The following is a 56,479-nucleotide window of genomic DNA, read 5'->3' on the forward strand; positions in this document are numbered from 1 at the left end:
GTTGGTCAGGCGGATGCAGCCCGACGACACATGGGTGCCGATCGTCTCCGGCGCGTTGGTGCCGTGGATGCGGTAGACGGTGCCGCCGAGATACATCGCGCGGGCGCCGAGCGGATTGCCGGGACCGCCGGCCATGTGACGCGGCAGATAGGGCTGGCGTGCGATCATCTCCGGCGGCGGCGTCCAGTCCGGCCATTCCGCCTTCCTGGTCACCGACTGCACGCCCGACCAGGTGAAGCCGTCGCGGCCGACGCCGATGCCGTAGCGCATTGCCTGGCCGCTGCCGAGCACGTAGTAGAGGTACTTGTTAGGCGTATCGATCACGACCGTGCCCGGCGCCTCGCGAGTCGAATAGCTCACGACCTGGCGGCGCAGCCGCGCCGGCAACTCATAGGCGGTCGCCTCGTCCTCGCGCGGTGTGATCAGTTGCGGCGCCGTCGCCGGCGGCTCATAGGCCGCAATCGGCGGCGGCAGCAGGAACGGGAAGGGGAGCGGCGCGGGAGGTGCCGCCTGCGTCGGCGTCGCCGCCACGATTGCGGATGCGACGAGTACACCAAAGAGAATGCGGGATGACGAATGCACTATGCCCGGCGTGACCATGGACGTCCCCTCGTTTGATCGCTTGTTGCGCGCCGTGCTTGTCTCGGCCGGCGTCGTCAAAATCAGTTGCCTGTCATCATTCTTTGCGGCGCATTGATCCACGCCCGATGCTGCAACTCATAGGGGAGAAAAGTTTCGTTGCGTTTGCGCGCTGCACGCAAAACGGTTTCGTCGGCTTAACCGTTTGTTTCATGACGGTTTCACGACAGCGCCCGCGCGGGACGGCCACGGATCGCGGGGAAAACAGCAGTTGCGGGCAAAAAGACCCTTCGACAGTTCGATGACGTCACACGCCTGAAATAACAATGTCGGAATTTGCGGCTGTTCAGAATCGCTGCAACTTTCCGGATCGCCTTATGCGGATCTTAATCGCAACCGACGCCTGGCACCCGCAGGTCAACGGCGTGGTGCGCACGCTCACCTCGCTGGCGCGCGCGGCCACAGGCCTCGGCGCCGACATCACCTTCCTCACACCGGAAGGCTTTCCGTCGTTCGGCGTGCCGACCTATCCGGGCCTGCGGCTCGCCGTGACCAACGGCCGCGAGATCGCCCGCCGCATCGAGGCCGCAGCACCGGATGCGATCCATATCGCCACCGAAGGCACGATCGGCTGGGCGGTGCGCCGCTACTGCCTGCGCCACGGCCTGCCGTTCACGACGTCCTACACGACGCGCTTCCCTGAGTATGTCTCGGTGCGCACCGGCATTCCCGATGCCGTCGGCTACTGGGTGATGCGCCGCTTCCACGATGCGGCCGCGATGACCATGGTGGCGACCAATTCGCTGAAGCAGGACCTCGCGTCGCGCGGCTTCAAGAAGCTGGGTTTCTGGACCCGCGGCGTCGATACGAAACTGTTCAATCCGGATGAGCCGGTCACGCTCGATTTGCCGCGCCCGGTGTTCATGACCGTCGGCCGTGTCGCGGTCGAGAAGAACCTCGAGGCGTTCCTGTCGCTGGACCTGCCGGGCTCGAAGGTCGTGATCGGCAACGGTCCGCAGAAGGCGGAGCTCGAGCGTCGCTTCCCCACCGCGCATTTCCTCGGCGAGAAGACCGGCAAGGACCTGACCGCGCACATGGCGGCCGCCGATGTCTTCGTGTTTCCCAGCCTGACCGATACGTTCGGCGTGGTGCAGCTGGAGTCGCTGGCGTGCGGCACGCCGGTCGCGGCCTTCCCCGTGACCGGTCCGCTCGACGTCATCGCCGACCATCCGATCGGGGCGATCGACTGGGATCTGCGCGCGGCGTGCCTGAAGGCGCTGACGATGTCGCGTGAGACCTGCCGGGCGTTCGCGCTCGACCGCTCCTGGGAGAACAGCGCGCGCCAGTTCATCGGCAATCTCGCCGTGCTGCAGCCGTCCCGCGTCGTGCGACCGACCCCGGTGCTGGCCGGCCAGAGCGCGGTGCGCAGCTGACGGCGGATCTTGCGTCACTCCATCAATTCCAAACCAAGTGAGATGTAACGATGGCAGAAACCATGAAGCTCGACGGCGCGCGGGAGCTCGACTTCGATCGCGAGCAGGTCGAGCAGGCCTATGACCGCTGGGCGCCGATCTACGACCTCGTGTTCGGCGGCGTGTTCGAGAAGGGCCGCCAGGCCGCGATATCGGCCACCAACAAGCTCGGCGGCCGCGTGCTCGAGGTCGGTGTCGGCACCGGCATCTCGCTGCCGCTCTATGCGCCGCATGTGCGCGTGTTCGGCACCGACATCTCCGAGGCGATGCTCGGCAAGGCGATGCGCCGCGTCGCCGACCAGCGGCTGAAGAACGTCGAAGGGCTTGCGGTGATGGACGCGGAGCAGCTCGATTTCCCCGACGATTCGTTCGACGTCGTGATGGCGCAATATGTCGTCACCGCGGTGCCGAACCCGGAGGTCGCGCTCGATGAGTTCGCCCGCGTCCTGCGCCCGGGCGGCGAATTGATCATCCTGACCCGTGTCAGCGCCGATGCCGGCATGCGCCGCGTGATCGAGCAGGCGTTGCAGCCGGTCGTGCGCCGCCTCGGCTTCCGCACCGCCGAATTCGGCTGGTCGCGCTACATGCGCTGGCTCGCCGGAGCGCAGCGCATGGAGCTGGTCGAGCGCCGGCTGATCCCGCCGCTCGGCCATTTCTCGCTGGTCCGTTTCCGCAAGCTGGAGCGTGCTGCCGCGGCTTGAAGCCGCGGCCACCGTCTACCGCCGCTGCGGCGTTCTCCGTAGTCCAAAACGTTTCACTGCGTCCGATCGTGTGACATCTTGATGATGTCACACCATCTACACCGAATCCCTGTACACGACCTGCAACTCATACTTCGGAGCAACCATGATCAAGCATTTCCTGGAGCAGCTGCGGATCCAGCGCTGGGACGACCATCGCTACTATCATCACAGCCGTATCAATCAGAGCCTGCACTTTGTCAGCGCGCTCAGCTTCATGATCGCCTACGTGATGATGGTGTTCGATCCGCTGGTCTCGGCGCTGATCGGCTGGCTGGTGTCGATGACCTCGCGCCAGGCGGGCCACTTCTTCTTCGAGCCGAAGGGCTACGACCACGTCAACCAGGCGACCCACGAGCACAAGGAAGAGATCAAGGTCGGCTACAATCTGCAGCGCAAGGTCGTGCTGATGTCGATCTGGGCCGCGGCCCCCGTGGTGCTGTATCTGCAGCCGACCCTGTTCGGCCTGCTGCCGCCCTGGACCTCGGCGATGGAGTTCGTCCGCGAGACCGCCAAGCTCTGGCTGGTGATCGGCATCGGCGGACTGCTGTTCCGCACCATCCATTTGTTCTTCATCCGCGACGTCGAGACCGGCCTCGTCTGGATGACCAAGATCATCACCGACCCGTTCAACGACTTCATGCAGTACCGCTCGGCGCCGCTGGCGCTGCTGCGCGGCGAGTTGATCGATCCGGGCCTGCATCTGATGGGCGAGACCCTCGAGGAGCAGCACGCCTGATCGGACCGATGCGTCGGAGTTGCGCGATGCCCGGGCCGGTCCCGGGCATCGGTGTTTGTGGGGGCTGTCGATGTTGAACGCAGGCTGTCGCGGCAAGGGCAGTGCGCCCCCTCTCCCGCTTGCGGGGGAGGGGCGGGGAGGGGGCAGGCTTGCTCCGCTGATCGTGAGAGCGCGTCGTGCCGCGGCCCCCACCCGTCGGGCTCTGCGAGCCCGCCGACCTCCCTCGCAAGCGGGGGAGGCGCTGGCCTCAGCGCCCGAACGCGGCGCCAAGCATTTCCTTCAGGATCTGGCGCTTGATCGCCTTGTTGGTGAGTGTGCCGTCGTTCCACCACCAGCCGTCCTGCTTCATCTTCTCGGCCGCCGAGACGAAGCGCCTGGTCACCTCGGCGAAATCGGCGTCGGTGTAGTTCAGGCTGAAGATGAAGCGGCCGGTGCCGACCCAGCTCAGCGCCAGGCCCTCGGCGCGCAGATAGTATTGCAGCATCCAATTGTAGCGCGACGGCACGGTGTACTCGACCAGCCAGATCGACTGCAGATTGGAGACGCGCACCGGCAGCTCCTTGGCGGTGAGCTCCGCGTTGAGCTGCGCGGCACGGCCGTTCCAGGTCTCGTCCAGCCCGTCATAGATGGCGCGGAAGTTCGGGCTGTCGAGCCGGCTCAGGAACTCGTCCATTGCCGCCATCACGTAAGGATGCGAGTTGAAGGTGCCGCGCGCGAAGCAGATGTCGGCCGGGCGGTCGTCGCGGAAGCGGCGCATCAATTCGCGCTTGCCGCAGACGACGCCGATCGGCAGTCCGCCGCCGAGGCTCTTGCCGTAGGTGACCATGTCGGCTGTGATGCCGAAATACTCCTGTGCGCCGCCCGGCGCGAGCCGGAAGCCGAGGAAGACCTCGTCGAACAGCAGCACGATGCCCCGTTCCGTGCAGACATCGCGCAGCTGCTTCAGCCAGGCGGTGTAGGCCTCGCGGTCGTACTTCCCCTTGCGCGAGGAATCGACCAGCGCGGAATCGCCAGGCGCGTTGCCGTTCGGATGCAGCGCCTGCAGCGGATTGACCAGCACGCAGGCGATGTCGCGGCGGGTACGCAGGACATGCAGGGTTCGCTCGGACATTTCGGCGAGCGTGTAGGTCTCGTGCGGCGCAATCGGATTGCCGACGCCGGGCTGCACGTCGCCCCACCAGCCATGATAGGCGCCGGCGAAACGCACCAGATGGCTGCGACCGGTGTGGTAGCGCGCGAGCCGCACCGCCTGCATCACCGCCTCGGTGCCGGACATGTGGAACGAGACCTCGTCCATGCCGGACAGCTCGGTCAGGCGCTTCACATTGTCGGCCACGACCGGGTGATAGAGCCCGAGCACCGGACCGAGCGCGCTCGCGCGTCGCTCGGCGGCTGCGATGCACTCCTTGTAGAAATCGTAGCCGAAGATGTTGACGCCGTAGGAGCCGGTGAGGTCGTAGAACTGGTTGCCGTCGAGATCGGTCAGGGTGACGCCCGAGGAGGCCTGCATGAACGAGCCGGCGCCGAGCTGCTCCTTGACCAGACGGCTGTACTGGAAGGGGACCCGGTAGCTCTGGGTGAACTGCAGGTCGGAGATGCGGCTTGCGGCCTCCGCCGTCAGCGCGCGGCTCTTGGCGAACCTCTCCTGGAACAACGCGCCGAGTCGGAAGAAGCCGTCCTGGCGCTTCGTGGCGATCGCCTGCGGCGCGCCGTCGGAGCGGAAGAAGTCGTCGATCTCGAACTCATAGCGCGGGATCAGCCTGGAGATCCGGCGCGACATCTTGGAATGGCCGGCCAGCGAGCGGTGCTTGGCGCGCGACAGCTCGATGCGGGCCTTGACCTTCGGGGCCATGGCGGCCGTCACGGCAGCGCCAACGGCGAGCGATACATAAGGAATCGAGTTTTCCATCATGTCCAAAAGCGCTAACCACTCCTGCTGACAGATTCATGACAGTCAAAAGCCTGATCGCCTCCGTCACCCAACAGGAAGACCTCAACTTCCTGCTCACCAACCGCGTGCCGCGCGCCGCGCTGACCCGTTTCATGGGCTGGTTCTCCAAGATCGAGAATCCGCTGGTCCGCGACGCCTCGATCGCGCTGTGGAAGCTGTTCTCCGACCTCGATCTCTCCGAGGCCAAGGAGAACCGCTTCAAGAGCCTGCACGGCTGCTTCACGCGCGAGCTGAAGCCCGGCCTGCGGCCGTTCGATCCCGATCCTGCCATCGTCACGAGCCCGTCGGACGGTATCATCGGCGCCCACGGCCTGATCCGCGACGGCGAGCTCTATCAGATCAAGGGCGCACCCTATTCATTGCGCGAGCTCGTCGTCGATCCCGCCGTGGTCGAGACCCACCGCAACGGCTGCTTCGTCACCTTGCGTCTCACGTCGAGCATGTATCACCGCTTCCATGCGCCTTACGACATGACGCTCGAGCATGTCAGCCTGATCCATGGCGACGTCTGGAACGTCAATCCGATCGCGCTGAAGCGGGTCGAGCGGCTGTTCTGCAAGAACGAGCGCGCCGTGATCCGCACGCATCTCGCCTCGGGCGAGCCGTTCACGATCGTGCCGGTGGCGGCGATCCTGGTCGCGAGCATCCGCCTGCATGCGCTCGACCGCGTATTGAACGCGCAGACCGAGCGGCCGCTCGCCTACCCCTGTCACAACAATGTGCGCAAGGGCGACGAGCTCGGCTGGTTCGAGCACGGCTCGACCATCATCCTGCTCGCGCCGGGCGACTTCACGTTCTGTCCCAATGTCACGGAGGGCGCCCGCATTCGCGCCGGCCAGCCACTGTGGCGCAGGCGCGTCGCCGCCGGATGAATGTCGGGTCCCTGCCTGCGCAATCTCGATTTCGTCGTTGCGCAGTCCTATATCGGAGCGTTCAACTGACGAATCAGACCGCGGGAGTTGCGGTCGTTGCGGCTCGGGAGAGGCGATGGCGAGAGCGCCGATCATGGCGGCAGGTGGCATCGTGCTGCGGCGGGAACAGCCGCCGCGCATCGCGGTCGTGCGCCTGCGCAAGCGTGACGAATGGGTGCTGCCGAAAGGCAAGCTCGACGACGGCGAGACGCCGCGCGACGCCGCCAAGCGCGAGGTGCTGGAGGAGACCGGCCACAAGGTCACCGTGCATGAATTCCTCGGCACCCTGGTCTACGACACGGGCACGCGTTCCAAGGTCGTGCACTACTGGCGCATGGAAGCGGCCGGCGAGCCGTCGCAGCCGTTGATGGACGATGTCCGCGCCGTCGACTGGCTGCCGCTCGATGCGGCAGTGGGGCGGCTGTCGCGCGACCATGAGAAGACCTTCCTGGAGACCGTCGGGCCCTACGCGCTGGCAGGCCTGATCCGCAAGACCAAAGCGAAGTCCGCGCCCGAGGTGGCGGCGAAGACCGCCGCTGACAAGAAGCCGGTCGAGAAGCCCGCGGTGGAGACGGCGGCGCTCGCGGCAAAGCCTGCAACGGCCAGGAAGCGCCGCAGCCGGATCGTAGAGCAGCCCGCCCCGGCGCCGGAGATCGCCGACCTCGCGATCGACGTGCAGGGCGAGCAGCCAGCCGAAGCCGTGCTTGCGGCTGCGGCGCCCGGCCTCGATCAATCCGAACCGATCGTCTTGGAGACGACGGCTATGTCGGTGGAGGCGGACCTAGCCCCGCTGCCGGCCGAACCCGTAGCGATGGAACGCGAGCCCGCCGACCTCGAGCGCATCGAAGCGGTCGCCGCCGCGATCAAGTCGCTGCTGCCCACCCCGGTCGCGCCGGATGCCGATGTGAGCCGCCAAAGTGAGGACGGGCTTGATCCCGGCGCTGAGGCCATGCCGCCTGAGGATGCGGCCGCCGTCGATGACGAGGCGCAGGACGGACCGCGCCGCCGCAGCCTGGCGGAGAAAATGCGGGCGTGGCTCGGCCGCGCCGCTTGAGCCGGACGGCGACGCGACCGACCAGGCGGTTGCACCGTCCGCCCTTTGCACGTGCTGGCCTGGGCAAGTCCCGCTGGCCGCTGCTGAAAAATTGTTGCGAACCATTGGCGCCATCGCGGGTTGATGCGGGTCCGTCAATGGAGATCCCGCATGAGCGCGTCGCGCGAGAATGCCTTACCCCTTTCCAGGCCTGCGCCTCTGTCCGTCACGCTTCAGATCAACGGCGAATTGCGTACCCTGCCGGTGGCGCCCTGGACCACGCTGCTCGATCTCCTGCGCAACCATCTCGATCTCACCGGCACCAAGAAGGGCTGCGATCACGGCCAGTGCGGCGCCTGCACCGTGCTGATCGACGGCCGCCGCGTGCTCTCCTGCCTGACGCTCGCGGTCATGAAGGACGGCGCCGAAATCACGACCATCGAGGGACTCGCCAAGGGTGATGAGCTGCACCCGCTGCAGCAGGCCTTCATCGATCACGACGCCTTCCAATGCGGCTATTGCACGCCGGGCCAGATCTGCTCGGCGGCCGGCCTGATCGCCGAGGGCAGGGCGAAGACGAAGGACGAGATCCGCGAGCTGATGAGCGGCAACATCTGCCGTTGCGGCGCCTATCCGAACATCGTCGGCGCCATCGAACAGGCGATGGGAGGAGGACGATGAACAATTTCGACTATGCCCGCGCGAGCGATGTCGCCGAGGCCGTCAAGCTCAAGGCGGCGGTGCCGGAAGCCAGGTTCATCGCCGGCGGCACCAACCTGATCGACCTGATGAAGTATCACGTCGAGCAGCCGCGTCAGCTGATCGACATCAGCCGCCTGCCGCTGACGAAGGTGGACGAGACGAGCGCCGGCGGCGTCAGGATCGGCGCGCTGGTGCCGAACAGCACGCTGGCCTATCACCCGGTCATCGAGAGCCGCTATCCGCTGCTGGCGAGCGCGATCCTCGCCGGCGCCTCGGCACAGCTCCGCAACATGGCCTCGACCGGCGGCAACCTGCTGCAGCGGACACGTTGCGCCTATTTCTACGACGTCGCCACGCCCTGCAACAAGCGCACACCCGGCGCCGGCTGCTCGGCCATCGATGGCTTCCACCGAGGCCATGCCATCCTCGGCACCAGCGCCGACTGCATCGCGACCCATCCCTCCGACATGTGCGTCGCGCTGGCCGCGCTCGGCGCCACGGTGCATGTTACAGGCGCCTCCAGCGAGCGCCTCATCGCCTTCGCCGATTTCCACCGGCTGCCTGGCGACCGTCCGGATCTCGACAACACGCTGCGTGCCGACGAGATCATCACCGCGATCGAGCTGCCGGCGCAAGGCTTCGCGTCGCACCACAGCTATCTGAAGATCCGCGACCGCCTGTCCTATGCCTTCGCACTGGTCTCGGTCGCCGCTGCGCTCGAGCTCGACGGCAGCCAGATCCGCGAAGCACGATTGGCGCTCGGTGGCGTCGCCCACAAGCCGTGGCGCAACCAGGCTGCCGAGGACGCGCTGCGCGGGCAGGCGCCGGATCCCCAGGCGTTCGGCCGTGCCGCGGACATCCTGCTCAAGGAAGCCAAAAGCTCCGGGCACAATGCGTTCAAGATCCCGCTCGCGCGTCGCGCGATCGTCCGCACGCTGACCCAGGCCGCGAACGCAACCCCGCAGATCCAAGCCATCAAGACCATCCGGTGACGTCATGACAGCTCACATCGGCACTGCCACCTCCCGCGTCGACGGCCGCGCCAAGGTCACCGGTGCCGCCAAATATGCCGCCGAGTTCACCGCGCCGGGCCTCGCCTTCGGCGTTGTGGTCAATTCCACCATTCCGAAGGGGCGGATCATCAGCATCGATCCCAGCCGCGCGCTCGCCGTCGACGGCGTGATCGACGTGCTGACCCACACCAACCGCGTCAGGATGGCGGACAAGGACGACGATTATCGCGACGAGGTCGCGCCGGAGGATGGCTCGCCCTATCGCCCGCTCTACGACGACCATGTGCATTTCAACTTTCAGCCGGTCGCGCTGGTCGTGGCCGAGGACGAGGACACCGCGCGCTTCGCCGCGACGCTGGTCGTGGTGGAGTATGAGGCCGAGAGCTTCGCGACCGATCTGCAGGCACGGTGCGAGCAGGCCTTCAAGGTCGACAAGCCGATGAAGCCGCGCGGCGACGCGACAAGGGCGCTCGCCGGCGCAGCCGTGCGTCACGACGCGGACTATGGCGTGCCGATCGAATATCACAACCCGATGGAGCTCTATGCGTCGACGGTGCTCTGGCGCGAGGGCGGCAAGCTCGTGGTCTACGACAAGACCCAGGGCGTGCAGAACGTGCTGCGCTATGTCTGCAGCGTTTTCCGATTGAAGGAGGACGACGTCCAGGTGATGTCGCCATTCGTCGGCGGCGCGTTCGGCTCCGGCCTGCGCCCGCAATACCAGGTGGTGCTCGCCGCCATGGCGGCGCTGAAGCTGAAGCGGGCGGTGCGCGTCGTGCTCAGCCGTGCCCAGATGTATGGCTTGTGCTATCGCCCGGCGACGATCGAGCGGCTGGGGCTCGGCGCCCGTGAGGACGGCACGCTGGCGGCGCTGACTCATGAAGCCATCGCAATGACCTCGCAGCACGAGGCGTTCTCGCGCAACGACATCGGCTGGGGCGAGGTGCTGTACACCTCCGCCACTTCGCGCGCGACGCATCGGCTCGCCAGGCTCGACGTGCCGACGCCGGGCGACATGCGCGCGCCCGGCGCCGCCAGCGGCGTCTACGGTCTCGAATGCGCGATGGACGAACTCGCCGTCGCGCTCAAGATGGATCCGCTCGAATTGCGCCTGCGCTGCTATTCCGATCGGGATCAGGACAAGGATCTGCCGTTCTCCAGCAAGCGGCTGAAGGAGTGCTATCAGCAGGGCGCCGGGGCCTTCGGCTGGTCGAAGCGCAATCCGGAGCCGAGGTCGATGCGTGACGGCCGAGAACTCGTCGGCTGGGGGATGGCGAGCGGGGCCTGGGAGGCCTTGCAGATGCCGTTCGCGGCGCGGATTGTGATGACGGCCAACGGACATGTCGAGGTGTCGAGCGCGACCTCCGATATCGGAACCGGCACCTACACGATCATGGCACAGGTCACCGCCGACATGCTCGGCGTGCCGCTCGACAGCATCAATGTGAAGCTCGGCGACTCCACGCTGCCGAAGTCGCCGGTGGAGGGCGGCTCATGGACCGCAGCCTCGATCTCGCATGCGATCGTCAACGCCGCTGATGATATCCGGGCGGAGCTTTTGAAGATCGCGCACACCATCCCGGGCTCGCCTTTGCAGGGGCTTGGGGCCGACGAGGTGACGCTCGCGGGTGGCGCGATCGTTGCCATCGCGGATCGCAATCGTTCGGTGCCCATGGCCGACGTCATGCGCCATCGCGGCATGGACCGGATCGAAAAGGAGCGCGGCTCGGAGTTCGAGGACGACGACAAGCACGCGCACAACACGCATTCGGCCGTTTTCGCCGAGGTGAAGATCGACGAGGAGCTCGGCGTCGTCAGGGTGACGCGCATCGTCAATGCCGTCGCCGCCGGGCGCATCCTCAATACCAAGACGGCTTCGAGCCAGATCATGGGCGGGGTCGTCATGGGCATCGGCATGGCGTTGCACGAGGAAGCCCAGATCGACCAGCGGTTTGGGCGCATCATGAACGCCAACATCGCCGAGTATCACATGCCGGTGAATGCCGACGTTCACGATATCAAGGTGATCTTCGTCGACGAGGAGGATCGCACCATCAACAAGATGGGCATCAAGGGCGTCGGCGAGATCGGCATCGTCGGCGTCGCCGCGGCGATCGCCAACGCGGTCTATCACGCCACCGGCAAGCGTATTCGGGATTTGCCGATCACATTGGACAAGGTCGTGGGGTGAGCCGGTCTCGCCCCCGACAGCCGACGGCTGTGAGGGGTCTCGGGGAAGATCCCAGAACGGCTCCAACTGTGAGACCCATGTTATGTGAATGTGCGTCACGACCATTGTCGTGTCCCGCGCTGGCGGGCATCCGGCTCGGCGGCACTGTCGTGACCAATGCCGTGGGGTACTGGCTTCCCGCGGGACGATGGCGTGTGCCGTCGGCGATGTGATTGCTTGACCGCGGCCGTTGCCAGGGCCAGATTGCTGGACGATCAGAACAGATCGCTCTGCAGTGTGGCCGTTCATCATGCTCTCCGATCTGGCTGCACTGGCGGCTGCTTTCAGCATCGCTGTCAGCAACCTCATTGCGCCGTCGGCCGTTCGCCAACTCGGTCCCGTCAGGTTCAACGCGATCCGTCTCGCAGCGGCGCTCCTCACCATGCTGGCCCTGGTGACGCTGCAAGGCCGCTGGGCCGCGCCGCCGGGGGATCAGCTGCTGATGCTGGCTGCATCGAGCCTGCTCGGGGTCGTCGTCGCCGACTCCTGCTTCTATGCTGCACTGGCGCGACTGGGGCCACGCCTGACGGCCGTCGTCTATGCCAGCTGGGCTGCATTTGCGGCCGTGCTCGGCTATTTGTGGCTTGGTGAAGCACTGTCGGCGATCAAGATCATGGGAGTAGGGTGTATCGTCGGCGGCGTGTCCGTCGCAATCATCTTCAGGCAGCCTGGCACCATCGCCCAGGAGACACACGGCTCGCTGCGCGTGGGGCTCGTGTTCGGTCTCGCGGCGGCGCTGTTCGCAGCGGCGGCTGTCCTGATCGCGCGTCCCGTGATGGCTGCCGGCCTCGACCCGGCGTTGGCCACGTCCATTCGTGCCGCGATCGGATTGGCAGCCTTGCTCACTTTGTCCGCCGTTCCGGGTTTCCGCAACTCGGTCGCGGTGGATAGATCAATCGTCATCCGATCGGCGCTCAGCGGTGTGCTCGGGATGGGCATCGGCATGACGCTCGTCTTGTTTGCTCTGACGAGCCGGCCCGTTGGAATCGTTTCTAGCCTGTCGTCGACGACGCCCGTCATGATCCTGCCGCTGCTGTGGTGGCGCACCGGGCGAAGGCCCGCGCCGGCGGCCTGGCTGGGCGCCGTGCTGGCCGTAGCAGGCGTCATCGCCATCACCTGCGGATTGTGAGCCCGCGGTAGCGGCGCCGCGCACACGCTCGCCGTACTCTCTCCTTGGTTGGTGCCGTTTCGAAACATCTCTCCATGCTTCCGCCCCACGCTGTCCGAAATCTCGGTGGAGAAGAATGCGCCGCCCGCGAGAGGGCGATCATCGTCGGCGTGAGGCGGGAGAAGCATGGTCGAGATCGACGTCGCGGCTTTCTTGAGATCATGCACACCGGCCACCATCCGCCTGACGATGCTGAGCGCGGCGCTCGGCCTGTCGGGCTGCGCCACGGCGCAGATGACGCAGAGCGGTGCGCTTGCATCCTATCAGGCGCTGGCGGAATCGAACGGCGTGCTCGCCAAGTCGCAGCTCAACGTCGACAAGGACAATGTGCTCGCGGCGCAGACCGTGCGCATCACGCCGACATCCTTTTCGGGGCAGGCCGGCGCGGTGCTGACGGACCAGCAGCGACAGCTCGTCGCCAATGCCGTCGACCGCGCGCTGTGTCTCAATTTGAGCGAACGCTTCACGGTCGTGCCGGCCAATCAGAAGGCCGATCTGACGACGCGGACCTTCATCACCCAGGCGACGCCGACCGATCCGGTCGCGGCAGGCGCGTCCAAGGTCGTGTCTGCCGTGCCGGGTGCGCTCGGGGTGCCCGTGCCGGTGCCGCGGCTGCCGATCGGGCTCGGCAGTCTCACGATGGAGGCTGAAGCGCTCGACCGCAAGGGCCGGCAGCAGGCTGCGATGGTGTGGGCGCGCGGCGCCAACTCGTTCACCAACTCGCCGGTGCTGTCGCAGGCCGGCGATGCCTACGATCTGGCAAGTTCGTTCAGCGCCGATTTCGGCCAGATGCTCGTGACCGGAGAGACCCCGTTCGGCAAGCCACCGAAGCTGCCGTCGATCGAACGCATCGGCGCGGCGCTCGGCGGCAAGCCGAAGAACGCGGCGTGCGAGGCGTTCGGCAGGGACCCCGGGCTCATCGGCATGGTCGCCAACCGTCTGGGCGCCCCGCCGGAATGGGTCGACAAGGGGGCTGTGCCGAGCGACGCCCAGGCGAGCACGCAGATGGCGAAGCAGTAGCGGTCATCTGCATCCGCATGCCACCGCAAAGCGAGACGCGGCGCGATGCGGCTGCATCGGAAAAAGCGTTGATGCGGCGTGATGCTGGCACGCCTCGGGGCGCGGCCGGCGCGCGCTATTCCGCCGCCTCGCTCTTGCCCTCGATCAGCAGCACGTCGAGGCTCTCGATCTCCTGCATCGCGCGGCCGGCGATGCCTTGGAGATCGCCATAGAGGCCCGCCGTCGAATCCAGCACGCCGCGCAGTTGCTCCTCGCGCTTGGCCCACAGACGCATCATGGTTTTGCGCTCGCGGTCGAGATCCGACTGCATCTCGGTGAAGCGCTCGACGATGGCATCGATGCGGTGGCGGAAGCGGGGGCCCGTGAGATAGGCGTAGACCATCTCCATCTTGGTCTGCTGGCCCTCCTGCGCGAGCTTGCTGCAGGCGACGTCGATCAGCGACTGCCGCAGTGCCAGCGACAGCGGCAGCGCGAAGCGGGGCTCGGCGACCCAGACGCCGTCGATCAGGTCGAAGCCGTCGACCCCCTTGGGTAGCGCGCTCGAGACGATCAGCGCGATGTCGGCCTTGGCGGCGCGCAGGTCGTCGCGCAGCTTCACCAGCCAACCATCGCTCCAGTTCTTGGTGCGCTTGGATTCCCACAGGATCGCGCCGCAGGCCTGCCCGCCCGGGCCGACCACGCGATGGATCACGTCGCCGCCGAACTCGCCCTTTGGCACCGGCTCGACCAGGTCGCGGGGAAAGCGCGCGCGCAATTGCGATTCCAGCTCGATCTCCAGCGCCTCGCCCTGAAGCTGCTGCGAGCCTTGCTCGGCCTTGCGGCGAAGCTCCTCGATCTGCCGCTGCATGCCGGCGATCTGGGTCTCCTTCTCGGCGACCTTGGCCTTCAGCGAATCCTCAGCCTCGAGCCGGGCCTTGTCGCGGACGGCGGCGAGATTCTCCTGCACCTTGGTCTCGATGGTGAGATCGAGCTCGCGGCGGGCCTCGTCGAGCTCGCGCTGCTTGCGCAGCATCTCGGCCTGGGCCTTCTGTGCGTCGGCGAGCTTGGCGTCCTTGCTGACGATGGCCTCGTGCAGCTCGGCGAGCTGGCGATCGCGGTTGCCCATCTCATCGGCCACCGCCTGCCGCGCCTTCTCGGCTTCGGTCTGCGCGATCGCGGCGCGTTCGGCCTTCAGCTTGGCGGCGACCTGCTGGTCGATCGCGGCCTTGGCCTGCGCGATCTGCGCCTGCGCGGCCGTGAGCTGCGCCTCGCGGCGGCCGAAATCGGCTTCTTTCGCCTGGAGCTGCTTCTCGAACTGCCGGCGCGTCTCCGCGATCAGGGGCGCTGCGAGCTGCTCGGTCAGCTTGATCTCGGTGCGGCAGGAGGGGCAGACGATCTGAGGATCGGTCATGATTCGCATCCTTCCATGAAGGCCGAATCTACCCGGCCGCCGCGCGGGCTTTAACCCACGCGGGCGGCTTATCCCACGCAATTATCCGCGATTCACGCAGGCCCCGCGTCAGGCGCCGTGCGCTGCCGGCTCGACTGAATCGCTCGCCTCCGGCGTCTTGATCCGGAACCAGGCGACATAGAGCGCCGGCAGGAACAGCAGGGTCAGCACGGTGCCGACGATGATGCCGCCCATCATCGCATAGGCCATCGGACCCCAGAACACTTCGCGCGCGATCGGGATCAGCGCCAGCGAGGCCGCGGCTGCTGTCAGCATGATCGGCCGCATGCGGTGCTCGGTCGCCTCCATCACGGCCTCCCATGGCGGGCGGCCTTCGTCGCGCAGATGCTCGATCTGCACGATCAGGATCACCGAGTTGCGGATCAGGATGCCGATCAGCGCGAGCACGCCGAGGATGGCGACGAAGCCGAGCGGCGCACCGCTCGGCAGCAGCGCCGCGACGACGCCGATCAAGGCCAGCGGCGCGACCGCGAACACCAGGAACAGGCGCTGGAAGCTCTGCAACTGCAGCATCAGGATCGTGGCCATGGTGAACAGCATGATCGGAACGACCGCGATGATCGGCGCCTGGCTCTTGGCGCTCTCCTCGACGCTGCCGCCGGTGACGACCTGATAGCCGGCCGGAAGCCTGGCGTTGAACGCCGCAAGGGCGGGCTTGAGCTGATCGACCACCGTGTTCGGCTGTACCTGATCGATGACGCTGGCCTTCAGGGTCAGCGTGGGCTGCCGCGAGCGGCGCCAGATCTCGGGCTGCTCGATCTGGTAGCGCAAGGTCGCCAGCGCCGCGAGCGGGATCGACTGGCCGTTCGAGCCCGACAGCTGCAGGTCGCGTAGGGTCTCCAGCGATTGCCGCTCCTTGGCCTGGGCGCGGCCGCGCACGTCGATCAGATAGATGTCGTCGCGCACCTGGGTGATCGAGGTGCCGTCGAGCACGCCGTTCAACGCGTTGGCGATGTCGGAGGACGTGACGCCGAGCTGGCGGGCCTTGTCCTGCAGGACGTCGACCTTCACGACACGCGCCGGCTCCATCCAGTCGAAGATGACGGCGCCGAGATGGCTGTTGCCGCGCATGACGCCGGCGAATTCCTGCGCTGTCTCGCGCACCTTTGCGACATCAGGCCCGCTGACACGGTACTGCACGGGGCGGCCGACCGGCGGGCCGATGTCGAGCAGGTGCACATAGGCGTCGGTGCCGGGGAACGTCTTGGTGAGATAGGCCTGCAGCTTGGCGCGGGCGCGGTCACGCGCCTCGAGGCTCTTGGTGACGATGATGATCTGGCCGAACGAGACGTCGGCGGGCTGCACGTCGAACGACAGCACGAAGCGCTGCGCGCCGGAGCCGACATAGGTCGACCAGTGGTCGATGTCGGGATCGCCCTTCAGCGCCTCCTGTTCGAACTTCGCCATCTGCGCGTTGGTCTCGGCGATCGAGGAATTCTGCGGCAGGTTGAAGTCGATCACCAGCTCGGTGCGGTCGGAGGAGGGGAAGAACTGCTGCTGCACGAAGCGCATGCCGAACACCGACAGGCCGAAGATCAGGACCGTGGCGACGATCGTGGTCCAGCGGTTGCGCATGCAGGCATTGAGCATGGCGCGAAATATCCGCGTCAGCCGGCCGCCTTCGGCATGGTGACTCGGCAAGGTCGCGGGCAGGATGGTGACGCCGAGCAGCGGCGCAAACAGCACGGCCACGATCCAGGACACGACGAGCGACACGGCGATCACCACGAACAGCGTGAAGGTGAACTCGCCGGCGGCGCTGCTGTTGAGGCCGATCGGAATGAAGCCGGCGACCGTCACCAGCGTGCCCGTCAGCATCGGGAACGCCGTCGAGGTGTAGACGTAGGTCGCGGCCTTGCGCAAGGAGTCGCCCACCTCGAGCCGCGCCACCATCATCTCGACCGCGATCATGGCGTCGTCGACCAGCAGGCCGAGCGCGATGATCAGCGCGCCCAGCGAGATGCGCTGCAGCGAGATGCCGGTGTAGGCCATGAACAGGAAGGTGATCGCGAGCACCAGCGGAATCGAGATCGCGACCACGAGGCCGGCGCGGACGCCGAGGCTGACGAAGCTGATCGCGAGCACGATGATGACGGCTTCGTACAGCGCCTTGGTGAAGCCGCCGACCGCTTCCTCGACGATCTTGGGCTGGTCCGAGACCAGATGCACGCCGACGCCGACCGGCAGATCGGCCACGACCTTGGTCATCTCCTCTTTCAGCGCCTCGCCGAAATCGAGCAGGTTGGCGCCGGCCTTCATGCCGATGGCAAGCCCGATCGCGGGCTGGCCGTTGAAGCGGAACAGCGAGGTCGGCGGATCCTCGTAGCCGCGGGTGATGGTGGCGACGTCGGTGAGCGGGAAGAAACGGTCGTTGATGCGCAGGTTGATCGCCTTGAGGCTCTCCTCGGAGGTGAACTGGCCGGAGACGCGTACCGCGACCCGCTCGGGGCCGGCCTGCAGCACGCCGGACGGCGACACCGCATTCTGCGCCTGCAGCGCGTTGAGGATGGTGCGCTGGTCGATGCCCAGCGCGGCGACCTTGCGTGGCGAGAATTCGAGATAGATCACCTCGTTCTGCGCGCCGACGATGTCGACGCGGCCGACATTGGGCACGGTCAGCACCTTGGCGCGGACCTCCTCGACGCGGTCGCGCAACTGGCGCTGGCTGAGGCCATCGCTGGTGAAGGCGTAGATGTTGCCGAACACATCACCGAAGCGGTCATTGAATCCTGGCCCGACGACGCCGGACGGAAAGTCGCCCTTGATGTCGTTGATCAGGTTGCGCACCTGCAGCCAGGTCGGGACGACGTCGCGCGCCTTGGTCGTGTCGCGCAGGTTGACGAACACCGTGGTCTGGCCGGGCACGGTCAGGCTCTTGGTGTAGTCGAGCGCCGGCAGCTCCTCGAGCTTCTTCTCGATGCGGTCGGTGACCTGCCGCGTCATCTCCTCGGCGGAGGCGCCGGGCCATTTGGCCTGGATCAGCATCGTCTTGATGGTGAAGGACGGATCCTCCTCGCGGCCGAGATGCACGTAGGAGAAGAGGCCCGCAGCCATGAAGGCGATCATGAAATACCAGACGAGCGAGCGGTGCTCGAGCGCCCAGTCGGAGAGGTTGAAGGACTTCACGGCTGAGATTCCTGATCGATGCGGACGGACTGGCCATCCTTGAGACTGTGCACGCCGGCGGTGACGACACGCTGCCCGGGTTCGAGGCCGCCGGTGACGCGGATGCTGCCGTCCTCGTTGCGGGCGACCATGATCTCCTGGCGCTTGACGGAGTTGTTGGCGTCATCCACCAGCCAGACGAAGCTCTTGCCGTCCTGCTCCAGGATCGCCGTCGACGGCAATCGGATGACGGTCCGTTGTTCGGTGTTCACGGTCGCGGTGACGGTGGTGCCGAGCCGCATGGTTTCGGGCGGGTTGTCGAGCGTGATGCGGACGCGACGCGTGCGCGTCGTGGCGTCGGCGCGCGGCGCGATCTCGCGGACCTTCGCGGTCGTGCTGATGGTCGGATCGACCTGCAGCCGCACCGTGAACGGCGTACCGACCTGCAGCGCGCCCGCAATGTCGTCGCCGACGTCGATGACCGCCTCGCGAATGTCGGGCCGCGCCACCGTGACCACGCTTTGGCCGGGCGAGACGACCTGTCCGACTTCCGCGCCGACGGCCGTGACGATGCCGGCGAAATCGGCCTTGAGCTGGGCGTAGCCGAGTTGCTCGCGCGCCTTGGCGAGGTTGGATTGCGCCTTGATCACGGAGGCCTGGGCGGCCGCACGCGACTGCTCGGCGCTCTCCAGCGTCGCCTTGGTGGTGGCGTCGGTTTCCAGCAGGGTGCGCTGCCGGCCCTCGGTGCCGGTCGCGTTGGTGAGCTGCGCCTGGCTGCGCGAGACCTCGGCGGCCGAGGCGCGCACGGCGAGTTCGAGCGCGGCGGGATCGATCGCCGCCACGACCTGGTCCTGTTTGACCATGTCGCCGACATAGACGGGCCGCGCGATCAGGCGTCCGAGCACGCGGAAGCTGAGATCGGCCTTGTAGCGCGGCTCGATCGTGCCGGTGACCGTCGAGACGTTGGCCGTCTGCCGTTCGACCTTCATCGACAGCACCGGCCGGACCGGATCGGGAGCGGCGGCCTTCTCGTTGCAGCCGGCGAGCAGAGCGAGCGCGCCGAGCGGAAGAACACAGCGCATCGGCGTCATCACGACCGCTTCTCCTCGTTGAATGTGATCTGTTGGCCGACGCTGAGCAGCTTGCCGCCGTCGGTCACGACGCGGTCTCCCGGTCGCAGTCCGGCCGACACCACGATCGCGCCGGTCTCATAGTCCTCGATCGTGATCGGCTTCAGCGACACCGTCTTGTCGCCGTCATCGACCAGCCAGACTGCCGGCGTCTTGCCGGCGGCGGTCAGCGCGCTCCACGGCAGCACGATGCGCTGCTCCGGCTTGATGAAGCCGGTGGCGCTGACGGCGCGGCCGAGGATCATCTCCGGCGGCGGATTCTCGATCGCAATCTTGACGCGGACGGTGCCCGATTTCGGATCGATGGTCGGCGACACCTCGCGCACCGTGCCCTTGGCCGTGACCGAGGGATCCGACAGCAGCGCCAGCGCGACCTTGCTGTCGTCGAATTTGAGCGACAGCGCGGCTTCGTAGACGTCGATGACCGCGTCGCGGTCGCCGTCATGCGCGAGCGTGAACACGGACTGCGCGGCCTGGGCGACCTGCCCGACCTCGATGTTGCGCGCGGTGATGGTGCCGTCCGCGTCGGCGCGGAGCTCGGTGTAGGTCAGGGCGTCCTTGGCGGTGTCGCGCTGGGCCTTGGCGGCCTCCAGCGATCCCTCCGCCGTGCGCAGCGTCTCCTGGGCCTGGTCGAAGGTCGCGCGCGTCGTGAAGCCGCTCGTGATCAGCGTCTGCTGGCGGTTGAAATTGGAGGTTGCGACCTTTACCTGCGACTCCGCGGCCGCCACGGCGGCCTCCGCGGAATCGAGATCGGCCTGCTGCTCGGCCGGATCGATCCTGGCGAGCAACTGGCCGGCCTTGACGTGCGCGCCGACCTCCACGAGCCGCTCGGTGACGCGGCCGCTGACCCTGAACGACAGGTCTGCGAGCACCCGCGCCTGCACGTCACCGGTCAGCGTGATCGATTGCCGGCGCTCCGACAGCCTGACCACCTCGGTTCGCACCAGCCGTGACGGCGGCGCGGTTGCGGCCGTTTTCTGCTCGCACCCGGCCAGCAGCAGGCCGACGGCAGCGCAGCCGGCCGCGGCCAGCAGGCGTGAGCCCGGTGCCCGAAGGAAAGAGGATCCTGTGAATGGAGACATGGTCGTATCTTCGGCCCGGTTGGGTGGTGGCGATCATTCCCGTCCTGCCGCGCAAGCACGCAGGGACCGGAAAGCACCTGTTGGTCGTCAGCAGCCCGCAAAACCCGCTCGCCGTTGCAGGCAAGCAGGTTCACGCGAAAGTTGAACACCATCCTCTTGACAGTGCGTGAATTAGACAATCAAATCTAGAATAATTCGTCTAGTAACATTCTCGTGGCGGTTTCGAATTTCCCCCTGTGCGGGCTGCCGGGCGCTCCCGTTGGGACGTCGGCCAGCGCTGCCGCCGCGGCGAGCCAAGGCATGACGCGAACGTGCGACGCAAAGCTGCGACCGACCTGAATGCCCCCGTGCGCACGACATCACGTGCGCCGCGGCAGGCGCGTGGCCGTGAGCGCCGCGAGCAGTTGCTCGACGCGACAGCCGCCATCATCGCCGAGTCCGGGATCGGTGCCGTCAGCATGCATGCCGCGGCCCAGCGCGCCGGCGCGTCGATCGGCTCGGTCTATCACTTCTTCCGCGACAAGGATCAGATGCTCGATGCGCTCGCCGAGCGTCACGATGCCGAGCTGCAGCCGGCGTTCGACCGCGTGGTGCAGCGAAGCGATGCGGAATGGGCGGCGATGTCGCCGCCGCAGGTCATCGAGCAGTTGATTGGCTGGGCGATCCGCTACTTCGTTCGCCACCCCGATGCGCTGGCGACGCTCGATCTGCACGACCAGACCATGCACGCCGAGTTCAGGGTCGTCATCGACCGCGTCATGCGCGCCAGGCTCGGCGACGAACTCGGCAGGCAGGCGGCCACGACGCTCGATGCCGTCGTGCTCGGGACACTGCTGTTCACGCGCGAGCAGGATCCGCGCAGCCGCGATGTCGTCGTCGCAGCGCTGCCCGAGATGATGGCTACCTATCTGAGCGCTCTCGAGGCGAAGCGGAAGCGGACGAAGGGATGAGGTACAGCCGGCGTATCGAGGCGATCAGCGCGGCGATTTGAACGGCCACGTGCTGCTCTTCCGATGTGTCGCCACCGAGCACGGCGTCGTCGCGTCCGCAATCGGCTGGTTCGGAAGGATGATCTGGTCGTCGCCGTTCCAGCGGTCGAACTCGTAGCACCATTGCCATTCTCCGATGTGCGGTATCCCTGTTCGTCAGCGCGCGATCGCCAGACGGAGAATCCCCTCATCGCGCGGGTTCGGCCGGCGATGGCGTGTCGACATGATCCATCGTCGTCATCGACAGCGGCTGCGTTTCGTCGACGCGAGCGGAGCGATCGCTGCGATGTGCCAGCCGTCGCTCGCCGGTCCGGTCGCGCCTGATGACGATCCCTTCGACCAGCCGGGCCACGACGCCGACCACGGCAAAGCTCAAGAGCAGCGAGATGCACAGCAGCCCCAGATAGAGCTTCAGTACCGAGCTTGCGAAGCAGGCAAGCGCGATGAGCACGACAATGGCCAGCCGGCCTTTGACGGAGATCGACATGATGGGGCGTTTCGCTGAGAGCTGATTGTGGGCGCCACTCTAGCGCCATGTTTTCTGCAGCCAAGCCGCGTCCCAACGGGTGGTAAATTTTGCCGCAAGCTCATGACGACAATCGGATGTGCTCCAGCTCAATCGTCGTCGCATGCATCGCAGTTCAACTCCGCGTTGCGAAAATCCGGTTGTCCTTGTGCCGGCTTCACGCAATCGTCGTGGGGAACCGAGCGAGCATCCATTGCCGCGCGCGCGATGAGCGGAGCTGTCAGCCGCACAGCGAAGCGCTTGCGGGCCGCAGCGCAACTAACTGCGCTACCATCGAGACATGGCGGCGCATTGCGCGGACGCGCTGGCGCGCCTTTGCCCGCCCCATAGACTGCCTCGGGGAGGCAAAGCAGCGGTCGTCATGCCGGCGGCAACTGCGACCGCTATTGCGCACCGGCCCACGCCGCGAGCACGGCGCGCTCCTCGCCGGTGATCTCGGTGATGTTGCCGGGCGGCATGGCGCTCGACCACGCGGCGTTGCGTGCGATCAGCCGCGCGTTGCGCTGGATGTCGTCGGCAGTGTCGAGCCGCACGCCCCTGGGCGCCGTGACGATGCCGTCCCATACGGGCTCGGCGGCGTGGCACATGCTGCAGCGGGAGGTTACGATCTCCTCGACCTGCGCGAAGCGTGGCGGCGCGCTCGTGGCCGCCTTGGCGTCGCGAGGGCCCGCTGCGGACAGCAGCAGGATGCCGATCATGCCCGCGGCTGCGACGCCCCACACCCACCATGGCGACGGATGACCCTTGTGACGCTCGTTGAAGAAATGGCGGATCACCGGGCCGAGCGCGAGCACGATGGCGACGATCGCCCAGTTGTAGCGGGTGCCGAACAGGAGCGGATAGTGGTTGCTGATCATCAGCACCACCACCGGCAGGGTCAGATAGTTGTTGTGGACCGAACGCTCCTTGCCGGCCTTGCCGAGCCTGGGGTCCGGCGCTTGGCCTGCGAGCAGCGCGGCGACGATCTTCTTCTGGTTGGGGATGATCACGGCAAACACGTTGGCGACCATGATGGTACCGATGATCGCGCCGATCTGGTTGAAGGCGCCGCGGCCGCTCAGCACATGGGTGAAGGCGTAGGTGAGCGCGACGAGAAAGACGTAGCCGCCGATCGCGAACGGCAGCTCCTGCCGGGCGAGGCCGCTGCGGCAGGCGGCCTCGTAGAGCAGCCACGCCAGCGCCAGCGAGCCGAAGCTGAACAGGCCGGCCTGGAGGGGCGTGAGATCGAGGATCGATTTGTCGACCAGGAACAGGTCGGCGTTGAGATAGTACACCACGATCATCAGCACGAAGCCGGACAGCCAGGTGGTGTAGGCCTCCCATTTGAACCAGGTCAGTTCGCTCGGCATCTGCGCCGGCGCCACCAGATATTTGACGATATGGTAGAAGCCGCCGCCATGGACCTGCCAGGCCTCGCCCATCACGCCGTTGGGCAGGTTTTCACGCGGCTTCAGGCTCAGGTCCAGCGCGATGAAGTAGAACGAGCTGCCGATCCAGGCGACCGCGGCGATCACGTGCAGCCAGCGGAAGATCAGGCTCAGCCATTCCGATATGATCGAGGCCCACATCGTGCGCTCATCTCCTTCGACAGGGCAAGCCCAGAGGCGAGTGCCTGCGTCCCATCTGTGGCATCGATCGCATCTGATTTCCAGCACGTCGCTGTGGCAGTCGGTGCACAACAGATTAGCTGCCATGTGCGCGTGACGCAGTGGACTCCGGCGGCGCGATTGCGTTCAATGTGGCGGTCTGACAAGCGGGACGGGGCGGGATGACGAGACTGGTTCTGATCATGCTGGTGCTGGGACAGTTCGCTGGTGTGCCTCTGGCGATGGCGCAGACCGCCCCCAAGCAGAGCACGGCCAAGCGCGCCGATGCCTGCGCGCCGATCGGACGCACCGAGGACGGCAAGCTGGTCTATGCGATGAAATGCGAGAGCATCCCGAAGCCGGTCGCTCCCGCCGCCCCGCCACAGGCGGCCGCCCAGCCGTCGGAGCCGGCTGCGGAACCAGAGCCCGAGACCCAGCGGAGCGGGCTGTTCGGCTGGTCGTATGATCGCCGACCCAAGCCATAGCGCAGCCGTTTCCCCAGACCGCCTCATTCGCCGAACTTTTCCTGCAACTGCGGAAACAGCCGGTCCGGCTTGAACGGCGCGGCCGTGAAGCGGATGCCGGTCGCGGCGCGGATCGCGTTACCGAGCGCGGCGGCGACCGGATTGTACGGGCTCTCGCTCATCGACTTCGCCCCCAGCGGGCCGATCGTGTCGTGGGTATCGGCAAACAGCACCTCGGTGCGCGGAACGTCGGCATAGGACGGCAGATGATAGTCGCGGAAGCGCGGATTGATCACGCGGCCGGTGCCGTCGATCACGATCTCCTCGTACAGCGCGGCGCCGAGCGCTTGCGCCACGCCGCCCTCGATCTGGCCGCGGCACTGCATCGGGTTGGCGACCTGGCCGGCGTCCGCGGCCTGGACGCTCTTGAGGATCCTGACCTCTCCGGTCCCCTTGTTCACGGCGACACGAAAACCCTGGACGTTGAACGCGACCGAGCGCGGCGTGCCCTGCGAATTACCGCTCGTGGTGAGCGGCGCGCCGCTGGCCTTGGCGAGTTCGGCGAAAGCGAGACGATGTGCGCCACAGGTGATTGCATCATCGGCGATCACGCAGGCGCCGGGAGCGACGTTCCACCTGTCGGAGGCGAACCGCTTGATCGTCTCGGCCAACGCCTCCGCCGCCGCCTGGGTCGCGCGTCCCGCGACGAAGGTGCCGGTCGAGCCATAGGCGCCCGTGTCGTGGCCGCCATGGGCGGTGTCGGACTGTCTGAGGCTGATGCGATCGACGGTGGTACCGAGCACGGCCGCGGCGATCTGGCGATGCACCGTGCTGGTGCCGTTGCCGAACTCGGCGGTGCCGACGGTGAGCACGAAGCCGCCGTCGTCGCGCAGGCTGATCACGGCGTCGGCGCAGTGGCCGTCGGGCGGCACGGTGTCGATCATCGTCAGCGCGATGCCGTCGCCCTTCAGCCACTCGGCCGACAGCTCCGGCGTCGGCGTGGCCTCGGCCATGGCGCGCTCGACCAGATCGAGGCACTGGTCGAGCCCGTAGGAGCCGTACAGCACGTCGCTATGCCCGGATGCCGGCGGCGCCAGCATGGGATCTCCGGGCCTGATGATGTTGCGGCGTCGCATCTCGAACGCGTCGATGCCGAGCTGCCGCGCAAGCTCGTCGATCGCGGCTTCGACCGCGAAGGTGGTTTGCGGCAGGCCGTAGCCGCGATAGGCGCCGGCCGGCACCGTGTTGGTATAGACGGCGATCCCGTCGACCTTCTTGTTCGGACAATTGTACACCGAGATCGACTCGGCGCAGGCATGGAACAGCACGGGCCCGGCGTGATTGCCATAGGCGCCGGTGTTGGAGAGCACGTCGAGCTGCAGCGCCGTCAGCTTGCCATCCTTGTCGGCCCCGGCCTTGACGGTGACGCGCATCGGATGCCGCGTCGAGGTGGCGATGAACTGCTCCTCCCGGGTGAATTCGAGCTTCACCGGCCGCCTTGTCTTCAGCGCCGCCAGCACCAGGATATCCTCGACGAACATCTCCTGCTTGCCGCCGAAGCCGCCGCCGACGCGCTCGCAGAACACGCGCACCTTGTCGGGCTTGAGGTCGAAGATCTCGCACAGCGCCCGCTTCGTCAGGAACGGCACCTGAGTGCTGGAGCGGACGGTGAGCACGCCGTCGTCGTCGAGCCAGACAAGCCCGCCATGGGTTTCCAGAGCGGCGTGCTGCACGCGCTGCGTGGTGAAGGTGCCTTCATAGCTCGCGGCGGCCGACGCAAGCGCGGCGGCGACGTCGCCGAACTCGCCGTGGGTCTCGGCGACGATGTTGCGGCCGACGTCGGCGATGCGATGTTCGCTGCCGCGGCCGGCGTGAATGATCGGCGCACCGGGCGTGATCGCGTCAGCGGGATCGACCACGGCAGGCAGGATCTCGTAGTCGACGACGAGGCGCCGGCAGGCCTCTTCGGCCGCGGCCTCGGTCTCGGCGACGACGGCCGCGACCTTCTGGCCGATGAAGCGGACGACGTCGTCGAGCACGCGGGTGTCCGCCGGATCCATCCAGGCCTGCTCATGGCGCGCGGTCGAGAACAGCGTCGCCGGCGCATCCTCGTGCGTCAGCACGGCATGCACGCCAGGTACTGCCAGCGCGGCCCTCTTGTCGATGCCGACGATGCGCGCATGCGCGTGCGGCGAGCGCGCGAGCTTGACGTGCAGCAGGCCGTCGATCGTGGTATCGAAAGTATAGCGCGCCCGGCCGCGCACCACGTCGGGGCCGGCAGGGGCGGGCAGGCTGCGCCCGAAGGCTTCGCCGGCCGCGACCTGCTCGACGTGAACGTGGCCGAGCAGCGCGTCCTCGATGGCGCGATAGCCGGTGCAGCGGCACAGATTGCCCTTCAGCGCCGCGCCGAGATCCTTCTTCTGCGCCTGATTCAGCGAGGCACAGGTGACGATCATGCCGGCGGTGCAGAAGCCGCATTGGAACGCCTGCGCATCGAGGAAGGCCTGCTGCATCGGATGCAGGTCGTCATCGGCGGCGAGACCTTCCACGGTCGTGACCGCCTTGCCCTCGGCGCGAAAGGCGGGGATCAGGCAGCTATGCACCGGTTCGCCGTCGAGCAGCACGGTGCAGGCACCGCAGTCGCCGGCGTCGCAGCCCTTCTTGACGCCGAAATGGCCGGTGTCGCGCAGAAGGGTCCGCAGGCATTGTCCGGCGCGCGGCGCGGTGTCGACTTCCCTGCCATTGACGATCACGCTCATGGCCTGAAGTCCGCGAGCTCGGCGCGAATCTCCTCAGCGAGGCGCAGGGTCATCGCCTTGCGCCAGGCAGGCTTGCCATGAACATCGTCGTGGTACGACGCATCTGGAATTTCGACGAGCAGGCCGGCGCGCAACGTGGTCGCGTCGGGCATGCTGGCAAAGCGCAGTTGCTGCGGCTTGATGGTCGATCCGGTCACGGTGAGCAGCAGGTCGCCGTCGCGGCCCGACGTGCCGATCAGCAGTGCGCCGGAGCGCCCGACCGGCGTCAGCGCGATCTGGCGGAAAGCGCCGCGGCGCTTCAGCGCAGCCAGCGGAATGTCGATCTGCCGCAGCAGATCTCCGGGCGCGAGCACGTTGCTGTTGTTGCCGGTGACGAAATCGGCGACGGGGACGCGCTGCTCGCCTCCGTCATTCTTCCATATCAAGCAAATGCCCTCGAGCGCGGCGAGCAGCGAGATCATCGGCCCGGCCGGCAGCGACATGCAGAGATTGCCGCCGACGGTCGCCGTCTTCCAGATCTTGAACGAAGCCAGGAACGCGCGGCAGCATTGATCGATCAACGGCGCCGCGACCCACTCGGCCGGGCAGGACAGCCCGTCCAGCGCGGCGACGCTGCAGGTCGCGGCGATGCACAGGCCCTGATCGCTGATGCCGAGAGGCGTCCAGGCGAGATCGCTGAGATCGATCAGCCGCGACAGGCGCGCCTGCGGTTCCGAGAACAGCCACGTGCCGCCGGCCAGCCAGGCGTCGCCTGCCTGCCAGGCGGGCAGTTCGGCCCGCGTTCTCGGGCGCACGACCTCCGTGATGGTGTTCAGGTCCATGGTGATGCCAGCTCGTGGGCGCAGCCTGTCGCGGGTGGAATCCTTGCAAGACCAGCGCCAACTGGCAATAGGATGACGCTGGCCTTCCGCTTGCAAGCTACCGGCACATGCAAGCGCCCAATCACCGAGACGAGGCAGCCATGAGCACGACGCCGATCTGGATCAAGGACCCGCTCGCCATTCTCGCCGAGGGCGCCACGCGCGGTGTCGTCGTCAAGGACGGTCGCATCGTCGAGCTGGTGCCTGCCGGTGCCGAGCCGGCGACTGCGGGCGCGGTGGCCTATGATGCGAGCGCGCATGTCGTCATCCCTGGTCTGATCAACACGCACCATCACTTCTACCAGACGCTGACGCGCGCGCTGCCGGCTGCGATGGACCGCGAGCTGTTCCCCTGGCTCAAGGCGCTCTATCCGATCTGGGCGAAGCTGACGCCGGAGGCGTTGGATGCGGCGGTCACGGTCGCGATGGCCGAACTGATGCTGTCGGGCTGCACGACCACGACCGATCATCACTACGTTTTCCCCGCCGGGCTCGAAGATGCCGTCGGCATCGAGGTCGCGGTGGCGAAGCGGCTCGGCATCCGTGTGCTGCTGACCCGCGGCTCGATGAACCTGTCGGAGCGCGACGGCGGACTGCCACCGGACAGCGTGGTGCAGGACGAGGACACGATCCTCGCCGACAGCGCGCGCGTGGTCACGACCTATCACGAGCGCGGACCCGATGCGATGGTGCAGATCGCGCTGGCGCCGTGCTCGCCGTTCTCGGTGACGGGATCGCTGATGCAGAAGACCGCTGCGCTTGCCGATAAGCTCGACGTGCGGCTGCACACGCATCTCGCCGAGACGGAGGATGAGAACCGCTTCTGCGAGCAGATGTTCGGCTGCCGTCCGCTGGACTATCTCGAGAAGAACGGCTGGCTCGGCCCGCGCACCTGGCTGGCGCACGGCATCTTCTTCAATGCCGAGGAGATGAAGCGGCTCGGCAAGGCCAGGACCACGATCAGCCATTGCGCCTGCTCGAACCAGTTGCTTGCCTCCGGCTGCTGTCCGGTGTGCGAGATGGAGGAGGCGGGCGTCGGGATCGGCCTCGGCGTCGACGGCTCGGCGTCGAACGACGGCTCCAACCTGATGCAGGAGGTTCGTGCCGCATTCCTGCTGCAGCGGGCGCGCTATGGCGTTGGCCGGATCAGCCACAAGGATGCGCTGCGCTGGGCGACCAAGGGCTCGGCCGCCTGCGTCGGCCGGCCAGAGCTCGGCGAGATCGCGCTGGGCAAGGCCGCCGACCTCGCGCTGTTCAAGCTCGACGAGCTGCGCTTCTCGGGTGCAGGCGATCCGATCGCGGCGCTGGTGCTATGCGGCGCGCACCGCGCCGATCGCGTCATGGTCGGCGGCCGTTGGACCGTGGTCGACGGCGCAATTCCGGGACTGGACGTCGGCGGGCTGATCGATCGGCACAGCGCGGCAGCCAGGGCCATGCGGGGAGGGTGAAGCGCGCAGCGTTGGAAAATATTCGCTCGAGAACTCTCCCCGACTTGTGGGGGAGAGTTCTAGCGGTGTACTGCGTCTACTTGCCCGGCACCTTGTCGTCGACGCCCTTGACGTAGAAGTTCATGCCGAGAATCTGTCCATCGGCGAGATGGTCGCCGCCCTTGCACTCGATCTCCTTGCCATCCTGGCCGAGCACGGGGCACTTGAACGGGTGCAGCTTGCCGGCGGTGATCGCGGCCTGCGTCTCCTCGGCCAGCTTCTTCACGTCGTCAGGCATGTTGGTATAGGGCGCCATCTCGAACATCTTGGAATCGAGGCCGCCCCAGGTGTCCTCCGATTTCCAGGTGCCGTCGAGCTCGGCCTTGACGCGCGCGATGTAGTAGGGGCCCCAGGTGTCGAGGATCGAGGTGAGCTGCGCCTTGGGGCCGAACTTGATCATCTCGGAGTCCTGGCCGAAGGCGAGCTTGCCGCGCTCGGCCGCGATCTGCATGGCGGCCGGGCTGTCGGTGTGCTGCATGATGATGTCGGCGCCCTGGTCGATCAGCGCCTTGGCGGCGTCGGCTTCCTTGCCCGGGTCGAACCAGGTGTTGGCCCAGATGATCTTGACCTTGATGTTCGGATTCACCGTCTGCGCGCCGATGATCGTGGCGTTGATGCCCGAGATCACCTCGGGGATCGGGAACGAGCCGATATAGCCGAGCACGCCTGCCTTCGACATCTTGCCGGCGATGATGCCCTGGATGTAGCGGCCCTGATACCAGCGCGCCGAATAGGTCGACATGTTCTTGTCGCGCTTGTAGCCCGTGGCATGCTCGAAATGCACGTTGGGATACTTCTTGGCGACCTTCAGGGTCGGATCCATGTAGCCGAACGAGGTCGTGAAGATCAGCTTGTTGCCGGCGCGGACCAACTGCTCGATGGCGCGCTCGGCGTCCGGGCCTTCCGGTACGTTCTCCAGATAGGTCGTCTCGATCTTGTCGCCGAGCTCCTTCACCAGCGCCTGGCGCGCGAGCTCATGCTGATAGGTCCAGCCGAGGTCGCCGATCGGTCCGAGATAGATGAAGCCGACCTTCAGCTTGTCGGCGGCGTGCGCCACGCCGGCGATGCTTCCCGCCAGCACCAGCGCGGCGGCAGCCCCCAGAAGCCTTTTCATCATCGTCCATGTCTCCAAACAATCGGGGGGAAACCTCGTGAGCCAGAGCGCCGCGCCCCATCGCTGGCGCTCCGGTTGATTGCTTCAGCGATCCGGCACGAACACCGTCCCCAGCGCCGCCGGCGCAGTGGTGCCGCCGGTGCGGGCGCGCGACAGCAGCACCAGCACGATCACCGTGGCGAGATAGGGCAGCGCCGACATGAACTGCGAGGGGATGCCCACGCCCGCACCCTGCGCATGGAGCTGCAGGATCGTCACCGCGCCGAACAGATAGGCGCCGACGACAAGGCGGCCCGGTCGCCAGGATGCAAACACGACCAGCGCCAGCGCGATCCAGCCGCGTCCCGCGGTCATGCCGGGAATGAAGAAAGGCGTATAGGCCAGCGGCAGATAGGCGCCGGCGAGCCCGGCGCAGCCGCCGCCGAACAGCACCGCGAGCAAACGGATGCGCAGCACGGGATAGCCGAGCGCGTGGGCGGAGACATGGTTGTCGCCGCAGGCGCGCAGCACCAGGCCGGCACGGGTGCGGTACAGGAACCACCAGACGGCGATGATCAGCGCGAGCGACAGATAGACGAACGCGTCCTCGCCGAACAGGATGCGGCCGACCAGCGGAATGTCGCTGAGACCGGGAATGGAGAGGTGCGGCGCGGTGCCGATGCGCTCGCCGACGAAGCGCGCGCCGATCAGGCCGGACAGACCGATGCCGAGGATGGTCAGCGCGAGGCCCGTGGCCACCTGATTGACGGCGAGGCCGAGGGTCATGAAGGCGAAGATCAGCGACATCAGCATGCCGGCGACGATGCCGCACAATGCGCCGACGACGATCGAGCCGGACAGCCAGGCCCCGCCGAAGCCGCAGGCCGCGCCGACGATCATCATGCCCTCGACGCCGAGGTTGAGCACGCCCGAGCGCTCGGTGACCAGCTCACCGGTGGCCGCCAGCAGCAGCGGCGTCGATGCGGCGAGCACCGACAGGATGATTGCTTCAACCAGCACCACTTTGCACCTGCCGCGCGGCGAAGACGAGCTTGAAACGGTAGAGGATGAGGGAATCGCAGGCGAGCACGTAGAACAGCAGGATGCCCTGGAACACCTTGGTCACATCGAGTGGAATCTTCATCGTGATCTGGGCCTGCTCGCCGCCAATGAACGTCAATGCGAGGAAGAGCCCTGCAATGAATATTCCAACTGGATTGAGCCGCCCCAGGAAGGCCACGATGATCGCGGTGAAGCCATAGCCCGGCGAGATGCCTGGTTGCAGATGTCCGATGGGGCCCGCCACCTCGATGATCCCTGCGAGACCGGCCAATGCGCCGGACACCGCGAATGTCAGGAGGATGAGCTGGTTGGCGTTGAAGCCGCCGAAGCGTGCCGCGCGGGGGGCCGCGCCGACGACGCGGATCTCGAACCCCTTGATGGTGCGCTCGAGCAGCACGAAGGCGCCTGCAACGACGAGCAGCGCGATGACGCTGCCGAGATGCAGGCGTCCGCCCTCGATCAGCACCGGCACGGTGGCGACCGGGTCGAACTCCGCCGTGGTGGGGAAGTTGAAGCCGGCGGGATCGCGCCAGGGGCCGCGGACGAGATAGTCGAGCAGGAGATCGGCGACATAGACCAGCATCAGGCTTGTGAGGATCTCGCTGGCGCCGAACTTGACGCGGCACAGCGCCGGGATCAGCGCGTAGAGGGCGCCGGCTGCGGCGCCTGCGACCAGCATCGCCGGCAGCACCCAATGTCCGGCCTCGGTGCCTTGCGTCTTGACCGCGATCCAGCTGCCGGCAACGGCGCCGATCAGGAACTGGCCTTCGGCGCCGATGTTCCAGGCGTTGGCGAGGTAGCACAGCGACAGACCGATCGCGATCATCACCAATGGCGTCGCTTTCACCGCGATCTCCTGCAGCGAATAGCCGTCGGTGAGCGGCGCGACGAAGTAGACGCCGAGCGCGGTGATCGGGTTCTTGCCGAGCACGGCGAACAGCACGCTCATCGTGACGAGTGTCAGTCCGATCGCGATCAGCGGCGAAACCAGCGCGATGGTGCGCGAACGCTCGGCGCGCTTCTCAAGCACGAGCTGCATGCGCCGCCTCCTTCTCGAGGCTGGCGCCGCCCATCAACAGGCCGAGCCTCTCCCGCGTGGCCTCGGCGCGCGGCAGCGCCTCCGACAAGTGTCCATGAAACATCACCGCGATGCGGTCGGCGATCTCGATCAGTTCGTCGAGGTCCTGGCTGGTGACGAGGACGGCAGCGCCGGCGCTGGCGAGATCGATCAGCGCCTGGCGGATGATCGCGGCGGCGCCGGCGTCGACGCCCCAGGTCGGCTGGTTGACGACCAGCACCGCCGGCGTGCGCAGGATCTCGCGGCCGACGACGAACTTCTGCAGGTTGCCGCCGGACAGGCTCGCCGCTTCCGGATCCCGCTTGGCCTTGCGGACGTCGAATGTCTCGGTCGTCAGATCGACCGTCCGCAACGTCGCGGCCGCGTTGATGAAGCCGTGCCGGACCATGTCGCTCGCGGCGTGTCCGGTCAGCAGCGCGTTCTCGGACAGCCGCATCCGCGGCGCGGTGCCGTGCCCCAGCCGCTCCTCCGGCACGAACGCCGCGCCCATCTTGCGCCGTTGGGTGATCGAGAGATTCCCGCAGGCGAGGCCGTCGATGATGATCGTGCCGGGCTCCTTGACGAGGCGTTCGCCGGACAGCGCAGCAAACAGCTCGTCCTGGCCGTTGCCGGCGACACCGGCGATGCCGAGGATCTCTCCGCCCTTCAGCTCGAAGGAAATGTTCTTGAGAGCCACGCCATGCAGCTCGCCCGGGGCGAGGGTGAGATCATTGACGACCAGACGCGGCACGGTGGTGTGCCGCTCGGCCGGCGGCTTCACCTCCTTGATCTCGGTGCCCACCATCATGCGGGCCAGCGAGGCAGCCGTCTCCAGCTTCGGATTGCAGGTCGCGACCTTCCTGCCGCCGCGAAGGATGGTGGCGGTGTCGCACAGCCGCTTCACCTCTTCCAGCTTGTGGCTGATGTAGAGAACAGCGCGGCCTTCCGCTTTCAGGCGCTCCAGGACGACGAACAGTTGGTCGGCCTCCTGCGGCGTCAGCACGGCGGTGGGCTCGTCCAGGATCAGGAATTTCGGATTCTGCATCAGCGCGCGCACGATCTCGATGCGCTGCCGCTCGCCGACCGACAATTGCCATACCTCGCGCTTCGGATCCAGCGGCAGGCCATAATCGCGCGCGACATCCGCGAGCCGCGCCGACATGGCCTTGAACGGCTCCTTGCCGTCGAGCCCGAGCGCCACGTTCTCGGCCACGGTGAGGTTGTCGAACAGAGAGAAATGCTGAAACACCATGCCGATGCCGAGGGATCGCGCTTTGGCCGGGCCGGACAGCTGGACCGGCTCACCCTGCCAGCGCAACTCGCCGGCGCTCGGCTGCACCAGTCCATAGATCGTCTTCACCAGGGTCGATTTCCCCGCACCGTTCTCGCCGAGCAGGGCGTGAATCTCGCGTGGCCGGATCTCGATGTCGATCTTGTCGTTGGCAACGAAGTCGCCATAGCGCTTGGTCAATCCGACCGTCTGCAGGAGCGGAGGCGTAGATTTCGGATCGACCGGCGCTGGGTCAGGCATTTGCTGCGTCATGGGGCAGGGGGAATGAAGCTGCCTCAATTGTGATCTAATTTGCCGCGGCGCGTAAGAGGCGAAAAGCGCCATCCTTTGCCCAACTCTTGTCCAACGGTTCATCCGCGGAGACCGGCGAATGCAGCGCGCCGTCGGTTGCAGGCATCGCAGGCCGCAATCGAGTCGAGCGCAGCGCCCCATGACGTTCTGTGGCACTTCTGCGACACTGGCCGGGAAATCGATCCGGTCGCAGCAGGCTGCACGTTGGATGAGCAGCGTCATGCAATGCGCGTCCAATGGCGCGCTTGCGCTCACGGGTGATCGCGAAATCGTGCGAGAGGCCAGGCGGTGCTTTTCGGAAAAACTTCAGCAATGTGAAGCAGCAAGATCGTGATCCGGGAGCGTCGCGGCCGCGGCCAATCGTCCCATGGTCGCGCCCGCGACCGCCACCGTCGACGCCGCAATACGGCATAACCTTGATCAAACTGCGGGCAAGTCCTGGAGAAAGTTGAGGCTTCTCCGGCCGGTGGAACGGCGCAACTGTGCATGCAAGTCGGGAATCTGCGCTTGTCAACTGGGGGTGTTCGGAATGTCGTTTCGTCAAATAATCGCGGCGGCCGTCGCGCTGGGCGCGGTCGCACTGACGTCAGTCGGTGTCGCTGGGGCCGCTGATCTGCCCGCCAAGGCGGTCGCGAAAAAGGCTCCGGCCGAGGTGCCGTTCTTCCTCGTCGTCGACAATCGCGTCAGCTACTCCTACATCTTCGATGCCAGCCAGCCTGGTGCATGGAGCGTGAACGGCAACGGCACATTCAATGCCAAGACCGCCAAGCAGGTCTACTCGTTCACCCATTTTGACGTCTGGGGCTACGGCACCAACTTCTTCACGATCTCGCTGTTCAAGTCGGACCACAACGACCCCGCCGGGCCGTGCACGCAGACCGGCGGCATCGTCTCGCCCAACGCCGGCTTCGCGTTCACGCCGGCGAGCTGCGCCGGCGCGACCGAGATCTACGGCCTGTTCCGCTCGACCTTCGGCTGGAATCAGATCTTCAACACCAAGGCCTTCACCATGGGCCCGCTGCAGAACATCTCGTTCGAGGTGGGCATGGATGCCAACACGGAGAATCGCTATTTCGGCGCCGCCAAGCGCGACGTGGTGGCCGGCCTGCAGTTCGCGTTCAACCTGCCCTACAAGGGCTATTTCAACGTCGCTCCCCTGATGTATTGGGAGTTCGCCAACCACAACTCGTTCTCGCAATGCGGCGCCGGCTGGTCGAACCCCTGCATTACTGACGGCAATACCTCGTTCAAGCCGACCTGGGCGGTCGAGACCAACTACTACATGGATCTCGGTTTCCTGCCCGAGAGCATGCAGTTCTTCTCGATCTCGGGCCGCGCCGGCTGGTACGGCAAGAAGGGCACCGACACCGAGCCGCTCCCGGCGAGCGTCGCGAACGGCGTCTATCCGACGAAGGTCGAGTTCAACTCCGAGCCGATCCGCCTGACCTTCGACGCGTCGAAGGCGATGTGGGGCGAGAAGCAGAGCCACATGATCGACGTCTGGGTGGCCTATCGCTACTGGCAGAACAAGTTCGGCCTCGACCACAACAACGCGGTCGGCTGTTCCGTCGCCGGCGTCGGCGGCACCCGCGTCGCCACGGGCGCCTGCACCGAGTCGTCGCTGTATTCAGGCGTGACCGTGAAGTTCTGATATCGACCGAGCCACGCAAGCAGGCGCCGCGCCTCCGGTCGCGGCGCCTGCTTCATTTGTCCCAGGCTCCCTCATGCAGCGTCGCGGCTTCGTCCTCCAGCAGGGGGCCGACGACTTCGGTCGCACGCTGGCCGCTCGCGAACACGTCGCGGCAGGGCAGGTCGAGGGTCGGGTTCTCCGGATGGTTGCCGGTGAGGTCGCGCAGCCGCCGTTCGCTCAGCCCATAGACCACGCGTCCGATGCCCGCCCAGTAGATCGCGCCCGCGCACATCGCGCATGGCTCGGCCGACGAATACAGCGTGGCAGCCGCTCTGATTTCGGGCGCAATCGAAATGCAGGCCTGGGTCGCGGCCAGCCGCTCGGCATGCGCGGTGGCGTCATGTGCCGGCATATAGCCGTTCTCGGCCTCGATCAGAACGCGGCCGTCGGCCGCGATGAGCACCGCTCCGAACGGATGATTGCCGTTGGACGTCGCACGGCGCGCGATGGCGAAGCTGTGGCGCAGGAAATGTGCGTCCCGGTCTTGTGCGTCGGCCTGCCTCTGTCCGTCTCTTGCCTGATCTGCCGGTCCCATCGCCACTCTGCTCCGTTGCGGGTCGGGGGATCCTGCGCCGGCGCGGAGACGTCCGCAACCGCGGGAACTGATGGCCCGCGGCTCGCGTTTCCCGGCGCACGAGTGCGGAGAGAGCGGGCAGGCGACATGGCGGCAAACGCGGATTCCAGGGTGGCCGTCTATGCGGCGCTTGCCGGCAATCTGCTCGTGGCCTGCACCAAGATCGCCGCGGCGATCTGGACCGGCAGCTCGGCCATGATGAGCGAGGCGATCCACTCCGTCGTCGACACCTCGAACGAGCTCCTGCTGCTCTACGGCTTTCATCGCGCGAGCCGTCCGCCCGACCGACGGCATCCGCTCGGGCATGGTCGTGAGCTCTACTTCTGGAGCTTCATCGTTGCGCTGCTCTTGTTCGCGCTCGGCGCCGGCGTCTCGCTGTACGAAGGCGTCGCGCATCTGATGCATCCGCTGCCGATCGAAGACCCGACGGTGAACTACATCGTGCTCGCGCTCTCATTCGTCTTCGAGGCTGGGTCCTGGTGGGTGGCGGTGCGACGCTTTCGTGCGGCGGCCCCGGGTCTCTCCTACCTCGAGGCATTCAGGCGCAGCAAGGACCCGCCGGCCTTCATGGTCGTGTTCGAAGACACCGCGGCCCTGATCGGCATCGTCATCGCTGCTGCTGCCATGGCCGCGGCCGTCGCCTTCGATCAGCCGGCATGGGACGGCATCGGGTCCATCCTGATCGGCGTGCTGCTTGCGGTGACCTCGATGGTGCTCGCGCGGGAGAGCAAGAGCCTCCTGATCGGCGAGCCCGCGGATCCCGAGCTGGCGCGTTCGATCCTCGACATCGCGCGCAGGAGGCAAAGCGTCAAGTCGGCCAACGGGCTGCTCACGGTGCAGCTGTCGCCGCAGCAGGTCGTCGTCGCGCTGAGCATCGAGTTTGCGGACGATCAGCGCGCCGACGACATCGAGCGGGCCGTCGTGGCGATCGAAAGCGAGCTGAGGGCGCGGCATCCGATCGTCGCGGCGCTGTTCGTCAAGCCGCAGACCGGCGCCCGCTATCAGGAAATGCGTGAGAGCCTGCTGCAAGATGGTTCGGCTTCGGCGTGAGATTGGCGGCTCAGCGGTCAGACGTCGCCGTTTCGTGCAGGCGAATGGTCGAGCCATGAGATGCTGGAGCCTGAGCCGCGCACAGCGCTCCTAGGGCGGTGTCCGCGCGGCCAGCGGTGCGCTCAAGAGTACGATCACCAGCAGCGCGGCCAACATCCAGAACGCGGCCGGGAGGCTCGTGGCCGCGGCGACGAACCCGATGCCGGCCGGTCCGAGCAGCACGCCGGAGTAGCCTGCGGTGGTGACGGCAGCGACGGCCAGCCCGACCGGCATCGCGGTCTGCGCCCCGGCCCGGCGGAACAGCACCGGGACGAGGTTCGACGCGCCGAGGCCGATCAGCGCAAAGCCCGCCATGGCAGCAGCAACCAAGGGAGCCGTGAGCAGCAGGACGAAGCCGGCGATCGCGATCGCGCTGCCCCCCAGCAGCGTTGCGCGATCACCGATCCGGGCAACCACGGCATCCCCGACGAGGCGCCCGGCGGTCATTGCGATCGAGAACATGATGTAGCCCAGTCCGGCCTGTGCGGCCGGCAGGCGCCCGGAACCGGCGAGCAGCAGCGCGCTCCAGTCGAGCATCGCGCCTTCGACCAGGAACATGATCGCCGCGAGCGCTGCCAGCAGCAGCACCGCGCCATGGGGAAGCACGAGCAGAGGCCCCGTTTGCGCGGGCTTGCTCGCCATCAGTCGTGGGGCAGCGACGATCATCGCGGCCAAGGCGAGTGCGCAGCAGGCCAGCGTGCCGAGCAGCGGCGCGACGTCGAACGCAAGCAGCGCGGTCATGACGCCGGAGCCCGCGAAGCCGCCGATGCTGAACTGGGCATGGAAACCCGACATCAGCGGACGCTCGCTCAGCCGCTCGACGTCGATCGCCTGGATGTTCACGGCGACGTCGAGCGAGCCCAGCGCCGCTCCGAAGGCGAACAATGCGAGCGCAAGCGTCGCTGGCGTTGCGGCGATCGCCAGCAGCGGCAGGAACAGCGCGAGAGCGATGCCGCTGACGACGACGACCGGCTTGCTGCCATAGCGGGCGCTCAGCAGTCCGGCGGCCAGCATCGATGCGACCGAGCCCACGCCGAGCGAGAGCAGCAGCAGGCCGAGCGTCGCATCGTCGACGCCGAGCCGCTGCTTGGCAAACGGCACCAGCGGTGCCCAGCAGGCGATGCCGAAGCCGGCGACGAAAAAGGCCAGGCGGGTCGCGAGCCGCGCCGCGCTGTGATCAGAACTCATTTGGAAGATTCCTGACTTTCTGAAAGGCGCTGTCACACCGGCGGAGCGGCCGTCACGATGGTCGCTCCCGCCCGTTTGAGCAGGGCAAGTCGAGCCGCCGGCGCATCATGCTCGACGGTGAGCTGGCTGATCGTCTTGGCGCCGGCGACACGGTGAGGCGCTCGGGTCTCGAGCTTCTCGTTGGTGACCATTGCGACGCTGACGCGGCTCAGCGACAGCAGCGTCCGCTTGAACGCTGCGTCGGTCGGATCAATCGCGCTGATGCCGCCTTGCGCCGACACGGCGCAGGCGCCGATGAAGCAGCGGTCGATGTTCAAGCGCTGCATCTGCATGAGGGCGTCGGCGTCGACACAGCCGCCGACTGCGGGGTGAACGGAGCCGCCGATCATGATCAGTTGCAGGTCCTGCCGATGCAGCACGGTTGCGGCAATGTCGATGGCGTTCGTTGCGACGGTGAGATCGAAATCATCGGGCAGGACCTCAGCGAGCGCGAGGTTGGTGCTGCCACTATCGAGGAAAAGAAATTCGCCACGCGCGATGCCGCGGGCGGCTGTCCGGGCGAGCGCCAGCTTGCGTTCGCGATCCTGCCCGATCCGCGCCGCCATCGGGGTCATGCCGCCGGCGATCGGCAATGCGCCGCCGTACACCCGGCGGCAGCGTCCTTCGGCGGCAAGCGCGCGAAGATCGCGCCGGATCGCATCCTCGGAGACGCCGAATTCATGGGCCAGGGCGGCCGCGATGACCGCGTGCCCTGTAGCGAGGCGGCCGGCGATCTGGTCGCGACGCGCCAGTGGAAGGTCTGACATGCCTCCTCATATCAGGCAGGAACAAGAATAACAACGTGCATAATCGTGCACGATGCAATTTGTTGTTTGCGCGGCCAGCTGGGCATGTCATTGCCAGATGTCGAACTGTTCGGGAGCAGGACGTGACCGCCGTCGATTCGTCAGCAACGCCGGCCTTTGTCGCCGTCGACTGGGGCACCTCCAGTTTCCGTGCCTGGCTAATGGCAGGAGACGGCACGGAGCAGGCGGAGAGCCGTGGTGGCGAGGGCATGCTGCATTGCGCGACATCGGGCTTTGCGCCGGTGCTGCGCGATCATCTGGCGCAACTCGGCGCGCCGGCCGATGTTCCGGTGCTGATCTGCGGCATGGCCGGCGCCCGGCAAGGCTGGGTCGAGGCGCCGTATCTGCACACGCCGACCCGGCTGGAGGCGTTGCACGCCGGCGCGATCGGCGTCGACACCGAGGGCGACGTCAGGATTCTGCCGGGGCTGGCGCAGGCCCGTGCAGATCAGCCGGACGTGATGCGCGGCGAGGAAACCCAGCTGCTCGGCGTCACCGAGCCTGACTTCACCGGGATCGTCTGTATTCCGGGCACGCACAGCAAATGGATCCGGATCGATGCCGGCGCTGTGATCGATTTTGCCACCTACATGACTGGCGAGCTGTTCGCTGTCGTCTCTCAGCATAGCATTTTGATGCACGCCGTCGAGCCGGAAGCCTCGACCGTCGCGCACGACGCGGCATTCCGCGAGAGCCTTGCGGCGGCGCTTGCCGCGCCGACGGCACTGACCAATGCGCTGTTCCGGCTCCGCGCAGCCCAGCTCCTCAATTTCGAGCAGCGGTCCGACGGGGCTGCGAGGCTCTCCGGGCTTCTGATCGGCAGCGAGATCGCCGACGCGCGGGTGCGGTTCGGCGCCGAGCTTCCGCTGCGGTTGATCGGAGCGGGCCGGCTCGGCCGTCTCTACTGCGCGGCGCTGGCAGCTGCTGATTTCGACGTGAACGAATGTGATGCCGAGCAGGCGTCCCGGCGCGGCCTGGTCAAGGCCGCGCGGCAGATCTGGGGAGCGCGTTTCCGACCATGACAAAGTCCGTTGCCTGGCCGCACGTCAAGCGGTCGCTCGTCGCGATCCTGCGCGGCATCAAACCCGACGAGTCCGAGGCCGTCGTCGATGTCCTGATCGAAGCCGGTTTCGAGCTGATCGAGGTTCCGCTCAACTCGCCGGAACCGTTCGCCTCGATCGAGCGTCTCGCCGCCCGGTTCGGCAAGCACTGCCTGATCGGTGCAGGGACGGTCGTCAATGCCGCAGATTGCGTGCGGGTCGCGGAGGCCGGCGGGCGTCTGATGGTCAGCCCCAACGTCGACGTCGAAGTGCTGGCGACCGCGCAGGCCTATGACATGGTGACCATGCCCGGGGTGTTCACGCCGAGCGAAGCGTTTCTCGCGCTGCGTTGCGGCGCCTCGGCCCTGAAATTTTTTCCTGCCTCAGTGCTCGGTCCGTCGGGAATTGCCGCGCAGCTTGCCGTCCTGCCGAAGGGCGTCGTGGTCGGCGCCGTCGGCGGCGTGTCGGACAGCAATCTCGCCTCCTATGCTGCAGTCGGCGTGCGGGCCTTCGGACTGGGCTCGAGCCTGTACAAGCCGGGCATGAGCGCGAGCGATGTACGGCAGACCGCGGCCGCTTCGGTTCGTGCCTATGACGAGGCCATCGCAGCGGCGAGCTGAGTGCGTCCACACTCCATGACGGTCTCGTGATGTTGTCGGACGAGCGTCGCGACCGCCTTCGTCACCGCAACGACCGGCTGGCTCGTTGTCTCGGTGACGGCGTGGACGATCCGGCGCAAGCTGCGCGTCACGGCAACGGCCCGCAAAGCTGCGGGTCGTTGCGACAACGCTCGGCGGCGGCCTCCGCTGGTCAGCTCGCGGCGGCGTTGATCTCGGGCGATTCGCCTTCCTCCGCAGACTGCGTGAACGCCTGCAGCGCCTCCGCCATCTGCATGCGGCCGCCGACGCCGGTGATGACGACGTCGACCATCGTGAACGACGAGTGGAAGTGGCCGTGGGCCTTGAGTTGCCCGACCGGCACGCCGGCGGCGGCGAGCGCTTCCGCATAGGCGACACCCTCGTCGCGCAGCGGATCGAACTCGCAGGTGACGATGTAGGCCGGCGGCAGGCCCTGCAGCTTGCCCCGCAACGGCGACGCGCGCGGATCGGTGCGATCCGCCGGCGAGCAGTAGATGTCCCAGAACCAGTACATCAGGCCGCGCGTCAGGAAGTAGCCGGCCGCATTATCGGTGTAGGAGGGACGATCGAAGCTGCAGTCGGTGACCGGGCACACCAGCAGCTGACCGCCGATCGCAGGCCCGCCGCGATCCCGAGCGAGCTGGCAGGTGACGGCTGCGATGTTGCCGCCGGCGCTCCAGCCGGCCACCAGCACCGGTCCGTCGCGTCCGCCGAGCTCGGCGGCGTGCTCGGCGACCCAGCGCGCCGCTGCATAGCCGTCCTCGGCCGCCGCCGGGAAGCGGTGCTCGGGCGCGTGGCGGTAGTTCACGCTGACGAAGATCATGTTGGAGCGGCGGCACATGTCGCGGCAGAACGGATCGTCCGACTGCTCGTCGCCGAGCACCCAGCCGCCGCCATGGAAATACACGACGATCGGATGCGGCCCGGGCGTGGCCGGACGGTAGAGGCGGTAGGCAAGAGGGCCCTCGGCGCCTTGCAGAGTGCCGTCCTTGACCTCGCCCACGGGGCGGCCCGGCGGTCGGGCCTTGTTGAATTCGGCGACGAAGTCGCGTGCGCCTTGCGCGCCCATCGATTCGATCGGCGGCAGGTTCATCTCGGTGAGCATGTTCAGCACCAGCCGCACATCCGGCTGCAGCTTCACGATCTCGCCGTCGTTGCACTGGCTCGCACCGTTCGGGCCCGTGAGCTTGAAGCCGAGCATGCCGCGGCTGACGACCTCGTTGCAGATGCCGCGATAGGGCCCGACGCCGCCGGTGTATGGCATCAGCGTCTGCGGCTTGCCCGGCACGTTGGCGCCTGTGTACCAGGTGTTGGCGAGCCGGTGCAGCGTGACCGTCGAGCAGTCCGCCATGTGGCGCATCCAGCCGGCCTGCGCGGTCTCGGTCGGCTCGATGGTGGTGAAGCCGGCGTCGCGCATCGCGGCGAGACGATCGACCACGAAGTCGACGTGCTGCTCGATCGACACCGCCATGTTCGACAGCACCGATGGACTACCGGGACCGGTGATCAGGAACAGGTTGGGGAAGCCGGCGACCGTCAATCCAAGATAGCTCTCCGGGCCATCAGCCCAGCTGTCGTCGAGCGACTTGCCGCCACGGCCCTTGATCGGATGCACCGCGCGGATCGCGCCGGTCATGGCATCGAAGCCGGTCGCGAACACGATGACGTCGATGTCGAAGCTGCGCTTGTCGGTCTTGATGCCATTGGATGTGATGGATGCGATCGGCTCCTTGCGCAGGTTCACCAGCGTCACGTTCGGACGGTTGAACGTCGCGTAGTAGTTCGTGTCCAGACATGGACGCTTGGCGCCGAACGGGTGATCGTGCGGCGTGAGCGCCTCGGCCGTCTCGGGATCCTTGACGATCTCGCGGATCTTCTCGCGGATGAGATCGGCGAGCAGCGCGTTGCCGTCGGCATCGACGCCCTGGTCGGCCCAGAGCTGCGTCAGCATGCCGACGAGATCGCCGGAGGCCCACATCTTCTCGAAGCGCTCGCGGCGCTCGGCCTCGCTCAGCGCCCAGCTGAACTCGGTGGCCGGCGGGATCGGCACGCCGGTCATCGACCAGCGTGCCTGCTCGCGCAGCCCCTTGCGATCCTCCGCGAGCTGCGCGGCGCGATCGGCCGGGAGCGGACCGTTGTGCGCCGGCAGCGCGAAATTCGGCGTGCGCTGGAACACCGTGAGCTGCGCGGCCTGCTCGGCGATGATCGGGATCGACTGGATGCCGGACGAGCCGGTGCCGATCACGGCCACGCGCTTGCCACGGAGGTCCACGCCATCATGCGGCCAGCGGCTGGTGAAGTAGATCTCGCCCTTGAAGTCGTGCACGCCGTCGATCTCCGGCGGCTTCGGCTGCGACAGGCAGCCGGTCGCCATGATGTAGTGGCGGCAGGACACGGCAGGGCCGTGGTCGGTCGTCAGCAGCCAGCGCTCCCTGGCCTCATCCCAGGCGGCGCCGAGCACGCGGGTGCCGAAGCGGATGTCGCGGCGCAGATCGTAGCGATCGGCGACGAAGCCGAGATAGCGCAGTATCTCCGGCTGGGTGGCGTATTTCTCCGACCACTGCCAGGCCTTTTCGAGCTCGGGATCGAAGGTGTAGCTGTAGTCGACGGTCTGGATGTCGCAGCGCGCGCCGGGATAGCGGTTCCAGTACCAGGTGCCGCCGACGTCGTTGGCCGTATCCAGAGCGACGGTCGAGAAGCCCGCCTTGCGCAGACGGTGCAGCAGGTAAAGCCCTGCAAATCCGGCCCCCACGACGGCGACATCGACCGTCTGCGTTTCACCGCCCGACGCCTCCGACGCGCGTGTCTCGACAATCCCGTCTGACATGCTGACCTCCCGATGATTTTGTGATTGGAGGAAAGGCTAGCTCTGCTCGCATGGTTTGTCAGCAGCCAAAACAACGATCTGCGGTTGTTGCAGTGCGGACCGTGCAGCGCGGCAGGTATGCCAGGCGCTGATTTTGCATCGCCGGTCAAAAGGCCGCGACGGAGTGGACAAGACCCTGAGAAAGCGACAGAAAGCCACCCTGCCGCGTCGCATTCACCAAGTTTCAACGCATCGCGACTGTAACAACCGCTACACTACGCCACCTCCACGACTGAATCAGGCCAGGCCCATGCCGCTATCGCTGCCCAAGCAAAAGATCCGCGTTCTGCTCCTCGAGGGCGTGAACGACTCGGCCGTCCGCATGTTCGAGGCCAACGGCTATACGGAAATCGAACGGCTGCCGAAGGCGCTCGGTTCGGCGGAGTTGAAACGTATGCTGTCGGGCGTGCACATGCTTGGCATTCGCTCGCGCACGCATCTGACCGAGGAAGTGCTGCAGGCCGCCGACCGGCTGATGGTGGTCGGCTGTTTCTCCGTCGGCACCAACCAGGTTGATCTCGATGCCGCGAAGCGGCTCGGCATCCCCGTGTTCAATGCGCCCTATTCGAACACCCGCAGCGTCGCCGAGCTGACGATCGCCGAGGTCGTGATGCTGATGCGCCGCATCTTCCCGCGCTCGGTGTCGGCGCATGCGGGCGGCTGGGACAAGTCCGCCAATGGCAGCCGAGAGGTGCGCGGAAAGACGCTCGGCATTGTCGGCTACGGCAACATCGGCTCGCAGCTGTCGAACCTCGCCGAGGCCATGGGCATGCGGGTGATCTTCTTCGATCTCACCGACAAGCTCCGCCACGGCAACACCGAGCCGGTCGAGAGCCTCGACGAGCTCCTGGCGATCAGCGACGTCGTGTCGCTGCATGTCCCGGAGACGCCGGCGACCGCCAACATGATCGGCGAGCGCCAGATCCGTCACATGAAGGACGGCGCCTATCTGATCAACAATTCGCGCGGCACGGTAGTCGACATCGAGGCGCTGGCCAGCGCGTTGCGCGAGGGCAAGCTCTCAGGTGCTGCCGTCGACGTGTTTCCGGTCGAGCCGGCCTCGAATGCCGATCCGTTCGTCTCGCCGCTGCAGGGCCTGCCCAACGTGATCCTGACCCCGCATGTCGGCGGCTCCACCGAGGAGGCGCAGGACCGCATCGGTGGCGAGGTTGCGCGCAAGCTGATCGACTATTCCGATGTCGGCTCGACCTTCGGCGCCGTGAACTTCCCGCAGGTGCAGTTGCCGGCACGCCCGACCGGCACGCGCTTCATCCATGTCCATCGGAACGTGCCGGGCGTGCTGCGCCAGGTCAACGATGCGGTGTCGCGGCACAACATCAACATCCTTGCGCAATATCTGCAGACCGATCCCGAGGTCGGCTATGTCGTGCTCGAGACCGACGTGGTCGGCGGTGAGGGCGAGGCGCTGCTGTCGGAGCTGCGCGCGGTGGAGGGCACGATCCGCGTGCGCGTCCTGTACGATCACGACCGGCCCTGAGGCTGTGGAGGCTGCCGCGCGATGACCGGCTCGTCTGCATCGTCTTCAGCCTCGTCCATCGTTCTCAGCACGACGGTGCCGGCGCGCGTGCTGCGCCATGATCCGCAATACGGCATGTCGACATTGTTCTTCGCCGACGGCGAGCTGCGCGTGCCGATGGTCGATGCGGCTCTTGACGCCGGCGTCTCCGTGACCATCGAGGCCCGCGACGTCTCGATCGCGCTGTCGCGGCCGATGGATGTGTCGATCACCAACCGGCTGCCGGGCCGGATCGAGGAGATCCTGCCGCTCGATCCGCCCTATGTGCGCGTGACGTTCGATCTCGGTGCGACCAGGCTCCACGCGCTCGTGACCTTGGAATCGGTCGAGCGGCTGGCGTTGGAGCCGGATCTGTCGGCCTGGGCGATGATCAAGAGCGTCGCGATCGGACCCGGCGCGGTTCGGCCTTCGGAGCTGCCTCGGCCGCGCCGCTGGCCCGCTTCTGATAGCGGGGATCGGTAGCTTTCTGCAGCTCGACGAGCGCCGCAGCGGTGGCCGTGCGGGTGCGCCGCTCCATCGAGCGATACAGCGCGATCAGCCGCTCGCCGAACGGCGTGATCTCGGCGCCGCCGCCGCGGCGGCCGGGATGGGTCTCGAACACCGGCGTCTCGAAGGTGCGGTTGAGCGCATCGACCATCAGCCAGCATTTGCGGTAGGAGATGCCGCTCGCGCGCGCGGCGCCCAGGATCGAGCGCTCCCGGCGGATGAAGTCGATCAGCAGCAGATCCTCGGGCGACAGACTTCCGCCGTTGCCGAAAGTGATGGTCAATGCGATCTGAGCTTCGCGCTTCATCCTATTCCGATCCGCTCGCGTTGTGAGCCGATCATGTCACGCGGGCTCTGCGCTGTCACCATGCGGCCGGACCACGCTTCGATCCAGCCGGCACGGCGCGCGACTTCGACCGGGACGCATTCGGCGAACACGCCGGCGAAGCGCGTCCACGCCTCCATCATCGCAGGCGATACCGCCGTGATGATCGGAAGCCCGGCTGACATCGCCGAGCCGAAGGCGTCGGCGAGGCCACCTCCCGCCGCCTCCTGCTTGCCGAACTTGCTGAGGATCACGACATCCGTGCCACGCGCGATCGACTGCTGCACGGCGGCGCAGGCCAGCACCAATCCTTCGGGATCGAGGTTGCAGGCCTGCGATCCCGGGCCGAGATCCTGCGAGATCGAGAACATGCGGTTGTCGTCGAGGCTGCGCAGCATCATGGCCTTGCACGGCCTGGTCTTGTCGACGCTGCTCTCGATCACGCCGGAGACGCGCAGCCCCACGCCTGCGAGCCGCGTGGCGAGTTCGTCGAGCAGCTCCTGGATGACGGTGGACGCGGCGCCCTGCAGCGCCACGATCTGACATGTCCCGACCTCAGCGACACCCATGGCAGTCCTCCTCACGCATTGGCGGAGACGCGGCCCGCCTTCCGACCGGTTCGCATGATCTCTTGGACAGCCGAGACGACGCTCGCGGCGATCGATCGCCCGCGGTCGTCCATGCCGGTCCATGCGGCGTGGCGGCCGCGCGGATCGATCTCCAGCAGCTTGACGTTGGCCGGCACGCGCAGACCGTCGCGCGCGATGCCGCGCAGTGCGCCATCGAGCGGCGCCAGCACCGGCGTGCCGCCGAGCGATCCGAGCTGCAGTCCTTTGTAGACGCGGGTGCCGATGTCGAGCGGCGTATGCCAGACGGCGTCCTGATCGGAATAGACGAAGCGCTCGCGGCCTGCGCCGCCGAGATCGCGTGCCTTGCCGTCCGCATCGCGCGTCGTGCCGTGCGCCACGATCGCGCCGGTCTCGCAAGGATGTGTCTCGACCGCGATGTCGCAATTGTGCCCGACCGCAAAGCGCGGCCCAATGCCGACGGCGATGCCGGCGACGCCGCGCAGATCCGGCGTCGCCAGATGCTTCTGCATCCGTGCATCGACGATGACTGCGGGATAGCGGAACGCGATGATGTCGGTGAGATGCATCCCGGTGACGGCGACCCGGCCTGGCTCGCGATGAATGCGCACGACGTCCGCGATGCCCTCGGCCCGGCAGCCGATCACGCCGTCGATGTCGCACGTCTCACCATACAGGACGTCGTGAAAGGCCATGCCGCGTCGGATCACCGGCGGAAAGGCGTCGTGACAAAGGACGAGCGCGAAGCACGCCTGGTTGAGCTTGGCCGCGATCGCGGAGGCGATCTCGTTGGTGCCCAGCACCAGCGCGAGCGGCTTGGGCGCGTTCGGATGCCAGGTGACGGCTGCGGCTTTCATGCTGATGACCTCGTGTTGCGAGATCGAATGAGCAAGCCGCGGGCCAGATCGTCAGGCGCCGACCAACTTGTTCATTGCATTGAGGAAAAGCAGGCAGGCTTCGGCTTTGCGATCCAAAGCTATATTGTTTAGGATATAACATCGGACGCTATATTGTCGCTTATACAACATGTGTTGCGATGGTGGGGGGAGGGTCGGCGCGTGCCGATCAGACGATGGGCTCTTCGCGCCGAACCAGCGCGACGCCCTTGACCTGGGCGTAGACGGCAAGCCCCGCCTGCAGGCCGAGCTCGTTCCACGAGCGTTGGGTGACCCGCGACAGCAATCGCGCGCCCTCACCGTCCTCGCCGAGGCCGAGCAGGGCGGTGACGCGGTGGTCCGATTGGCTGCGGATTTCCAGGATCTTCGCGCGCAGCACGTTGACGATGGTGCTGCGGCTCGGCATTTCCACGGCGAGGCTGACGTCATCGGCCAGCACGCGCAGGCGGCGGCGTGTTCCGGACGCAAGCGGCTCGGCCGGCAGCACGAAATGCCCGCCGGGCACCGCAAGCGTCACCATGCCGTCGATGGCGTCGTGCTTCAGAACGGTGGCGTCGAGACTCACCGCAGCATCGCGGGAGAGCGCGAGCGGCAGTGTCAGGTCGGCTTGGAGCACGGACAGCGGGCCCGAAGCCAGGACGCTGCCATTGCGCATCAGCACCAGCTGATCGGCGAGCCGCTCGACCTCCGCGATATCGTGGCTGATGTAGAGGATCGGCAGGTCGAGCGCGGCATGCAGGCGCTCCAGATAGGGCAGGATCTCGTCCTTGGTCATCTGGTCGAGCGCCGACAGCGGCTCGTCCATCAGCAGCAGCTTTGGCTGGCTGAGCAGAGCGCGGCCGATCGCCACGCGCTGCCGCTCGCCGCCGGACAGATGGCGCGGCGAGCGCTCCAGCAGCTTGGCGATGCCGAGCAGCGACACGACCTCATCGAAGCCGATGGCGGTGGGGCCGGACGGGCCGGGATGGCCGTACATGAGGTTGCGGCGGACGGAGAGATGCGGAAACAGATTGGCTTCCTGGAACACGTAGCCGATCGGGCGCCGGTGCACCGGGCGGAAGGTCTTCTCGTCCTGCCAGACGTCGCCGGCGACGGAGCATCGTCCGTCCAGGCGGTTGAGGCCGGCGATGCTGCGCATGACGGCGGTCTTGCCACAGCCGGACGGGCCGAAGATCGCGGTGACGCCGCGCGCCGGAACCTCGAACCGCGCGTTCAGCTCAAAGCGCCCGAGCGTACCGCGGAAATCGACCTTGACGGTGCTCATGACGCCCGTCGCGTCATCTTCTTCTCGATCAGCATCATCGTCAGAATGACGCCGAACGAGAACACGACCATGCCGAGCGCCAGCACGGAGGCTTCGGTCCATTGCGAGGTCTCGACGTAGTCGTAGATCGCGACCGACAGCACCTTCGTCCTGCCGGGAATGTTGCCGCCGATCATCAGCACGACGCCGAACTCGCCGACAGTGTGGGCAAAGCCGAGGATCGCGCCGGTGAGGAAGCCGGGGCTCGCCAGCGGCACGGCGATCGTCCAGAACGCGCGCCAGGGCGAGGCCCGCAGCGTGGCGGCTGCTTCCAGGGGCTTCTCGCCCATGGCCTCGAAGGCGTTGCGGATCGGCTGCACCACGAACGGCATCGAGAACAGCACCGAGCCGATCACGAGGCCCGGGAAAGTGAAGGCGAGGGTGCGTGCGCCCCACAAGGAAGCCAGTGCCCCGCCCGGACCGCTCGGGCCGAGCGCGACCAGCAGATAGAAGCCGAGCACGGTCGGCGGCAGCACCAGTGGAATCGCCACCAGGGCTGCGACCGCCTCTTTCCACCACGCCTGCGACCGCGCCAGCCACCATGCGATCGGTGTTCCCACGATCATCAGAATGACGGTCGTGATCGCTGCCAATTCGAGGGTCAGGCTGACCGGTTGCCAGATATCGGCCGAGACGTGCAAGTTCATCCCTGGAAGTTCATCGACGTGAGCGCTCAGCTGCCGGACTTCGGGTCCAGAGCATAGCCGAACTTCTCGATGACCGCACGGGCTTCCGGAGTCTTGAGGAAGGTCAGGAACGCAGTCGCCGCCTCGTTGCCGGCGGATGCCTTCAGCAGCACGGCATCCTGGCGGATCTCGGTGTAGAGGGTCTGCGGCACCAGCCAGCGCGACCCGCCGGCATTCGGCATCAGCTGCGACAGCGCGACGAAGCCCACCTCGGCATTGCCGGTATCGACGAACTGGAACGCCTGCGAGATCGTGTTGCCCTGCACGATCTTGGGCTGGATCGCTTCATAGAGCTTGAGCGCCTTCAGCGTCTCCACTGCGGCCGCGCCATAGGGCGCGGCGGTGGGATTGGCGATCGACAGCTTGTTGAACGCGTTCGCCTTCAGCGTTTCCTCGCCCTTCACCGCGTTCGGGTCCTTGCTCCACAGCACGAGCTTGCCGATGGCGTAGGTGAAGCGGCTCTCGGCGACGCCGAGGCCCTCGTCGACCAGCTTCTTAGGCCGTTCGTCGTCGGCGGAGAGCAGGATCGCGAACGGCGCGTTCTCCTTGATCTGGGTGTAGAACTGTCCGGACGCGCCGAAGCTCAGCACCAATTCGTGTCCCGTCTTGGCCTTGAACAGGCCGGCGATCTCCTTCGCCGGCTCGGTGAAGTTGGCGGCCACGGCGATGTTGGCGCTGCCGGCAAACGCGTTTGCCCCAGTCAGGAGAGCGGCAGCCGCGCACAGAGCAGCGGCGACGAAGCGCATCGATCTCATCACAATTGTCCTCGTTCATATCGACAGAGACGGGTTCGCTTCGGTGAATTGCAAGTCCCGTTCCGGCGCAGCGGCCCGTACCGATGCCGTGCTATATTCATTCGTATACATCAAAATAGACAGGTCGGCGACGTCCCGTCAACCCGAGGGGCTCCCTCGGGCAAACGCGATGGGCGTCAGTGTTCGACTTTCGACAATCGAGGCTGAAGCGATGTCGGAAACGTGACGGCCCGAGAACCAGGGGTCTTCGGGCCGGCGCGAGACTAAGCCATCCGCTCCCAGAGCTGCCGCACCAGCATGCCCGCGCGCTTCTCGATCGCCGCGGCGGCATCGAGCGCGAGGTCCTCGCGATAGCGGCCGGCGATCAGCTGCACGCCGATCGGCTGGCCATTGTGAACCGCCACCGGCACCACCGCGCCGGGCAGCCCGAGCACGTTGATGGCCGAGATGAAGCGGATCTCGTTGAAGAAGATATCACGCACGCGCTCCGGGCTTACCGTGTCCTCGCGCGGGCCCGGCGTCGGCTTGACCGTCGTTGGCGCCAGCACCACCGGATACTCCTCGAAGAACATCTGCCAGGCGCGGATATGGGTGGAGCGCTGCGCCGTCGCGTTCATCCAGCCTGCGAGGTCGAGGATCTCGGCCTTGGCCCGCATCCCGCCCCACGCCTTGTGGAAGTCTTCGGAGGTGACGGCGAGCATCTTGGCTTCCTGCATCACGACCACCTCGGTGGTGATGACGTCGCACCAGGTCTGCCAGACGCCGGAGATGTCGGGGACCTCGACCTCGCTGACCCGGTAGCCGGAGCGCTCCAGATGATCCGCGGCCTGCCGGAGCGCGGCCTGCACCGAGGGATCGACGTCCATGTCATCAGGAATCTTGGCGAGCGCGACCTTGATCGGCCGCTTGGGCGTCTCGCCCTCGAGCGGGGCCGGCACCCACCAGGGATCGCGCGGATCGCGCCGGCTCATCACCTCCAGCGCCAGCCTGACGTCGGCGACGCTGCGCGCCAGCGGCCCCTGCGACGACATCAGATGCGCCAGCATCGGCCGCTCGGCCGCGGCGCTTTCATTGTAGGCCGGGATGCGCCCCTGCGTCGGCTTGATCGTGACAACGCCGTTGCAATGCGCCGGCCAGCGCAGCGAGCCGCCGATGTCGTTGCCATGCGCGATGGTGCCGATGCCGGCGGCGACCGCAGCCCCGGCGCCGCCCGACGAGCCGCCACAGGTGATCTCGGGATCCCACGGGTTCAAGGTCAGCCCGTGCAGCGGGTTGTCCGTGAAGCCGCGGAATGAGAATTCCGGCGTGTTGGTGAGGCCGAGCACGATCGCGCCCGCCTTCTTGAGGTTGCGCACGACGGGCGCGTCCGACGGCGCGATGATCCCCATCTGCGCCGGAACGCCGTTGGGGTTTGGCCGTCCCTCGTAGTCGACGTTCTCCTTGATCGTGACGGGCACGCCATGCAGCAGGCCGTCCTTGTTGCGCGCCTTGTCCGCGGCGCGCGCAGCTTTCAAGGCTTCTTCGGACAGATCGACGACGACCGCATTCAGCTTCGGATTGACCTCATGCATGCGCGCGAGATGAGCCTCGGTCACCTCGACCGAGGAGACCGCGCCGGAGCGGATCGCAGCGGCGGTGTCGAGCGCCGACCACTGCCAGACCGGTCCTTTCGGCAGCCGCGGCTTTGGCGCGGCTGCCTTTGCCTGTGGTCTGGCCTGCGGCTTCGTCTTTGCGGGCTTCCTGCCAGCCGTGGCGCGCGCGGACACGCGCTTCGGAGCCGGCTTGGCGGTCTTCGCCGCCGGCTTCTTCTTTGTCGCTGTCTTCGCCATCGTGTTTCCCCCAGTTATCTATCTCTCAAACGACCGACATCGTCAGCGGCGGCTCGACCTCGGCGGGCAGCGGGCTGACATAGGGCGTGCGCTGCGTCCGCTTCTTCAGGTCGGCCTTGGCGGCTGCGATCAGCGCCGGCTCATTGAGCGCCTTGATGCCGAGACCGGCCATCGCCTTCGCGGCCTGCACCATCGCCTTGTGCGCGGCCGGCGTCTTGCCTTGCGCGACGACCTGCCAGGTATGGAACGGCGTGCCGATCGCCACCGTCGGCGCGTGCACCTGCACCGTTGGCACCACCCAGCTGACGTCTCCGACATCGGTCGAGCCGATCTGCGGATTGCGCTTGGCGTTCAGCGGCACCAGGAAGTCGGCCAGCGGCTTGTCGGTCGGGTCCATGCCGATGCTGTAGTAGACGGATTCGATGTCCTTGTCGGTCAGGGTCGCCTGGATCTGCCCGGCGAAATCCTTGTCGGTCGTGTCGAAATGCGGCGGCCCGAGCTCTTCCATGATCCCGTGCAGCGCCTCTTCGAGCGGCGTGTTGGGCAGGATGTTGGAGACCGCCGAGATGATCTTCATCTCGACCTTGGTCTCGGTCATCATCGCGGCACCTAGCGCGATCTTGTGCACGCGCCCGACCAGCTCGTTCATGCCGGGCAGGTCGCGCGCGCGGATCGAGTAGCGCACGCGCGCATGCGCCTGCACGACGTTGGGTGCGATGCCGCCGGTGTCGAGCAGTGCGTAATGCACGCGGGCGTCGCTCGGCATGTGCTCGCGCATGTAGTTGACGCCGACATTCATCAATTCCACCGCGTCGAGCGCGCTGCGGCCGAGATGCGGCGAGGCGGCCGCATGCGAGGTGCGTCCGGTGAAGATGAAGTCCGCGCGCGTGTTGGCGAGCGAGGGCGTCATCACCACTTCCCAGAAGCTCGACGGATGCCAGGTGATCGCGATGTCGGCATCCTCGAACGCGCCTGAGCGCACCATGAAGGCCTTTGCGGCGCCGCCTTCCTCGGCAGGGCAGCCGTAGTAGCGCACGCGTCCCGGGACCTTGTTGGCGGCGAGCCAGTCCTTGACGGCGGTGGCCGCGAGCAGCGCCGCCGAGCCCAGCAGATTGTGGCCGCAGCCATGGCCGTGGCCGCCGGTCTCGATCGGACGATGCTCGGCAACTCCCGCTTCCTGGCTGAGGCCGGGCAGGGCGTCGTATTCGCCCATGAAGGCGATGACCGGACCGCCTTCTCCCCATTCGCCCATCAGCGCCGTCGGGATGCCCGCGACCTTTTCAGTGATGCGAAAACCCTGGTGCTTGAGCTCGGCGAGGTGTTCGGCAGATGAGCGGGCCTCAGTGTAGCAGACCTCGGGCATGCTCCACACCCGGTCGCTGAGCTCGATGAAACGGGTCTTGATCGCGTCGACGCCGCGCCAGATCTCGCTGCGGTTGTCCATCTCCGGTCTTGTCCTCTTTAGCCGATAGGAAGCCGGTATGGTTATCAGCTAAGTTCCCCGACGCCTAGCGATCCGCCGCGAGAGCAGCCATGCGGCCCGCGGCAAGGCGCGGAGGAGCGCGCGTCATCCTTTGAGCAGATGATGCTGCGATGGGATGCAGCGCGATGCTTTCGGCGGCGCAGCGAGAAGGGTGGGGAGGCCGTCCTCGAATTTCGGAACTGCCGCCGTGCGCCTCTACCGCACCCGTGCAGGAACGATCATGGTCCCGTCCTGTTCTCGTGTCAGGAGTGCGACCGCCATGCGGGCAGGACCGATCACCATCATCGTTGCATTGCTGCTGATTCTCGCAGCCGCCGTCATCTTCGCCTATCAGGGCATGACCCTGCCTGGCGATCCGATGCCGGCCGGGGGCTGGATCGCGCTCGCGCTCGGCGTGGTGTTTTCGCTCATCGTGGGGATCGGGCTGATGGTGCTGTTGTTCTACAGCAGCCGCAAGGGCTACGACGAACCATCACAGTTCGGGGCTGATGATCATCGCGACTGAGACCGCTCACGCCGGGCGCGGCGGATGCTGTGTCCGCGGATGCCGGTCGTGAAGCAGCTTGGCGAGTTCGTGCCTCAGATCGTCGTGACCGCGCATCGCCGTCTCGAACAGCGCCTCCTGGATGTCGCGCGGCATGTCGCCCCAGACGCCGATGGCGGCGCTTCCGAGCAGCTCTGCGAACCGGTTGTCGTCCATGCGGCACCTCCGGACGATCTGACGCCCGAGAGCGGCAAAGGTTCCAGGCCCGGTTACTGCGTGGTGAACAGGACAACCGCAATCGCAACGGAGAGCGCGATCGCGGACACCGTCCCGGTGGTCGACAGCACGCCCATGCGCCGCAGCGCCGCTGCAAACACGATGATGATCGGGGTGGCGGTGATGAGGCCGAGCTGCGCTTCGGTCATGGACATGCTCCTGATGCCGATCCCGTAGCGCATCCAGGCGCCGTGCTGTTTGTGCGCCGACAAAGAGCATGTCTGCCGTCCCGATTAGCTTTGCCGACATCTGATCGGAGGTGGCGGTGTCGGCACTCACATACGAACCGGAACCAACGGAGCGCTGGGGCGTGCTCGACGGGTTGCCGGGCGACCCCATGATGTGGGTCCTGATCCTCAGCGAGCTCGTCGCTTTCGGCCTGCTGCTCGGCGCTTTCGTCGTGGCGCGCGCAGTCAATCCAGTCGTGTTCGCGGCCGGGCAGGCCATGCTGGACGGACCTCTCGCCGCATTGAACACAATCGTGCTTGTGACGAGCGGGTGGGCTGCGGCGCGCGCGGCGGCCGCGGCGAGAGGCGCATCGCCGCCCACCGCACGGCGTTGGATCATGCTGGCGATCCTGCTCGGCGCGGCCTTCATTGCCGTCAAGCTGACCGAGTATGGCAGGGAGATTGCCGCCGGCGCAGGCCTGGAGACGTCGCCGTTCTTCACGCTCTATTTTCTGCTCACGGGCTTCCATCTGCTCCACGTCGTGCTCGGGATGGTCATCCTGGGAGGCGTCGGTCGTCATGCCGCGCCCGACAGCGTCGAGACCGGGACGGCGTTCTGGCACATGGTCGACCTGGTCTGGATCGTGATGTTCCCGATCCTCTATCTGGTGGGATGAGTCATGGTCCGCGATCGCCTCACGCTCGCCTGGCTTCAATTGATGAGCCTCGCCACCGCCACGCTCGCGGCCTCGCTGCTGCTGCCGAATCGCTGGCTCGCCGATGCTCTCGTGCTCGTGCTCGCATTGGCCAAGGGCAGGGTGATCGTGCTGGATTTTCTCGGCCTGCGCCATGCGCCCGCGCTGTGGCGGGGCCTGCTCACATCGTGGCTCCTAGGCCTGGTCGCGCTCGCCGGGCTCGCGGTGGCGATCCGCGCACTGGTCTGACGCGCCATCGCCATGCTGCTTGCGCGGCGACAAAGAGACTCCCGGCAGTGCCGGTAGATTGCCTTCACCATCGACCTTCACCAAACGGAAAGGACGTGTCATGGCGGAACGCCTGACCAAGTCTGCCGCACGGAACGTCTTCTACGGCGGTTCGGCCTTCTTCTTTGCGATCTTCCTCGGGCTCACAGCGCACAGCCACTACTACATGGTCACGACCTCGACCAGTGCGTCGACGCTGTCCGACGGCGTCGCTCGCGGCAAGCACGTCTGGGAGAAAAACTCCTGCATCAACTGCCACACGCTGCTGGGCGAGGGCGCCTATTTCGCGCCAGAGGTCGGCAATGTCTGGGACCGCTGGGGCGGCAGGCAGGACCCGGCCGCCGCGCGCGAGATGCTGAAGTCCTGGATGCAGTCGCAACCCTCCGGCGCGCCCGGCCGCCGGCAGATGCCGCAGTTCAACCTGTCCGACCAGGAGCTCAACGATCTCGCGGACTTCCTGCAATGGACCGACACGATCAAGCGCCAGGACTGGCCGCCGAACAAGGCCGGCTGAGCCGGCATCCCGCCCCCCGTCATGAGAGAGATCCGCGATGAGATATGAGACCCAGAAGGTCGCGATGCTGTATTTCTACGGCGCGCTGACGCTCTTCCTCGCTCAGGTCATCTTCGGCCTGCTCGCCGGCACGATCTACGTGCTGCCGAACACGCTGTCGGTCCTGCTGCCCTTCAACATCGTCCGCATGATCCACACCAACGCGCTGATCGTGTGGTCGCTGATCGGCTTCATGGGCGCCACCTACTTCCTGCTGCCCGAGGAGACCGAGACCGAGCTCTACAGCCCGCTGCTCGCCAAGATCCAGTTCTGGATGTTCTTCGGCGCCGCGGGGGCTGCCGTCGTCGGTTATCTCTTCCACTACCATGAGGGCCGAGAGTTTCTCGAGCAGCCCTTCATCATCAAGGTCGGCATCGTCGTCGTCTGCCTGATGTTCCTGTTCAACGTCACG

General features: G+C 66.7%; 53 protein-coding genes (2 of these 53 running past the window's edge). 25 read left to right on the forward strand and 28 right to left on the reverse strand.

Annotated elements, in window-relative coordinates:
* A protein-coding gene (locus tag QX128_RS20745; protein ID WP_316238379.1) for a L,D-transpeptidase crosses the window boundary here: on the reverse strand, positions 1–600 show its 5' portion. The gene continues 99 nt to the left of window position 1, outside the view; only the first 600 of its 699 coding nucleotides appear in the window; it begins with the start codon at positions 598–600; the stop codon falls past the left edge of the window.
* 356 nt (positions 601–956) lie between these two features.
* Here QX128_RS20745 and QX128_RS20750 point away from each other — a divergent pair, with 356 nt between their 5' ends.
* The 3 genes from QX128_RS20750 (at position 957) to QX128_RS20760 (ending at position 3,530) form a co-directional block, all read left to right on the forward strand.
* A complete protein-coding gene (locus QX128_RS20750; protein WP_315804382.1) occupies positions 957–2,012 on the forward strand; it encodes a glycosyltransferase family 1 protein in 1,056 nt (351 codons plus the stop codon).
* 50 nt (positions 2,013–2,062) lie between these two features.
* On the forward strand, positions 2,063–2,752 hold the full coding sequence (locus tag QX128_RS20755; protein ID WP_315804383.1) for a class I SAM-dependent methyltransferase: 690 nt from the start codon (positions 2,063–2,065) through the stop codon (positions 2,750–2,752).
* A gap of 145 nt (positions 2,753–2,897) precedes the next feature.
* Entirely contained in the window at positions 2,898–3,530 is a 633-nt protein-coding gene (locus QX128_RS20760; protein WP_316177869.1) for a hypothetical protein, read from the forward strand.
* A 247-nt stretch (positions 3,531–3,777) separates the two neighbouring features.
* Here QX128_RS20760 and QX128_RS20765 read toward each other — a convergent pair whose 3' ends face one another.
* The gene (locus QX128_RS20765; protein WP_410053169.1) at positions 3,778–5,442 is read right to left on the reverse strand and encodes an aminotransferase class III-fold pyridoxal phosphate-dependent enzyme; all 1,665 of its coding nucleotides are present in this window, start codon (positions 5,440–5,442) and stop codon (positions 3,778–3,780) included.
* Positions 5,443–5,477: 35 nt separating this feature from the next.
* Here QX128_RS20765 and asd point away from each other — a divergent pair, with 35 nt between their 5' ends.
* The 7 genes from asd (at position 5,478) to QX128_RS20800 (ending at position 13,555) form a co-directional block, all read left to right on the forward strand.
* On the forward strand, positions 5,478–6,353 hold the full coding sequence (gene asd / locus QX128_RS20770; protein ID WP_316238381.1) for an archaetidylserine decarboxylase: 876 nt from the start codon (positions 5,478–5,480) through the stop codon (positions 6,351–6,353).
* A gap of 115 nt (positions 6,354–6,468) precedes the next feature.
* Positions 6,469–7,446 (forward strand): NUDIX hydrolase, encoded by a 978-nt coding sequence (locus QX128_RS20775; RefSeq protein WP_315804386.1) that lies wholly within the window; start codon positions 6,469–6,471, stop codon positions 7,444–7,446.
* Between the two features lie 150 nt (positions 7,447–7,596).
* The gene (locus tag QX128_RS20780) at positions 7,597–8,106 is read left to right on the forward strand and encodes a (2Fe-2S)-binding protein (protein WP_316238382.1); all 510 of its coding nucleotides are present in this window, start codon (positions 7,597–7,599) and stop codon (positions 8,104–8,106) included.
* Positions 8,103–9,119, forward strand: a complete 1,017-nt coding sequence (locus QX128_RS20785; protein WP_316238383.1) for a xanthine dehydrogenase family protein subunit M — start codon at positions 8,103–8,105, stop codon at positions 9,117–9,119. The genes QX128_RS20780 and QX128_RS20785 overlap by 4 nt, the downstream gene beginning before the upstream one ends.
* Positions 9,120–9,123: 4 nt before the next feature.
* Positions 9,124–11,328, forward strand: a complete 2,205-nt coding sequence (locus QX128_RS20790; RefSeq protein ID WP_316238384.1) for a xanthine dehydrogenase family protein molybdopterin-binding subunit — start codon at positions 9,124–9,126, stop codon at positions 11,326–11,328.
* 289 nt (positions 11,329–11,617) lie between these two features.
* A complete protein-coding gene (locus QX128_RS20795; RefSeq protein WP_316238385.1) occupies positions 11,618–12,496 on the forward strand; it encodes an EamA family transporter in 879 nt (292 codons plus the stop codon).
* Between the two features lie 165 nt (positions 12,497–12,661).
* Entirely contained in the window at positions 12,662–13,555 is an 894-nt protein-coding gene (locus tag QX128_RS20800) for a DUF3313 domain-containing protein (RefSeq protein ID WP_316238386.1), read from the forward strand.
* 115 nt (positions 13,556–13,670) lie between these two features.
* Here the strand turns inward: QX128_RS20800 and QX128_RS20805 are convergent, their stop codons facing one another.
* The 4 genes from QX128_RS20805 to QX128_RS20820 all read right to left on the reverse strand — a co-directional run bounded on the left by QX128_RS20805 (position 13,671) and on the right by QX128_RS20820 (position 20,322).
* A complete protein-coding gene (locus tag QX128_RS20805; RefSeq protein WP_316238387.1) occupies positions 13,671–14,945 on the reverse strand; it encodes a DUF2130 domain-containing protein in 1,275 nt (424 codons plus the stop codon).
* Positions 14,946–15,053: 108 nt separating this feature from the next.
* Complete coding sequence (locus QX128_RS20810; protein ID WP_316238388.1) at positions 15,054–18,131, reverse strand: efflux RND transporter permease subunit; 3,078 nt, start codon at positions 18,129–18,131, stop codon at positions 15,054–15,056.
* On the reverse strand, positions 18,128–19,204 hold the full coding sequence (locus QX128_RS20815; RefSeq protein ID WP_316217589.1) for an efflux RND transporter periplasmic adaptor subunit: 1,077 nt from the start codon (positions 19,202–19,204) through the stop codon (positions 18,128–18,130). Before QX128_RS20815 ends, QX128_RS20810 begins: the two co-directional genes overlap by 4 nt.
* Positions 19,201–20,322, reverse strand: coding sequence for an efflux RND transporter periplasmic adaptor subunit (locus tag QX128_RS20820; RefSeq protein ID WP_316238389.1), 1,122 nt, complete (start codon positions 20,320–20,322; stop codon positions 19,201–19,203). Before QX128_RS20820 ends, QX128_RS20815 begins: the two co-directional genes overlap by 4 nt.
* On the opposite strand from QX128_RS20820, the gene QX128_RS20825 reads away from it, so the two are divergent.
* A complete protein-coding gene (locus QX128_RS20825; protein WP_316238390.1) occupies positions 20,313–20,492 on the forward strand; it encodes a hypothetical protein in 180 nt (59 codons plus the stop codon). The genes QX128_RS20820 and QX128_RS20825 overlap by 10 nt on opposite strands.
* A gap of 141 nt (positions 20,493–20,633) precedes the next feature.
* Positions 20,634–21,272: a TetR/AcrR family transcriptional regulator gene (locus QX128_RS20830; RefSeq protein ID WP_315804396.1), complete on the forward strand. Its 639-nt coding sequence runs from the start codon at positions 20,634–20,636 to the stop codon at positions 21,270–21,272.
* Between the two features lie 226 nt (positions 21,273–21,498).
* Here the strand turns inward: QX128_RS20830 and QX128_RS20835 are convergent, their stop codons facing one another.
* Positions 21,499–21,798 carry a hypothetical protein gene (locus QX128_RS20835; protein WP_316238391.1) on the reverse strand — a complete coding sequence of 100 codons (300 nt, stop codon included), beginning with the start codon at positions 21,796–21,798 and terminating at the stop codon, positions 21,499–21,501.
* A 422-nt stretch (positions 21,799–22,220) separates the two neighbouring features.
* Positions 22,221–23,405, reverse strand: coding sequence for a urate hydroxylase PuuD (locus tag QX128_RS20840; RefSeq protein WP_316238392.1), 1,185 nt, complete (start codon positions 23,403–23,405; stop codon positions 22,221–22,223).
* Between the two features lie 200 nt (positions 23,406–23,605).
* Between QX128_RS20840 and QX128_RS20845 the strand changes: the two genes are divergently transcribed.
* Positions 23,606–23,908, forward strand: coding sequence for a hypothetical protein (locus QX128_RS20845; protein ID WP_315804399.1), 303 nt, complete (start codon positions 23,606–23,608; stop codon positions 23,906–23,908).
* A gap of 23 nt (positions 23,909–23,931) precedes the next feature.
* Here the strand turns inward: QX128_RS20845 and QX128_RS20850 are convergent, their stop codons facing one another.
* Positions 23,932–26,646: a molybdopterin-dependent oxidoreductase gene (locus QX128_RS20850; RefSeq protein WP_316238393.1), complete on the reverse strand. Its 2,715-nt coding sequence runs from the start codon at positions 26,644–26,646 to the stop codon at positions 23,932–23,934.
* On the reverse strand, positions 26,643–27,467 hold the full coding sequence (locus tag QX128_RS20855) for an FAD binding domain-containing protein (RefSeq protein WP_316177889.1): 825 nt from the start codon (positions 27,465–27,467) through the stop codon (positions 26,643–26,645). The genes QX128_RS20850 and QX128_RS20855 overlap by 4 nt, the downstream gene beginning before the upstream one ends.
* 140 nt (positions 27,468–27,607) lie before the next feature.
* Here QX128_RS20855 and QX128_RS20860 point away from each other — a divergent pair, with 140 nt between their 5' ends.
* A complete protein-coding gene (locus QX128_RS20860) occupies positions 27,608–28,954 on the forward strand; it encodes an 8-oxoguanine deaminase (RefSeq protein WP_315804402.1) in 1,347 nt (448 codons plus the stop codon).
* Positions 28,955–29,030: 76 nt separating this feature from the next.
* Here the strand turns inward: QX128_RS20860 and QX128_RS20865 are convergent, their stop codons facing one another.
* The 4 genes from QX128_RS20865 to QX128_RS20880 form a co-directional block, all read right to left on the reverse strand.
* Positions 29,031–30,110, reverse strand: coding sequence for a BMP family ABC transporter substrate-binding protein (locus QX128_RS20865; RefSeq protein ID WP_315717790.1), 1,080 nt, complete (start codon positions 30,108–30,110; stop codon positions 29,031–29,033).
* Positions 30,111–30,191: 81 nt separating this feature from the next.
* Positions 30,192–31,109, reverse strand: coding sequence for an ABC transporter permease (locus QX128_RS20870; protein ID WP_316238394.1), 918 nt, complete (start codon positions 31,107–31,109; stop codon positions 30,192–30,194).
* Positions 31,096–32,187: an ABC transporter permease gene (locus QX128_RS20875; protein WP_316177891.1), complete on the reverse strand. Its 1,092-nt coding sequence runs from the start codon at positions 32,185–32,187 to the stop codon at positions 31,096–31,098. Before QX128_RS20875 ends, QX128_RS20870 begins: the two co-directional genes overlap by 14 nt.
* Positions 32,171–33,736 carry an ABC transporter ATP-binding protein gene (locus QX128_RS20880; protein WP_316238395.1) on the reverse strand — a complete coding sequence of 522 codons (1,566 nt, stop codon included), beginning with the start codon at positions 33,734–33,736 and terminating at the stop codon, positions 32,171–32,173. Before QX128_RS20880 ends, QX128_RS20875 begins: the two co-directional genes overlap by 17 nt.
* A 580-nt stretch (positions 33,737–34,316) precedes the next feature.
* Between QX128_RS20880 and QX128_RS20885 the strand changes: the two genes are divergently transcribed.
* Complete coding sequence (locus QX128_RS20885) at positions 34,317–35,438, forward strand: hypothetical protein (protein ID WP_316177893.1); 1,122 nt, start codon at positions 34,317–34,319, stop codon at positions 35,436–35,438.
* Positions 35,439–35,490: 52 nt separating this feature from the next.
* Here QX128_RS20885 and QX128_RS20890 read toward each other — a convergent pair whose 3' ends face one another.
* The gene (locus QX128_RS20890) at positions 35,491–36,012 is read right to left on the reverse strand and encodes a nucleoside deaminase (RefSeq protein ID WP_316238396.1); all 522 of its coding nucleotides are present in this window, start codon (positions 36,010–36,012) and stop codon (positions 35,491–35,493) included.
* 126 nt (positions 36,013–36,138) lie between these two features.
* Here QX128_RS20890 and QX128_RS20895 point away from each other — a divergent pair, with 126 nt between their 5' ends.
* The gene (locus QX128_RS20895) at positions 36,139–37,101 is read left to right on the forward strand and encodes a cation diffusion facilitator family transporter (RefSeq protein WP_315804408.1); all 963 of its coding nucleotides are present in this window, start codon (positions 36,139–36,141) and stop codon (positions 37,099–37,101) included.
* A gap of 90 nt (positions 37,102–37,191) precedes the next feature.
* Here the strand turns inward: QX128_RS20895 and QX128_RS20900 are convergent, their stop codons facing one another.
* Both QX128_RS20900 and QX128_RS20905 read right to left on the reverse strand, forming a co-directional pair.
* On the reverse strand, positions 37,192–38,328 hold the full coding sequence (locus QX128_RS20900) for an MFS transporter (protein WP_316238397.1): 1,137 nt from the start codon (positions 38,326–38,328) through the stop codon (positions 37,192–37,194).
* 32 nt (positions 38,329–38,360) lie between these two features.
* Complete coding sequence (locus QX128_RS20905) at positions 38,361–39,134, reverse strand: DeoR/GlpR family DNA-binding transcription regulator (protein WP_315804410.1); 774 nt, start codon at positions 39,132–39,134, stop codon at positions 38,361–38,363.
* A 122-nt stretch (positions 39,135–39,256) separates the two neighbouring features.
* On the opposite strand from QX128_RS20905, the gene QX128_RS20910 reads away from it, so the two are divergent.
* Together QX128_RS20910 and QX128_RS20915 are read left to right on the forward strand one after the other, a co-directional pair.
* Positions 39,257–40,195 (forward strand): 2-dehydro-3-deoxygalactonokinase, encoded by a 939-nt coding sequence (locus QX128_RS20910; RefSeq protein ID WP_316238398.1) that lies wholly within the window; start codon positions 39,257–39,259, stop codon positions 40,193–40,195.
* Complete coding sequence (locus QX128_RS20915) at positions 40,192–40,833, forward strand: 2-dehydro-3-deoxy-6-phosphogalactonate aldolase (RefSeq protein ID WP_315804412.1); 642 nt, start codon at positions 40,192–40,194, stop codon at positions 40,831–40,833. Before QX128_RS20910 ends, QX128_RS20915 begins: the two co-directional genes overlap by 4 nt.
* A gap of 190 nt (positions 40,834–41,023) precedes the next feature.
* Here QX128_RS20915 and QX128_RS20920 read toward each other — a convergent pair whose 3' ends face one another.
* On the reverse strand, positions 41,024–43,678 hold the full coding sequence (locus tag QX128_RS20920; RefSeq protein ID WP_316177899.1) for a flavin-containing monooxygenase: 2,655 nt from the start codon (positions 43,676–43,678) through the stop codon (positions 41,024–41,026).
* 289 nt (positions 43,679–43,967) lie between these two features.
* On the opposite strand from QX128_RS20920, the gene serA reads away from it, so the two are divergent.
* Positions 43,968–45,215: a phosphoglycerate dehydrogenase gene (serA, locus tag QX128_RS20925; RefSeq protein ID WP_315804414.1), complete on the forward strand. Its 1,248-nt coding sequence runs from the start codon at positions 43,968–43,970 to the stop codon at positions 45,213–45,215.
* A 21-nt stretch (positions 45,216–45,236) separates the two neighbouring features.
* Positions 45,237–45,716: a TOBE domain-containing protein gene (locus QX128_RS20930; protein ID WP_316238399.1), complete on the forward strand. Its 480-nt coding sequence runs from the start codon at positions 45,237–45,239 to the stop codon at positions 45,714–45,716.
* On the opposite strand, the gene QX128_RS20935 is transcribed toward QX128_RS20930, so the two are convergent.
* The 8 genes from QX128_RS20935 to QX128_RS20970 form a co-directional block, all read right to left on the reverse strand.
* Positions 45,625–46,047 carry a LysR family transcriptional regulator gene (locus QX128_RS20935; RefSeq protein ID WP_315804416.1) on the reverse strand — a complete coding sequence of 141 codons (423 nt, stop codon included), beginning with the start codon at positions 46,045–46,047 and terminating at the stop codon, positions 45,625–45,627. The two genes, QX128_RS20930 and QX128_RS20935, sit on opposite strands and share 92 nt — an antisense overlap.
* Positions 46,044–46,634 carry a DUF2478 domain-containing protein gene (locus QX128_RS20940; protein WP_316238400.1) on the reverse strand — a complete coding sequence of 197 codons (591 nt, stop codon included), beginning with the start codon at positions 46,632–46,634 and terminating at the stop codon, positions 46,044–46,046. The genes QX128_RS20935 and QX128_RS20940 overlap by 4 nt, the downstream gene beginning before the upstream one ends.
* An 11-nt stretch (positions 46,635–46,645) precedes the next feature.
* A complete protein-coding gene (locus QX128_RS20945) occupies positions 46,646–47,509 on the reverse strand; it encodes a xanthine dehydrogenase (RefSeq protein WP_316217572.1) in 864 nt (287 codons plus the stop codon).
* A gap of 208 nt (positions 47,510–47,717) precedes the next feature.
* The gene (gene modC / locus QX128_RS20950) at positions 47,718–48,812 is read right to left on the reverse strand and encodes a molybdenum ABC transporter ATP-binding protein (RefSeq protein ID WP_316177908.1); all 1,095 of its coding nucleotides are present in this window, start codon (positions 48,810–48,812) and stop codon (positions 47,718–47,720) included.
* On the reverse strand, positions 48,809–49,498 hold the full coding sequence (gene modB / locus QX128_RS20955; RefSeq protein ID WP_316177910.1) for a molybdate ABC transporter permease subunit: 690 nt from the start codon (positions 49,496–49,498) through the stop codon (positions 48,809–48,811). The genes modC and modB overlap by 4 nt, the downstream gene beginning before the upstream one ends.
* A gap of 26 nt (positions 49,499–49,524) precedes the next feature.
* Entirely contained in the window at positions 49,525–50,292 is a 768-nt protein-coding gene (gene modA / locus QX128_RS20960) for a molybdate ABC transporter substrate-binding protein (protein WP_316238401.1), read from the reverse strand.
* Positions 50,293–50,555: 263 nt separating this feature from the next.
* Positions 50,556–52,121, reverse strand: a complete 1,566-nt coding sequence (locus QX128_RS20965; RefSeq protein WP_316177912.1) for an amidase family protein — start codon at positions 52,119–52,121, stop codon at positions 50,556–50,558.
* A 25-nt stretch (positions 52,122–52,146) separates the two neighbouring features.
* Positions 52,147–53,565, reverse strand: a complete 1,419-nt coding sequence (locus QX128_RS20970; RefSeq protein ID WP_316177914.1) for a M20 family metallopeptidase — start codon at positions 53,563–53,565, stop codon at positions 52,147–52,149.
* Between the two features lie 298 nt (positions 53,566–53,863).
* On the opposite strand from QX128_RS20970, the gene QX128_RS20975 reads away from it, so the two are divergent.
* Positions 53,864–54,109 carry a hypothetical protein gene (locus QX128_RS20975; RefSeq protein WP_316238402.1) on the forward strand — a complete coding sequence of 82 codons (246 nt, stop codon included), beginning with the start codon at positions 53,864–53,866 and terminating at the stop codon, positions 54,107–54,109.
* A 6-nt stretch (positions 54,110–54,115) separates the two neighbouring features.
* Here QX128_RS20975 and QX128_RS20980 read toward each other — a convergent pair whose 3' ends face one another.
* Both QX128_RS20980 and QX128_RS20985 read right to left on the reverse strand, forming a co-directional pair.
* Complete coding sequence (locus QX128_RS20980) at positions 54,116–54,304, reverse strand: hypothetical protein (protein ID WP_315804425.1); 189 nt, start codon at positions 54,302–54,304, stop codon at positions 54,116–54,118.
* A 53-nt stretch (positions 54,305–54,357) separates the two neighbouring features.
* Positions 54,358–54,513 (reverse strand): hypothetical protein, encoded by a 156-nt coding sequence (locus QX128_RS20985; protein WP_316238403.1) that lies wholly within the window; start codon positions 54,511–54,513, stop codon positions 54,358–54,360.
* Positions 54,514–54,629: 116 nt separating this feature from the next.
* On the opposite strand from QX128_RS20985, the gene QX128_RS20990 reads away from it, so the two are divergent.
* The 4 genes from QX128_RS20990 to QX128_RS21005 all read left to right on the forward strand — a co-directional run.
* Positions 54,630–55,208: a cytochrome c oxidase subunit 3 family protein gene (locus QX128_RS20990; RefSeq protein ID WP_315804426.1), complete on the forward strand. Its 579-nt coding sequence runs from the start codon at positions 54,630–54,632 to the stop codon at positions 55,206–55,208.
* Between the two features lie 3 nt (positions 55,209–55,211).
* Positions 55,212–55,475, forward strand: coding sequence for a cytochrome C oxidase subunit IV family protein (locus tag QX128_RS20995; RefSeq protein WP_316238404.1), 264 nt, complete (start codon positions 55,212–55,214; stop codon positions 55,473–55,475).
* 100 nt (positions 55,476–55,575) lie between these two features.
* Positions 55,576–56,028, forward strand: coding sequence for a cytochrome c (locus QX128_RS21000; RefSeq protein WP_315804428.1), 453 nt, complete (start codon positions 55,576–55,578; stop codon positions 56,026–56,028).
* A gap of 37 nt (positions 56,029–56,065) precedes the next feature.
* On the forward strand, positions 56,066–56,479 hold the start of the coding sequence (locus tag QX128_RS21005; RefSeq protein ID WP_316238405.1) for a cbb3-type cytochrome c oxidase subunit I. The gene runs 933 nt beyond the window's last position; only the first 414 of its 1,347 coding nucleotides appear in the window; its start codon is at positions 56,066–56,068; its stop codon lies beyond the right edge, outside the window.

The sequence above is a fragment of the Bradyrhizobium sp. SZCCHNR1015 genome, from assembly GCF_032489875.1.
Taxonomy (GTDB): domain Bacteria; phylum Pseudomonadota; class Alphaproteobacteria; order Rhizobiales; family Xanthobacteraceae; genus Bradyrhizobium.

Coding starts and splice junctions, on each gene's coding strand:
- QX128_RS20750 (WP_315804382.1), top strand. CDS start 957: ATGCGGATCTTAATCGCAACCGACGCCTGGCACCCGCAGGTCAACGGC.
- QX128_RS20755 (WP_315804383.1), top strand. CDS start 2,063: ATGGCAGAAACCATGAAGCTCGACGGCGCGCGGGAGCTCGACTTCGAT.
- QX128_RS20760 (WP_316177869.1), top strand. CDS start 2,898: ATGATCAAGCATTTCCTGGAGCAGCTGCGGATCCAGCGCTGGGACGAC.
- QX128_RS20765 (WP_410053169.1), bottom strand. CDS start 5,442: ATGATGGAAAACTCGATTCCTTATGTATCGCTCGCCGTTGGCGCTGCC.
- asd (WP_316238381.1), top strand. CDS start 5,478: ATGACAGTCAAAAGCCTGATCGCCTCCGTCACCCAACAGGAAGACCTC.
- QX128_RS20775 (WP_315804386.1), top strand. CDS start 6,469: ATGGCGAGAGCGCCGATCATGGCGGCAGGTGGCATCGTGCTGCGGCGG.
- QX128_RS20780 (WP_316238382.1), top strand. CDS start 7,597: ATGAGCGCGTCGCGCGAGAATGCCTTACCCCTTTCCAGGCCTGCGCCT.
- QX128_RS20785 (WP_316238383.1), top strand. CDS start 8,103: ATGAACAATTTCGACTATGCCCGCGCGAGCGATGTCGCCGAGGCCGTC.
- QX128_RS20790 (WP_316238384.1), top strand. CDS start 9,124: ATGACAGCTCACATCGGCACTGCCACCTCCCGCGTCGACGGCCGCGCC.
- QX128_RS20795 (WP_316238385.1), top strand. CDS start 11,618: ATGCTCTCCGATCTGGCTGCACTGGCGGCTGCTTTCAGCATCGCTGTC.
- QX128_RS20800 (WP_316238386.1), top strand. CDS start 12,662: ATGGTCGAGATCGACGTCGCGGCTTTCTTGAGATCATGCACACCGGCC.
- QX128_RS20805 (WP_316238387.1), bottom strand. CDS start 14,945: ATGACCGATCCTCAGATCGTCTGCCCCTCCTGCCGCACCGAGATCAAG.
- QX128_RS20825 (WP_316238390.1), top strand. CDS start 20,313: ATGGAGACATGGTCGTATCTTCGGCCCGGTTGGGTGGTGGCGATCATT.
- QX128_RS20820 (WP_316238389.1), bottom strand. CDS start 20,322: ATGTCTCCATTCACAGGATCCTCTTTCCTTCGGGCACCGGGCTCACGC.
- QX128_RS20835 (WP_316238391.1), bottom strand. CDS start 21,798: ATGTCGATCTCCGTCAAAGGCCGGCTGGCCATTGTCGTGCTCATCGCG.
- QX128_RS20840 (WP_316238392.1), bottom strand. CDS start 23,405: ATGTGGGCCTCGATCATATCGGAATGGCTGAGCCTGATCTTCCGCTGG.
- QX128_RS20845 (WP_315804399.1), top strand. CDS start 23,606: ATGACGAGACTGGTTCTGATCATGCTGGTGCTGGGACAGTTCGCTGGT.
- QX128_RS20850 (WP_316238393.1), bottom strand. CDS start 26,646: ATGAGCGTGATCGTCAATGGCAGGGAAGTCGACACCGCGCCGCGCGCC.
- QX128_RS20855 (WP_316177889.1), bottom strand. CDS start 27,467: ATGGACCTGAACACCATCACGGAGGTCGTGCGCCCGAGAACGCGGGCC.
- QX128_RS20860 (WP_315804402.1), top strand. CDS start 27,608: ATGAGCACGACGCCGATCTGGATCAAGGACCCGCTCGCCATTCTCGCC.
- QX128_RS20865 (WP_315717790.1), bottom strand. CDS start 30,110: ATGATGAAAAGGCTTCTGGGGGCTGCCGCCGCGCTGGTGCTGGCGGGA.
- QX128_RS20875 (WP_316177891.1), bottom strand. CDS start 32,187: ATGCAGCTCGTGCTTGAGAAGCGCGCCGAGCGTTCGCGCACCATCGCG.
- QX128_RS20880 (WP_316238395.1), bottom strand. CDS start 33,736: ATGCCTGACCCAGCGCCGGTCGATCCGAAATCTACGCCTCCGCTCCTG.
- QX128_RS20885 (WP_316177893.1), top strand. CDS start 34,317: ATGTCGTTTCGTCAAATAATCGCGGCGGCCGTCGCGCTGGGCGCGGTC.
- QX128_RS20890 (WP_316238396.1), bottom strand. CDS start 36,012: ATGGGACCGGCAGATCAGGCAAGAGACGGACAGAGGCAGGCCGACGCA.
- QX128_RS20895 (WP_315804408.1), top strand. CDS start 36,139: ATGGCGGCAAACGCGGATTCCAGGGTGGCCGTCTATGCGGCGCTTGCC.
- QX128_RS20900 (WP_316238397.1), bottom strand. CDS start 38,328: ATGAGTTCTGATCACAGCGCGGCGCGGCTCGCGACCCGCCTGGCCTTT.
- QX128_RS20905 (WP_315804410.1), bottom strand. CDS start 39,134: ATGTCAGACCTTCCACTGGCGCGTCGCGACCAGATCGCCGGCCGCCTC.
- QX128_RS20915 (WP_315804412.1), top strand. CDS start 40,192: ATGACAAAGTCCGTTGCCTGGCCGCACGTCAAGCGGTCGCTCGTCGCG.
- QX128_RS20920 (WP_316177899.1), bottom strand. CDS start 43,678: ATGTCAGACGGGATTGTCGAGACACGCGCGTCGGAGGCGTCGGGCGGT.
- serA (WP_315804414.1), top strand. CDS start 43,968: ATGCCGCTATCGCTGCCCAAGCAAAAGATCCGCGTTCTGCTCCTCGAG.
- QX128_RS20930 (WP_316238399.1), top strand. CDS start 45,237: ATGACCGGCTCGTCTGCATCGTCTTCAGCCTCGTCCATCGTTCTCAGC.
- QX128_RS20935 (WP_315804416.1), bottom strand. CDS start 46,047: ATGAAGCGCGAAGCTCAGATCGCATTGACCATCACTTTCGGCAACGGC.
- QX128_RS20940 (WP_316238400.1), bottom strand. CDS start 46,634: ATGGGTGTCGCTGAGGTCGGGACATGTCAGATCGTGGCGCTGCAGGGC.
- QX128_RS20945 (WP_316217572.1), bottom strand. CDS start 47,509: ATGAAAGCCGCAGCCGTCACCTGGCATCCGAACGCGCCCAAGCCGCTC.
- modC (WP_316177908.1), bottom strand. CDS start 48,812: ATGAGCACCGTCAAGGTCGATTTCCGCGGTACGCTCGGGCGCTTTGAG.
- modB (WP_316177910.1), bottom strand. CDS start 49,498: ATGAACTTGCACGTCTCGGCCGATATCTGGCAACCGGTCAGCCTGACC.
- modA (WP_316238401.1), bottom strand. CDS start 50,292: ATGAGATCGATGCGCTTCGTCGCCGCTGCTCTGTGCGCGGCTGCCGCT.
- QX128_RS20965 (WP_316177912.1), bottom strand. CDS start 52,121: ATGGCGAAGACAGCGACAAAGAAGAAGCCGGCGGCGAAGACCGCCAAG.
- QX128_RS20970 (WP_316177914.1), bottom strand. CDS start 53,565: ATGGACAACCGCAGCGAGATCTGGCGCGGCGTCGACGCGATCAAGACC.
- QX128_RS20975 (WP_316238402.1), top strand. CDS start 53,864: ATGCGGGCAGGACCGATCACCATCATCGTTGCATTGCTGCTGATTCTC.
- QX128_RS20980 (WP_315804425.1), bottom strand. CDS start 54,304: ATGGACGACAACCGGTTCGCAGAGCTGCTCGGAAGCGCCGCCATCGGC.
- QX128_RS20985 (WP_316238403.1), bottom strand. CDS start 54,513: ATGACCGAAGCGCAGCTCGGCCTCATCACCGCCACCCCGATCATCATC.
- QX128_RS20995 (WP_316238404.1), top strand. CDS start 55,212: ATGGTCCGCGATCGCCTCACGCTCGCCTGGCTTCAATTGATGAGCCTC.
- QX128_RS21000 (WP_315804428.1), top strand. CDS start 55,576: ATGGCGGAACGCCTGACCAAGTCTGCCGCACGGAACGTCTTCTACGGC.